The organism is Aeromonas sp. FL131 (genome assembly GCF_049860615.1).
Lineage (GTDB): Bacteria > Pseudomonadota > Gammaproteobacteria > Enterobacterales > Aeromonadaceae > Aeromonas > Aeromonas hydrophila.
This window is the reverse complement of the sequence record NZ_CP187595.1, coordinates 2,705,151-2,761,461: the sequence shown is the minus strand read 5'-3', so window position 1 is coordinate 2,761,461 and position 56,311 is coordinate 2,705,151. Positions and strand designations below refer to the sequence as shown.

The 56,311-nt window shown below is 57.0% G+C and carries 56 protein-coding genes and 2 pseudogenes (2 of these 58 only partly in view); 22 read left to right on the top strand and 36 right to left on the bottom strand.

Annotated features, from left to right (window positions below; translation table 11 throughout):
- Together ACPW75_RS12755 and ACPW75_RS12750 are read left to right on the top strand one after the other, a co-directional pair.
- Nucleotides 1–612, top strand: the 3' portion of a protein-coding gene (locus ACPW75_RS12755; RefSeq protein ID WP_113994564.1) for an MFS transporter. Its footprint begins 750 nt before the window's first position; the window shows 612 of its 1,362 coding nt (coding positions 751–1,362); its start codon lies off the left edge, out of view; it ends in the stop codon at nt 610–612.
- Nucleotides 613–721: 109 nt separating this feature from the next.
- A pseudogene (locus ACPW75_RS12750) lies at nt 722–1,226 on the top strand (IS1595 family transposase); the annotation flags it as partial.
- Between the two features lie 6 nt (nt 1,227–1,232).
- Here ACPW75_RS12750 and torS read toward each other — a convergent pair.
- Nucleotides 1,233–4,046: a TMAO reductase system sensor histidine kinase/response regulator TorS gene (gene torS / locus ACPW75_RS12745; RefSeq protein ID WP_113994565.1), complete on the bottom strand. Its 2,814-nt coding sequence runs from the start codon at nt 4,044–4,046 to the stop codon at nt 1,233–1,235.
- 70 nt (nt 4,047–4,116) lie between these two features.
- Here torS and torT point away from each other — a divergent pair, with 70 nt between their 5' ends.
- Both torT and ACPW75_RS12735 read left to right on the top strand, forming a co-directional pair.
- On the top strand, nt 4,117–5,163 hold the full coding sequence (gene torT, locus ACPW75_RS12740; RefSeq protein ID WP_024945047.1) for a TMAO reductase system periplasmic protein TorT: 1,047 nt from the start codon (nt 4,117–4,119) through the stop codon (nt 5,161–5,163).
- Between the two features lie 37 nt (nt 5,164–5,200).
- Nucleotides 5,201–5,605, top strand: coding sequence for a GFA family protein (locus ACPW75_RS12735; protein ID WP_016351423.1), 405 nt, complete (start codon nt 5,201–5,203; stop codon nt 5,603–5,605).
- Nucleotides 5,606–5,641: 36 nt separating this feature from the next.
- Here the strand turns inward: ACPW75_RS12735 and torR are convergent, their stop codons facing one another.
- Complete coding sequence (torR, locus tag ACPW75_RS12730; RefSeq protein WP_016351422.1) at nt 5,642–6,355, bottom strand: two-component system response regulator TorR; 714 nt, start codon at nt 6,353–6,355, stop codon at nt 5,642–5,644.
- Between the two features lie 145 nt (nt 6,356–6,500).
- Here torR and torC point away from each other — a divergent pair, with 145 nt between their 5' ends.
- From torC to torD, 3 genes are all read left to right on the top strand, one after another.
- Entirely contained in the window at nt 6,501–7,667 is a 1,167-nt protein-coding gene (gene torC, locus ACPW75_RS12725) for a pentaheme c-type cytochrome TorC (protein ID WP_005343495.1), read from the top strand.
- A 27-nt stretch (nt 7,668–7,694) separates the two neighbouring features.
- Nucleotides 7,695–10,187 carry a trimethylamine-N-oxide reductase TorA gene (gene torA, locus ACPW75_RS12720; RefSeq protein ID WP_113994566.1) on the top strand — a complete coding sequence of 831 codons (2,493 nt, stop codon included), beginning with the start codon at nt 7,695–7,697 and terminating at the stop codon, nt 10,185–10,187.
- Nucleotides 10,188–10,286: 99 nt separating this feature from the next.
- Nucleotides 10,287–10,946: a molecular chaperone TorD gene (gene torD, locus ACPW75_RS12715; RefSeq protein WP_024945044.1), complete on the top strand. Its 660-nt coding sequence runs from the start codon at nt 10,287–10,289 to the stop codon at nt 10,944–10,946.
- Between the two features lie 33 nt (nt 10,947–10,979).
- Here the strand turns inward: torD and ACPW75_RS12710 are convergent.
- From ACPW75_RS12710 to ACPW75_RS12650, 13 genes and pseudogenes are all read right to left on the bottom strand, one after another.
- A pseudogene (locus tag ACPW75_RS12710) lies at nt 10,980–11,357 on the bottom strand (type IV toxin-antitoxin system YeeU family antitoxin).
- 189 nt (nt 11,358–11,546) lie between these two features.
- Nucleotides 11,547–11,867, bottom strand: coding sequence for a hypothetical protein (locus tag ACPW75_RS12705; RefSeq protein WP_113994567.1), 321 nt, complete (start codon nt 11,865–11,867; stop codon nt 11,547–11,549).
- 1 nt (nt 11,868) lies between these two features.
- Entirely contained in the window at nt 11,869–12,411 is a 543-nt protein-coding gene (locus tag ACPW75_RS12700) for a hypothetical protein (protein WP_016351418.1), read from the bottom strand.
- A 79-nt stretch (nt 12,412–12,490) separates the two neighbouring features.
- Nucleotides 12,491–12,853 (bottom strand): hypothetical protein, encoded by a 363-nt coding sequence (locus ACPW75_RS12695; RefSeq protein ID WP_016351417.1) that lies wholly within the window; start codon nt 12,851–12,853, stop codon nt 12,491–12,493.
- The gene (locus ACPW75_RS12690; protein WP_016351416.1) at nt 12,850–13,065 is read right to left on the bottom strand and encodes a hypothetical protein; all 216 of its coding nucleotides are present in this window, start codon (nt 13,063–13,065) and stop codon (nt 12,850–12,852) included. The genes ACPW75_RS12695 and ACPW75_RS12690 overlap by 4 nt, the downstream gene beginning before the upstream one ends.
- Nucleotides 13,065–13,571, bottom strand: coding sequence for a hypothetical protein (locus tag ACPW75_RS12685; protein WP_016351415.1), 507 nt, complete (start codon nt 13,569–13,571; stop codon nt 13,065–13,067). Before ACPW75_RS12685 ends, ACPW75_RS12690 begins: the two co-directional genes overlap by 1 nt.
- Nucleotides 13,572–13,681: 110 nt before the next feature.
- Nucleotides 13,682–14,224 carry a hypothetical protein gene (locus tag ACPW75_RS12680; RefSeq protein ID WP_016351414.1) on the bottom strand — a complete coding sequence of 181 codons (543 nt, stop codon included), beginning with the start codon at nt 14,222–14,224 and terminating at the stop codon, nt 13,682–13,684.
- Nucleotides 14,221–14,718 carry a RadC family protein gene (gene radC, locus ACPW75_RS12675; RefSeq protein ID WP_016351413.1) on the bottom strand — a complete coding sequence of 166 codons (498 nt, stop codon included), beginning with the start codon at nt 14,716–14,718 and terminating at the stop codon, nt 14,221–14,223. Before radC ends, ACPW75_RS12680 begins: the two co-directional genes overlap by 4 nt.
- A gap of 343 nt (nt 14,719–15,061) precedes the next feature.
- Nucleotides 15,062–15,490 (bottom strand): hypothetical protein, encoded by a 429-nt coding sequence (locus ACPW75_RS12670; protein WP_016351411.1) that lies wholly within the window; start codon nt 15,488–15,490, stop codon nt 15,062–15,064.
- A gap of 10 nt (nt 15,491–15,500) precedes the next feature.
- On the bottom strand, nt 15,501–15,926 hold the full coding sequence (locus tag ACPW75_RS12665) for a DUF2787 family protein (RefSeq protein ID WP_016351410.1): 426 nt from the start codon (nt 15,924–15,926) through the stop codon (nt 15,501–15,503).
- 35 nt (nt 15,927–15,961) lie between these two features.
- Nucleotides 15,962–16,525, bottom strand: a complete 564-nt coding sequence (locus ACPW75_RS12660) for a lecithin retinol acyltransferase family protein (RefSeq protein WP_103828456.1) — start codon at nt 16,523–16,525, stop codon at nt 15,962–15,964.
- Between the two features lie 84 nt (nt 16,526–16,609).
- Nucleotides 16,610–17,296 carry a hypothetical protein gene (locus ACPW75_RS12655; RefSeq protein WP_016351408.1) on the bottom strand — a complete coding sequence of 229 codons (687 nt, stop codon included), beginning with the start codon at nt 17,294–17,296 and terminating at the stop codon, nt 16,610–16,612.
- A gap of 17 nt (nt 17,297–17,313) precedes the next feature.
- Nucleotides 17,314–17,679: a hypothetical protein gene (locus ACPW75_RS12650; protein ID WP_060390113.1), complete on the bottom strand. Its 366-nt coding sequence runs from the start codon at nt 17,677–17,679 to the stop codon at nt 17,314–17,316.
- A 271-nt stretch (nt 17,680–17,950) separates the two neighbouring features.
- Between ACPW75_RS12650 and ACPW75_RS12645 the strand changes: the two genes are divergently transcribed.
- Both ACPW75_RS12645 and ACPW75_RS12640 read left to right on the top strand, forming a co-directional pair.
- Entirely contained in the window at nt 17,951–18,295 is a 345-nt protein-coding gene (locus ACPW75_RS12645; RefSeq protein ID WP_016351406.1) for a helix-turn-helix domain-containing protein, read from the top strand.
- 320 nt (nt 18,296–18,615) lie between these two features.
- Nucleotides 18,616–19,554 carry a LysR substrate-binding domain-containing protein gene (locus ACPW75_RS12640; RefSeq protein ID WP_232105288.1) on the top strand — a complete coding sequence of 313 codons (939 nt, stop codon included), beginning with the start codon at nt 18,616–18,618 and terminating at the stop codon, nt 19,552–19,554.
- A gap of 56 nt (nt 19,555–19,610) precedes the next feature.
- Here ACPW75_RS12640 and ACPW75_RS12635 read toward each other — a convergent pair whose 3' ends face one another.
- The 6 genes from ACPW75_RS12635 to ACPW75_RS12610 form a co-directional block, all read right to left on the bottom strand.
- Entirely contained in the window at nt 19,611–20,855 is a 1,245-nt protein-coding gene (locus ACPW75_RS12635) for a cytosine permease (protein WP_113994568.1), read from the bottom strand.
- A gap of 15 nt (nt 20,856–20,870) precedes the next feature.
- Nucleotides 20,871–21,266, bottom strand: a complete 396-nt coding sequence (locus tag ACPW75_RS12630; protein ID WP_103828454.1) for an allophanate hydrolase-related protein — start codon at nt 21,264–21,266, stop codon at nt 20,871–20,873.
- Between the two features lie 62 nt (nt 21,267–21,328).
- The gene (locus ACPW75_RS12625; RefSeq protein WP_113994569.1) at nt 21,329–22,285 is read right to left on the bottom strand and encodes a carbamate kinase; all 957 of its coding nucleotides are present in this window, start codon (nt 22,283–22,285) and stop codon (nt 21,329–21,331) included.
- A 2-nt stretch (nt 22,286–22,287) separates the two neighbouring features.
- The gene (locus tag ACPW75_RS12620) at nt 22,288–23,700 is read right to left on the bottom strand and encodes a DUF1116 domain-containing protein (RefSeq protein ID WP_113994570.1); all 1,413 of its coding nucleotides are present in this window, start codon (nt 23,698–23,700) and stop codon (nt 22,288–22,290) included.
- 8 nt (nt 23,701–23,708) lie between these two features.
- A complete protein-coding gene (fdrA, locus tag ACPW75_RS12615; protein ID WP_113994571.1) occupies nt 23,709–25,256 on the bottom strand; it encodes an acyl-CoA synthetase FdrA in 1,548 nt (515 codons plus the stop codon).
- A gap of 94 nt (nt 25,257–25,350) precedes the next feature.
- Complete coding sequence (locus ACPW75_RS12610; protein WP_101613913.1) at nt 25,351–26,016, bottom strand: cysteine hydrolase family protein; 666 nt, start codon at nt 26,014–26,016, stop codon at nt 25,351–25,353.
- Between the two features lie 680 nt (nt 26,017–26,696).
- On the opposite strand from ACPW75_RS12610, the gene ACPW75_RS12605 reads away from it, so the two are divergent.
- The 3 genes from ACPW75_RS12605 (at nt 26,697) to ACPW75_RS12595 (ending at nt 29,497) form a co-directional block, all read left to right on the top strand.
- A protein-coding gene (locus ACPW75_RS12605; RefSeq protein ID WP_102948393.1) for an IS3 family transposase occupies nt 26,697–27,901 on the top strand; the annotation gives its coding sequence in 2 pieces (ribosomal slippage) (nt 26,697–27,015 and nt 27,015–27,901; 1,206 coding nt in all).
- Nucleotides 27,902–27,960: 59 nt separating this feature from the next.
- Nucleotides 27,961–28,416 carry a DUF2877 domain-containing protein gene (locus ACPW75_RS12600; protein WP_167824928.1) on the top strand — a complete coding sequence of 152 codons (456 nt, stop codon included), beginning with the start codon at nt 27,961–27,963 and terminating at the stop codon, nt 28,414–28,416.
- Nucleotides 28,417–28,549: 133 nt separating this feature from the next.
- Nucleotides 28,550–29,497: an IS30-like element ISAeca1 family transposase gene (locus ACPW75_RS12595; protein WP_012564931.1), complete on the top strand. Its 948-nt coding sequence runs from the start codon at nt 28,550–28,552 to the stop codon at nt 29,495–29,497.
- A gap of 278 nt (nt 29,498–29,775) precedes the next feature.
- Here ACPW75_RS12595 and ACPW75_RS12590 read toward each other — a convergent pair whose 3' ends face one another.
- Nucleotides 29,776–30,756 carry a YagK/YfjJ domain-containing protein gene (locus ACPW75_RS12590; RefSeq protein WP_232105289.1) on the bottom strand — a complete coding sequence of 327 codons (981 nt, stop codon included), beginning with the start codon at nt 30,754–30,756 and terminating at the stop codon, nt 29,776–29,778.
- Between the two features lie 373 nt (nt 30,757–31,129).
- Nucleotides 31,130–31,333, bottom strand: a complete 204-nt coding sequence (locus ACPW75_RS12585; RefSeq protein ID WP_101613914.1) for a helix-turn-helix transcriptional regulator — start codon at nt 31,331–31,333, stop codon at nt 31,130–31,132.
- A 430-nt stretch (nt 31,334–31,763) separates the two neighbouring features.
- On the opposite strand from ACPW75_RS12585, the gene ACPW75_RS12580 reads away from it, so the two are divergent.
- Entirely contained in the window at nt 31,764–33,263 is a 1,500-nt protein-coding gene (locus ACPW75_RS12580; RefSeq protein WP_239991373.1) for a histone-like nucleoid structuring protein, read from the top strand.
- A 280-nt stretch (nt 33,264–33,543) separates the two neighbouring features.
- On the opposite strand, the gene ACPW75_RS12575 is transcribed toward ACPW75_RS12580, so the two are convergent.
- Nucleotides 33,544–34,524, bottom strand: coding sequence for an IS5-like element IS5 family transposase (locus ACPW75_RS12575; RefSeq protein ID WP_000019402.1), 981 nt, complete (start codon nt 34,522–34,524; stop codon nt 33,544–33,546).
- Between the two features lie 813 nt (nt 34,525–35,337).
- Here ACPW75_RS12575 and cas5e point away from each other — a divergent pair.
- Nucleotides 35,338–35,604: a type I-E CRISPR-associated protein Cas5/CasD gene (gene cas5e / locus ACPW75_RS12570; protein WP_113994574.1), complete on the top strand. Its 267-nt coding sequence runs from the start codon at nt 35,338–35,340 to the stop codon at nt 35,602–35,604.
- Between the two features lie 192 nt (nt 35,605–35,796).
- Here the strand turns inward: cas5e and ACPW75_RS12565 are convergent, their stop codons facing one another.
- The gene (locus ACPW75_RS12565) at nt 35,797–36,951 is read right to left on the bottom strand and encodes an ElyC/SanA/YdcF family protein (protein ID WP_190284015.1); all 1,155 of its coding nucleotides are present in this window, start codon (nt 36,949–36,951) and stop codon (nt 35,797–35,799) included.
- A 483-nt stretch (nt 36,952–37,434) separates the two neighbouring features.
- Here ACPW75_RS12565 and ACPW75_RS12560 point away from each other — a divergent pair, with 483 nt between their 5' ends.
- Entirely contained in the window at nt 37,435–38,646 is a 1,212-nt protein-coding gene (locus ACPW75_RS12560) for a NupC/NupG family nucleoside CNT transporter (protein ID WP_113994575.1), read from the top strand.
- 182 nt (nt 38,647–38,828) lie between these two features.
- Nucleotides 38,829–39,272 carry an inhibitor of vertebrate lysozyme family protein gene (locus ACPW75_RS12555; RefSeq protein WP_113994576.1) on the top strand — a complete coding sequence of 148 codons (444 nt, stop codon included), beginning with the start codon at nt 38,829–38,831 and terminating at the stop codon, nt 39,270–39,272.
- A 69-nt stretch (nt 39,273–39,341) separates the two neighbouring features.
- Here the strand turns inward: ACPW75_RS12555 and ACPW75_RS12550 are convergent, their stop codons facing one another.
- Entirely contained in the window at nt 39,342–39,884 is a 543-nt protein-coding gene (locus tag ACPW75_RS12550; RefSeq protein WP_113994577.1) for a beta/gamma crystallin-related protein, read from the bottom strand.
- 197 nt (nt 39,885–40,081) lie between these two features.
- Nucleotides 40,082–40,324, bottom strand: coding sequence for a DUF3297 family protein (locus ACPW75_RS12545; RefSeq protein WP_005302916.1), 243 nt, complete (start codon nt 40,322–40,324; stop codon nt 40,082–40,084).
- A 141-nt stretch (nt 40,325–40,465) separates the two neighbouring features.
- On the opposite strand from ACPW75_RS12545, the gene ACPW75_RS12540 reads away from it, so the two are divergent.
- Entirely contained in the window at nt 40,466–41,008 is a 543-nt protein-coding gene (locus ACPW75_RS12540; protein ID WP_113994585.1) for a metal-dependent hydrolase, read from the top strand.
- Here the strand turns inward: ACPW75_RS12540 and ACPW75_RS12535 are convergent.
- From ACPW75_RS12535 to ACPW75_RS12495, 9 genes are all read right to left on the bottom strand, one after another.
- On the bottom strand, nt 40,995–41,321 hold the full coding sequence (locus tag ACPW75_RS12535) for a hypothetical protein (RefSeq protein ID WP_113994578.1): 327 nt from the start codon (nt 41,319–41,321) through the stop codon (nt 40,995–40,997). The genes ACPW75_RS12540 and ACPW75_RS12535 overlap by 14 nt on opposite strands.
- Before the next feature lie 189 nt (nt 41,322–41,510).
- Nucleotides 41,511–43,733 carry a family 16 glycosylhydrolase gene (locus ACPW75_RS12530; RefSeq protein WP_113994579.1) on the bottom strand — a complete coding sequence of 741 codons (2,223 nt, stop codon included), beginning with the start codon at nt 43,731–43,733 and terminating at the stop codon, nt 41,511–41,513.
- 31 nt (nt 43,734–43,764) lie between these two features.
- Nucleotides 43,765–44,634 carry a glycosyltransferase family 32 protein gene (locus tag ACPW75_RS12525; RefSeq protein WP_197984397.1) on the bottom strand — a complete coding sequence of 290 codons (870 nt, stop codon included), beginning with the start codon at nt 44,632–44,634 and terminating at the stop codon, nt 43,765–43,767.
- 1,121 nt (nt 44,635–45,755) lie between these two features.
- Nucleotides 45,756–46,562: a tryptophan synthase subunit alpha gene (gene trpA, locus ACPW75_RS12520; protein WP_113994580.1), complete on the bottom strand. Its 807-nt coding sequence runs from the start codon at nt 46,560–46,562 to the stop codon at nt 45,756–45,758.
- A complete protein-coding gene (gene trpB / locus ACPW75_RS12515; protein ID WP_017780792.1) occupies nt 46,559–47,752 on the bottom strand; it encodes a tryptophan synthase subunit beta in 1,194 nt (397 codons plus the stop codon). The genes trpA and trpB overlap by 4 nt, the downstream gene beginning before the upstream one ends.
- An 80-nt stretch (nt 47,753–47,832) precedes the next feature.
- Nucleotides 47,833–49,341: a bifunctional indole-3-glycerol-phosphate synthase TrpC/phosphoribosylanthranilate isomerase TrpF gene (gene trpCF / locus ACPW75_RS12510; protein WP_162498628.1), complete on the bottom strand. Its 1,509-nt coding sequence runs from the start codon at nt 49,339–49,341 to the stop codon at nt 47,833–47,835.
- On the bottom strand, nt 49,341–50,369 hold the full coding sequence (gene trpD / locus ACPW75_RS12505) for an anthranilate phosphoribosyltransferase (protein ID WP_010633416.1): 1,029 nt from the start codon (nt 50,367–50,369) through the stop codon (nt 49,341–49,343). Before trpD ends, trpCF begins: the two co-directional genes overlap by 1 nt.
- Before the next feature lie 10 nt (nt 50,370–50,379).
- Nucleotides 50,380–50,979: an aminodeoxychorismate/anthranilate synthase component II gene (locus ACPW75_RS12500; RefSeq protein ID WP_016351382.1), complete on the bottom strand. Its 600-nt coding sequence runs from the start codon at nt 50,977–50,979 to the stop codon at nt 50,380–50,382.
- Nucleotides 50,972–52,606 carry an anthranilate synthase component 1 gene (locus ACPW75_RS12495; RefSeq protein WP_103828742.1) on the bottom strand — a complete coding sequence of 545 codons (1,635 nt, stop codon included), beginning with the start codon at nt 52,604–52,606 and terminating at the stop codon, nt 50,972–50,974. Before ACPW75_RS12495 ends, ACPW75_RS12500 begins: the two co-directional genes overlap by 8 nt.
- Nucleotides 52,607–53,043: 437 nt before the next feature.
- On the opposite strand from ACPW75_RS12495, the gene rnm reads away from it, so the two are divergent.
- The 5 genes from rnm to rluB all read left to right on the top strand — a co-directional run.
- A complete protein-coding gene (gene rnm / locus ACPW75_RS12490) occupies nt 53,044–53,925 on the top strand; it encodes an RNase RNM (RefSeq protein WP_103828743.1) in 882 nt (293 codons plus the stop codon).
- A gap of 102 nt (nt 53,926–54,027) precedes the next feature.
- Nucleotides 54,028–54,648, top strand: a complete 621-nt coding sequence (locus ACPW75_RS12485; RefSeq protein ID WP_016351379.1) for an L-threonylcarbamoyladenylate synthase — start codon at nt 54,028–54,030, stop codon at nt 54,646–54,648.
- The gene (locus tag ACPW75_RS12480; RefSeq protein WP_162498629.1) at nt 54,641–55,552 is read left to right on the top strand and encodes a segregation and condensation protein A; all 912 of its coding nucleotides are present in this window, start codon (nt 54,641–54,643) and stop codon (nt 55,550–55,552) included. The genes ACPW75_RS12485 and ACPW75_RS12480 overlap by 8 nt, the downstream gene beginning before the upstream one ends.
- A 35-nt stretch (nt 55,553–55,587) precedes the next feature.
- Nucleotides 55,588–56,184, top strand: coding sequence for an SMC-Scp complex subunit ScpB (scpB, locus tag ACPW75_RS12475; protein ID WP_011706719.1), 597 nt, complete (start codon nt 55,588–55,590; stop codon nt 56,182–56,184).
- Nucleotides 56,177–56,311 carry the 5' end (the start) of a 23S rRNA pseudouridine(2605) synthase RluB gene (rluB, locus tag ACPW75_RS12470; protein WP_076360029.1) on the top strand. The gene runs 789 nt beyond the window's last position, so only the first 135 of its 924 coding nucleotides appear in the window; it begins with the start codon at nt 56,177–56,179; its stop codon lies off the right edge, out of view. The genes scpB and rluB overlap by 8 nt, the downstream gene beginning before the upstream one ends.

The window sequence follows — 56,311 nt, the reverse complement described above, 5'->3', positions numbered from 1 at the left end:
CAGGCTTATCTGGTCACCATGCTGATCGCCTTCGTCAGCGTGGTGCCGTTCATCATCTATGCCGAGAAGCGCAGAAAGATGAAGCGGGTGTTCCAGATCTGCGTGCTGGTGATGCTCGTTGCCGAGCTGGTGCTCTGGCAAAGCGGCCTGCAGCTGTGGGGCCTGCTCGCCGGCCTGCAGATCTTCTTCATCGGTTTCAACGTGATGGAGGCGCTGCTGCCCTCTCTGATCAGCAAGGAGTCGCCCCCCGGCTACAAGGGCACCGCCATGGGGATCTACTCCACCAGCCAGTTCATCGGGGTGGCCATCGGTGGCAGCCTCGGCGGCCTGCTCTACAGCCTGGGCGGCGGCGCCCTGGTGTTTGGCGGCTGCGCCGCGCTGGCCCTGGTCTGGCTCGGGGTCAGCCTGACCATGGCCGAGCCCCCCTATGTGAGCAGCCTGCGCATCGTGTTGCCGGAAGGGGTGGCGGCCGACGCGGTGCTCGAGCAGAAGATCCGCGCCTGCGACGGGGTGAGTGACGTGCTGCTGGCCGCTTCGGATCGCTCCGTCTATGTGAAGGTGGACAGCAAGCGCCTGAGCCGGCGCGATCTGGAGTCGCTGGTCGCCGCCTGAGAACGCCTGCCTGCATGAGAAAGCCCGCCAATCCTGAAGTGAACCCTTAGTGTTGTGTAGTAATGCACTGCTGGCGTTGTGAATCGCCCCGGCCTCTCTAGACACTTTTGAGTCGTTCAAAGGACAGCCGGATTACCCCGCCCGGCCCGCCATCGTGGAGACAAAGGCCGTACCCGGGGGACAGGGCTGGATTACATCCCAGTCATGGTGGTGCAAGACCGAGCAGGCCACCTGGCTGACTTCCAGTTGGAACGGCTGAATGCCAGGGCAAGTGAAGGCGGTGCTTCAGCCGCTTATCGCCCCGTATGCCGTCCTGTGCAGCGATGGTGCCGGGGGTGTATGCGAGTTTCAGCGAGGGACTGGGGATAACACACCAAGTGGTGCGCAATCGTGCAGGAGAGCGGGTGGTGGGTGCATATCACATCCAACATGTGAACGGGTACCACAGGCGATTGAAGGAGTGGATGGAGCGGTTCCATGGGGTAGCGACCCACTATCTGAGGAATTATCTGGGTTGGCGCAGGATGTTGGAGCGCTATGGGCGGGAAGTGAATATCTCACGTTGCTTGCATGAGGCGCTGGGGCGCCCCATGCAACACGTAATTGGGACATAGCCTAATTTATGGGGCTTCATGATTTGCTTCGAGCCAACATTCTAAGTTTCTGACGGCTACTTTAAATGTTGTTTCCAGTTCGACAGGATTTCCAATAGCTGATTCTAAGTCTGAGCAATGTTTCGCAAACATATCAAGACCAAGGCTTAAGGCGCTTCCTTTAAGTTTGTGTATCAGCGATGCCCGTTCTTTAGGCTCGCTTGCTATAATTTCAGCAATAATAATCGTACCTTGTGTTTCAAATAACTCGATGAGTTCCCTTATTTTCACCATACCGAGCAGAGGCAAGTCGGTATCCAACACTGGATTGATGTTCCAGTGCCTCATAGGATTGGTCTCGACCGGCGCCATTTTGGCCTGTGGTAAACTCTTATCCTGAAACTGACGAACAATGGCTGTTGCCAATGCGGCCAGCCGCACCGGCTTGCCGACAAAATCGACAAACCCGGCTGCAAGGCAGCGGCGGATATCCTCCGGATACATCTGGGCCGAGATGGCGATTGCAGGCAACGGGCGCTCATGCATCTCTTCACTGATGGCAGCCAGATCCTCGCGCAGGGTCATCCCGTCCATATCGGGCAGGTTGATATCGAGCAGCGCCAGCTCGAAGGGGCGCTCGGTCACCAGCGCCAGCGCGCTGCGACCATCCTCCGCCAGGGTGACGCGATGGCCGAGGCGGGTCAGCATGCCGTGCGCCACCAACCGGTTGATCTCGTTATCCTCCACCAGCAGGATGTCGCGGGACTGACCAAGGTGCAGCGGTTGCGCCTCGGCAGGCAGCTGGGCGCTCGAGCGTTGCAAGGGTAGGCTGAAGCTGAATTCACTCCCCTTGCCCGGTTCGCTAGCTAGGATAAGCTCGCCCCCCATGGCGGCCACCAGCTTGCGGCTGATCGCCAGTCCCAGCCCGGTGCCGCCCTGATGGCCCATATCGCGCTTGCGCTGGTGAAACGCCTCGAACACCGCCTCCTGTTCATCGGCCGGAATGCCGGGGCCGGTATCGCGCACCACGAAGCGGATGCAGGGCTCGGCGCAAGGGCCTTGGCAGACAAGCGGCGCTACCATCAGGGTAATCTGGCCACGGGCGGTAAACTTGACTGCATTGCCGAGTAAGTTACCGAGCACCTGCCGCAGCTTGCCCAGATCCCCCTCGACCACAGGCGCCAGCTCGGGTGCATATTCCAGCGCCAGGGTGACCCCCTTGGCCGCTGCCTTTGGCCGAAACAACGCGCTGAGCTCATTCACCAGCTGGAACAGGGGGAAGGGTTCACGGCGTGCCTCCACATGGCCTGCCTCGATCTTGGAGTAGTCGAGAATGTCGTTGAGGATCTCCAGCAGGGATTCGCCGCTATGCTCGATGGCGGCCAGATAGCGCTGCTGGGGCTCGCTGAGGTGGGTATCTTCCAGCAGCGTCAGACCGCCCAGAATGCCGTTCATGGGGGTGCGGATCTCGTGGCTCATGGTGGCGAGAAACACCGACTTGGCCCGGTTGGCCTGCTCGGCCTCGGCGCGGGCCTGCCGCTGCTTCTCCACCTCCTCATTGAGCCGCTCGTTGGCGTGGCTGAGCTGGCCTGTGCGCTCCTCGACCCACGACTCCAGCTCTCGCTGATAGCGGCCCAGCTCCACCGCATTGTCACGAAACACCTGCAGGGCCCGTCCCAGCTCCGCCAGCTCATCACGCCCGGTGCTGGCGATCGGCTCAAGGGGAGCCAGATCTCCGCGCGCCAACCGGCTCATCCCCGCCACCGCCCGTTGCAGCGGCCAGACGATCCGGCCATAGACCATGCGCCACATCAACAGCATCAGCAGTACCAGCGTAAACAGGCCAATGCCCATCAGCGCCTGCTCCAGTAGCCTGAGGCGCTGACTTAACGCCTGCTGGCTCTGCCCCAGCGAATCGCGGGCACGGCTGACCAGCTCACCGACCTGCTGGTTGAGGCTGCTCATCAGGGCTTCATTGGCATTGGCCAGCACCTGCAGCGCCTCCCCCTTGCCGAGCCAGTCACTGCGCAGTTGCACCAGCTTGTCGCTCTGCGCCAGCACGGTCAGCGCCTGTTCCACCGCCTGCCGGCGAGCCGGATCGGTCACCGCTCCGGCCCGCAGTTGCAAGATGGCCAACTCCCGCAGCCCCTCTTGCAATAGCGTTTGCAATTGTTCTTGTCGATCGCTGCGCCACATCTCTTCGATGCGCTGTTGCTGCATCAGGGTGCGATGACGCAGCTCGGTCATCTGCTCCTGCCAGTCGAGATCCTGCTCCAGCAGGCGGTCCAGCGTCCGGGCCGCCTGCACGCCTTGCTGTTGGTAGAGGGAACCCAATCCCGCCACCATCACGGTTTCGGCGTTCTCCATCTGGCTGCGTGCCAGCTCGGCAATCTGTCCGGCCGCCGCCACCAGACGGGCCCGCTGCGCCTCCCCCTGCGTCATCAGGGTCAGGCGCTCTCCCACCAGCCAGCCCTGCTGACCCAGATTGCCGATGATGCTCTGACTGAGCTGATCGAGGCTTGTTGAACCCTGCCCACGGCCAAGTTGTGCCAGTACCTGTTGTAGCTGTTGTCCCTGCAGGGTGAGCAAGCGCCCCTGATGCTCCCGCTCCTGCTCGCTGGTCGCGGTGGCCAGCAGCCGCGACGCGCTCTGGACCTCGCTGCTGAGACGAGAGAGCGTGCGCGCCAGCTCCTGGTCGGCCAGAGTCTGCTGCACCCCTTGCTCCAGCTGGCGCAGATGGCTAAGCCCCACCCAACCCAGCAGGGAGGCACTCAGTGTGAGTAATGCCATCAGGGAGAAGGCCAGCAGCAACTTGCCACCCAGGCCGGAAAAGATTCTCACGGTAAGTCCCTTGGTTGTGGTCGGCTTTGACCGGATAATATGGCCCAACACTTTAACAAAACCTCTGACCATGCGAAGCGTCTATCTCTCCCCGTTGTTGCTGATCTGGTTGCTAATGCTTCCCCGAGCCACTCTCGCCTTTGCGGTGGATCTCTGGCCCAGCGGTGAATTCAGCGGCCAACCGGTACGCCAGCAGTGGCCGGAACCCGCCGCCGCAACCAAACCACTGACCCTCTGTGCCCTCTACCCCCATCTGCGCGACGCCTACTGGCTCTCGGTCAATCAGGGCATGGTGGACGAGGCGAAGCGGCTGGGAGTCAAGTTGCAGATCCATGAAGCGGGGGGCTATGGCGCCCTCGCCGAGCAGCGCCAGCAGTTGCAGCGCTGCGTGCAGGAAGGGAGCGACGCCATCTTGCTCGGCGCGGTGAGCTATCAGGGCTTGCGCGAGGCAATCAAGGTCACGCCGCTGCCGGTCTTTGGGTTGGTCAACGATCTACCCAGCGGTCTGGTGCAGGCGAAGGTGGGGGTCTCCTGGTACCAGATGGGGTGGCAGATTGGCCACTGGCTGGCGCAGCGCCACCCCGCAGGCAGCAAACCGGTCTCGGTCGCCCTCTTCCCCGGCCCGCAAGCGAGCGGCGGCAACAACTTCGTCGAGCCGGGCTTTGCCGATGCCATCAAGGGGAGCGCCATCAAGCTGGTCACCACCGAGCGCGGCGACAACAGCCGGGAAATCCAGCGTACCCTGGTGCAGAAGATGCTGGCCCGCTATTCCGACCTCGACTATCTGGTGGGGGGCGCCATCGCCGCCGAAGTGGCGGTCAACGAGCTGGCACAGCGCCATCTCGACAGGCCCCAGGTGCTGAGCACTTACTTCAGCCACGGCGTACAGCGGGGCTTGCGCCGGGGCAAAATCCTGGCCGCCAACAGCGATCAGATGCGGCTGCAGGGGCGCCTTGCAGTGGCTCAGGCGGCCTGCCTGCTGCAACACCCTGATGCCAGTGCCGAGCAGTGCCCGCGGGTGATGGGGCCACCCATTCTGACGCTGTCTGCACCACTGGCTGATCCCGCCGATTCCCTCTCGGATGGCGCTTTTCGTCCCGTTTATCGGGTCGAATAGCCGTCCAAAATCCGATTAGCACACTCAAGGAGAAGAGATGAAAGAGTTACATGCCAGCTGCCTGTGCGGCGCCGTCGCCCTGACCCTGCCGGATCAGTTCGACTATATGGGGAACTGCCACTGCAGCGAATGCCGCAAGTTTTCAGGGGGTGATTACGCCTCGGTCGGCGGACTGGATGGCAACAAGGTCACCATAGTGAAGGGGGAAGAGGCCATCGGCCGCTACCGGAAATCGGCAGAGACCACCCTGGCCTTCTGTCGTCACTGCGGCTCCAGCCTGTTCAGCCAGAAGAGCAGCAGCGGCAAGATCAACCTGCGCCTCGGGGTGCTGGACGATGTGCCGAGCCAGCGGCCCGCGTTTCACATCTTTGTCGGCTCCAAGGCCCCCTGGCACCAGATTGGCGACGACTGCCCGCAATTTGAAACTCGCCCGCCGGTCTGATACCCGGCCAAACAGGCCAAGGCCACCGCAACGGGGTCAGGAGGCTATCTCGCCGGCAAACAGATAGCCTTCACCGTGGATGGTGACAAACAGCTGGGGATCTCGCGGATCTACTTCCATCTTGCCGCGCAGCCGCCGGATCAACACGTCTATGGTACGATCGCTCGGGCCATCGCCACGATGGCTGATGAGAGTCAGGATCCGCTCCCGACTGAGCACCCGCCCGGCATGGGCGACAAAGGCCACCAGCACTTCATATTCAGCCTTGGTCAGACGCACCGGCACCCCATCCTTGCTGAGCTGGCGGCGGGGAATGTCAAAACGCCAGGGGCCGAAGCGCACCGCATCGTCAACGACCGCAGGCTCGCTCGGCGCGGCGGCCGACAGCGAGATCCGCCACAGCAGATTCTTGACCCGCACCAGCAGTTCCCTGAGCTCGAACGGCTTGGTGACATAGTCGTCGGCCCCCATCTCGAGGCCGACAATCCGGTCCACCGCATCACTGCGGCCGGTGACCAGAATGATCCCCACCGTGCTGCGCGCCCGCAGTTCACGGGTTAGCAGCAGACCATCTTCCCCCGGCAGATTGATATCCAGCATCACCAGATCGACCGTCTGTTCCGCCAGCACGGCGCGCATCTCCTGGCCGTTTTCGACCGCAGTCACCCGATAACCCTCCCGCTCGAAATAGCCGGTCAGCTTCTCGCGGGTCACCGCATCATCTTCAACAACCAGAATGTGGTAGCTCATGGGCAGGGTTCACGAAGGTCGACAAGGGAGGATTATTCTATTCACATTTTGTCATAAATACCCCTATTTCATTAATTTGTGGCGGTAACCCTGTTCACAACACCTCCCTATCATGGCTCCCATCAAAAAAGTGATGTGAGAGAGCATGATGAAAAAACTGTGGCACTTCCTGCGCACCCCCAGCCGTCGCTGGTCGGTACTGGCGCTACTTCTGGTGGGCGTCGGCGTCACCCTCGCGGGCACCGTCGGCCTGCACTATGGTTTTGAGAAAACCAGCAGCCTCGAATTCTGTATCTCCTGCCACTCCATGAAAGACACCGTCTATCCGGAGTACAAGGAGTCCATCCACTTCAAGAATGCCTCCGGGGTACAGGCGGTCTGTACCGACTGTCACCAGCCGAAGGACTTTGTCGGCAAGGTGGCCCGCAAGATGGAGGCAGCCAACGACCTCTATCAGGAGTACATAGGCCACAGCATCGACACCCAGGAGAAGTTCGAGGACCGGCGCCTGCATCTGGCCGAGAAGGTGTGGGCTCGGATGAGCAGCCAGAACTCCAAGACCTGCAAGTCCTGCCACAGCTACGACAACATGGATCACGCCAAGCAGTCCCCGGCAGCAGCGCTGGCGATGAAAGATGCGGCGGCGAAGAACATGAACTGCATCGAGTGCCACAAGGGGATCGCCCACGAACTGCCCAACATGGCGGGTGGCTTCCGGGCCACTTACGCCACCTTGGTCAACGACGCGCAAGAGGCGCCAGCCGCCGAGACCCTCTACAACTTGGGTGAAAAAGATCTCTATGCCAGCGAACAGAGCACCGACCCGGTCGGCAAACTGCTGCCAGCCTCCCGCATCGACGTCGTAGACCGCAGCGGCGATCGCCTCAAGGTGACCATCGAAGGGTGGCGCGAGAGCGACGGCAAGGGCCGGGTGCTGAGCGAATACATGGGCAAGCGGGTCTTCGTCGCCACCATCCGTGACGAACTGAAAGCGAGCGAGAAAGTGCTCAAGCAGGAGACCGACAGCGCCACCCATATCAAGTGGGAACAGGTTCAGGTGCAGGCTTGGGTCGATGGCAAGGGCTTTGAATCCTCGCTCAAACCGATCTGGGATTACGCCGGCGAGATGTACAAATCCACCTGCAACTCCTGCCACGGCGCGCCGGATCCCGCTCACTTCACTGCCAACGGCTGGATCTCGGGACTCAAGGCGATGTCTGCCTACTATCGCCTGAGCAAGGAAGAGGAGCGCACCCTGCTCAAATACCTGCAAAACCATGCCGCCGATACCGGTGGTCAGGGCAGCCACTAAGTCCGGATTCGAAAGAGGAATAACAAGATGATCAATATTTCCCGTCGTGGTTTTCTGGGTGGCTTGCTGGCCAGCGGTGCCTCTGCCCTGATCGGCCCCTCCCTGCTCGGTCGCGCCGTGATGGCCGCCGAGTCCGGCGAAAAACTGGTGCAGTCCGGCTCCCACTGGGGCGCCTTCCGCGCCCGGGTGGTCGATGGCCGCTGGGTCGAGACCCTGCCGTTCGAGCATGACAAGCATCCGACCGAGATGCTCAAGGCCTTGAGTGAAGTGGTCTACAACCCCTCCCGCATCCGCTACCCCATGGTGCGACTGGACTGGCTGCGCAAGGGCCACCAGTCCGACACCAGCGAACGCGGCCAGAACCGCTTTGTTCGGGTCACCTGGTCACAGGCGCTCGATTTTTTCTATCACGAGCTGGAGCGGGTGCAGAAGACCTATGGTCCGAGCGCCCTCTATGCCGGTCACTCTGGCTGGCAGTCAGTGGGCAAACTGCACTCAGCTGGTGCCATGCTGGGACGCGCCATGAACCTGCACGGCACCTATCTGGCCAAGGCCGGTGACTACTCCACCGGTGCCGCCCAGGTAATCCTGCCCCACGTGGCGGGCGCCATGGAGGTGTATGAGCAGCAGACCTCTTGGCCGCTGGTGCTGGAGCACAGCAAGACCATCGTTATCTGGGGCTCCGATCCCATCAAGAACCTGCAAGTGGGCTGGCTGGTGCCGGATCACAGCGTCTACGACTATTGGGCGCAGCTCAAAGAGAAGGTGGCCAAGGGCGAGATCCGGGTGATCAGCGTCGATCCGGTCAAATCCAAGACCCAGAAATACCTCAACTGCGATCAGGTGACCCTGAATCCGCAGACCGATGTGCCGCTAATGCTGGGCATCGCCCACACCCTCTACAGCGAGAAGCGCCACGACGAGGCGTTCCTGAAAGACTACACCACCGGCTTTGACAAGTTCTTGCCCTACCTGCTGGGCACCAGCGATGGTCAGGTAAAGGATGCCGAGTGGGCCGCCGCCATCTGTGGCGTACCAGCCGAGACCATCCGCGAGCTGGCCCGCGCCATGAGCAGCGGCCGCACCCAGCTCATCGGCGGCTGGTGTGTGCAGCGCATGCACCACGGCGAGCAGTACGCCTGGATGCTGGTGGTACTGGCCTCGATGATTGGCCAGATCGGCCTGCCGGGGGGCGGTTACGGCTTTGGCTGGCACTACAACGGGGCGGGCACCATCACCTCCAGCGGCCCCATCATGTCCGGTTTCAGCTCGGTCATCCCCGGGGTCAAGCCGCGCCATGACGGCGACTGGAAGGGCTACTCCAAATTCATTCCGGTGGCCCGTTTCGTCGACTGCATCCTCAATCCGGGCAAGCAGATCGCCTTCAACGGCCAGACCATCACCTACCCCCACATGAAGATGGCGGTGTTCTGCGGCAACAACCCGTTCCACCACCAGCAGGATCGCAACAAGATGGTCGCCGCCTGGCGCAAGCTGGAAACCGTGGTCAGCATTGACCACCAGTGGACCGCCAGCTGCCGCTTCGCCGATATCGTGCTGCCCGCCACCACCACCTATGAGCGCGATGACATCGAACAGTGGGGCTCCCACTCCAATGCGGGCATTCTGGCCATGTACAAGGTAGTGGAGCCGCTGTTCGAGGCGCGTGATGACTACGACATCTTCGCCGATCTCTGCCGTCGCTTCGGTCGCGAGGCCGAGTTCACCGGTGGCAAGAGCAAGCTGGAGTGGATCCAGAGCATCTATGACGACGCCCGCCTGCAGGGCCGCGGCATCGGCATTCGTCTGCCCCGTTTCAGCCAGTTCTGGCACGGGGAAGGCTTCGTCACCTTCCCGGCGGGCCAACCCTGGGTACGCCACGAGTCGTTCCGTCAGGAGCCGGATCTAGAACCGCTCGGCACCCCGTCCGGCCTTATCGAGATCTACTCCAAGACCATCGCTGACTACGGCTATGGGGATTGTCCGGGTCACCCGGTCTGGATCGAGCCCTACGAGCGCTCTCACGGCGGGCCGGGCAGCAAACAGTATCCGCTGCACCTGCAATCCTGCCACCCGGACAAGCGGCTGCACAGCCAGCTCTGCTCCTCCGACAACTACCGCGCCACCTACACGGTACAGGGTCGCGAGCCAGTCTATATGAATCCACAGGATGCCAAATCCCGTGGCCTCAAGGACGGCGATCTGGTGCGGGTATTCAACGGCCGCGGTCAGGTATTGGCTGGTCTGGTGGTAAGCGATGATTACGCCCCCGGCGTGGTACGCATTCAGGAAGGTGCCTGGTATGGTCCGCAAGAAGGCGGCAAAGTAGGTACGCTCTGTACCTACGGCGATCCCAACGTGCTGACTGCCGACATCGGCTCCTCCAGCCTGGCGCAGGCCACCACGGCCCATACCGCGCTGGTGGAGATCGAGAAGTTCCGCGGACAGGCTCCCGCCGTCACTGCCTTCGGCGCGCCGGAATCTGCCAAGGGCATCGACCCCATGTTCCCGGCACTCTGACCCCAAAGGGACGAAAGCGCCCCCTTGAGTTTTCTTTATTTTTAACGTCGTTAGAATCGGGAGCCTCTATGGCTCCTGATTGCCATCCACGGAGGAAAAATGCAGGAATTTATGGCTACCAGCGAACGCCGGGCCGAACTCTACTGGTGGTTCTCCACCCTGTTCGCCGCCGAGCTCAGTGATGAGCAGATCGCCGAATATGACACCTATGATGTACGAAGCTTCCTGAAAAGCCTCTCCACCCAGGATCCAATGCGCGAAGCCGTGGCCGAACTCAACGACGCCATCGCGCGCCTGCTGGTGCGCCCGGATCGCCAGCTGGAACTGGCCGCCGACTTCGCCGGCCTGTTTCTGGTGGATCCCAAACAGGGCGCCCTGCCCTACGAATCGCTCTACCGCGGCGAGGCCAAGTTGCTGATGCAGGCCCCGATGACCGAGATGCAAGCCCGCCTCGATCGCCTTGGTATCAATGTCAGCGATAAATACAAAGAGCCTGCGGATCATCTGGCCATCGAGCTGGATCTGATGGGCAATCTCATCATCCGCGCGGCGGAAGCCAAGAGCGCGGCCGAGCGGGAACGCTGGCTCGACGAGCAGGAAGCGCTGCTGCACGGCCACCTGCTGGGGTGGTTCGACAAGTTCGAAAGCGCCTGTCGCGCTGCCGACCAGTTTGGCTTTTATGGCGCCAGTGCACACTTGCTTGGATTGTTTCTCAAAATGGATACCAATTACTTGGATGAGCTCAAATATGTGTATTAATGCCATGAATGGATGAGAACAATTGAAATAATATTACTCAATAGAGCCAATTACGATATAGAGGTAACTATGGCTGCAGAAGGTATCAGCTTCACAGGGGACCCCATCATGCTTGATTGTGATGCATTGCTGACGTTGGGCGTCCAGTTCACCGGCCAGTAACTTGGTCTCCAGTTGTTTGATAATGACTGCAAAGGCATTGTCGAGCCTATCTATATTTCCTTTAGTCTATTTGCCGATCAGACTGGTTCGCTCGGATAAAAAATCGAATCGGTAGCGGCTCTGTATCAGACGATCGCCAAAGCGTGGTGAGATCTCATGCGGCAGACCCCAGCTGATGCTGGAAGGCAGTGTGAAAGCTTGGATCTCAGGAATGTGAATGTGTGTGGCAGGACATGTGGGATGGGGCATGGCCATAGGTTGAGCAGATGCAGCCTGTTATGCTCGGGGGCATCGCGATGCACCTCGAGCCTGTTGATAAGGCAGGTTGTGTTCGGTGACCCCAATGATGCAAAGGGCCAGCCTGTGAGGGCTGGCCCTTTATGCTGTTTGGGGATAAACGAGACGGAGGGGTGTCAACGAGCGATGTCAGTCGTCTCATTAATAACCGCTAGCCATTGAGCCGGTCCAGCAAGAGCAGTGAGCCGTACTGGGCCACCAATCAGTCTGGGCGCAGGCCGTTCTGCTGGGCTTATTTTCAGGTATTTCGTAACGCGCTGTGAGCCAGCCGCCGAGCAGGGCGATGCGGTAGCTGCTCGGGATGTGGGTGAGCGACGTCTCTATGCCCCTCCCGTGAATCAGGAAGGGCACGGCCTGGCCGCCGATGTCGATATCCATGCGTTGCCCCTTGGGCTCGAAGGTAGTGTGTTCCCCGGTTTGCGGATGTTTGCCGGGCACCTTGATAGTGATGTTCTTTGCCATCTCACACCTCCGGTTTGGCTTCAAAGTGGTGGGTCACAACGCCTACGTCCGGGTCGATACTGATAAACGCAGGGGCTTGCTGGTAGTACTGGTAGAGCCGCGCCAGTTCAGAGCGAAACGCCTCGACGTTCGGTGCTATCACATGGCAGGTATCCCCTTCGGCGTAGGTAAAGGTTTCGAGCTTCTCTGTGTGAATCCAGATGCCGAAATACCATGCATCTTCCTCGGTGTCGTATTGCTGCCAGCCCTGGGCCAGTAGTGTTCGGTCGTAGTAGTAGCGGTCTGCCTGATGGCTCCCTCGGTCGATGCGGCAACCCGTCACGGTGAGTTCAAACGGGATACAGCCCGCCTTGCGGGCCTTCTTGACCCGGTGCAGTAGCTTGAGGGCTTTGGCTCTGCTACGGCCATTACCTAGCGAGTGTGGTTGTGTGGCCCGCAATGCCAAGTGGGTCATTATCTTCGGGGCGGTGTTGTGGTTGAGCTGACCGATGGCAGCAGTGATCTGCCGAGCGGACAGGGTGTTGTAATCACGTAAGTCATGCATGGTGGGGTTTCCTTAAAATGCAAACAGCCCCTCGGAGTGAGGGGTTGTATGGGGTCTTGTTTGTGCTGGTGGCCGTGGCTCAGGTGTGACTACTCCAATCCGGCTTGTCATTACTACCGTGGTTGACGTAGGCCCCGACAATTACCCGTTGCCACTCACCGACCGGCTGACCCGCTGCATTACAGGAGCAGCGAAAGCGTGCGAAGTTAATCTCTCGTGGCAGGTGCTCACGCATATCCCGTGGGCTGACAAAGAGCGTGGTCTTGTGCAACACCGGGTTGGGCGCCACCAGCGGGCCTGCAATACGCCGCCCCTCCACATCGTGGGCATAGGCAAAGCCCGGCAGCATCAACTGCTGACTGATGAGCTTGGCGAGTCCTGAATGGGCACACATGGCCTCCGCTACGGCGGCTTGGCTAAAGCTGTCGTTGAACTCAATCATTGTTGTTTCTCCATTTCAGCTGGTGAACGGTAGGCCGCTGCAAGCAGCGCAAACTGTTCGACCAGATAACTGATATTGATGCCCAGTTCATCGCTCACCGCATCTCCCAGACGATGATGCAGGTGTGCCATGTCATCGGCGATGCGCTGAGCCAGGTGGGCGCTTGAGTTCGATAGTGAGCTTGTCACCGTCAGGGTGATGGAGAGAACCATTACATCTCTCCCCAGGGTGCTTGCTCCCACAGTGACAGCCGGGTCAGCACGTCTTGCGCCAGCGCCTGCTGCAACTGCTGTATTACTTTTACAAGCCGGGGAGCCTGCTCGGTGCTCCCACTCCATTCGCTCGATTGGTACAGGGTGCAGCAGGTGAATTTGTACAGCGCCACCAGCTCGCTATCGGTGAGCGATTCCTGGTGGTAATGATGGGCAGGTTTAAGCGGACTCAGCTTGTTTGAACGGTGCTGGCGCGGTTCCTTGCGTTCCTGCTGACGTCCTAGCTGATAGCGATGCCAGACCGCCCGCCGATTGGCGAGCATCATCAGTCGCACTAACCGGTCAACCCGCCACGTCCAGGTACTGGTCGTGCCTGCTGGCGGCAGCCACCAGAAGGATCGCAGCAACTCAAGGGTGTAGTGCGGTGGCATGGGGGCATTGCAAAAGCGGTGCAACTGTACGGCAAAGGCCAGGTAATCCTGGCGGTCGATCATGAAGGCAGACATGGTAATAGCTCCTTGAAATGCAAAAGGCCACCTGCAGTGAGGTGGCCCTTTAGGTGATATCGGGATATCCGGATCGTGGCGCTGATGATCCAGGTTTGGGGATGCTGGCGTTATTCGTGCACCAGTACTGCGCTTGGGTGAGCCACATCGAACAGGATGGCGTAGAATGCACAATCAATGCCATTGACGGCATCGTGGTGCGGGAAATAGGGCGGTGTGTCTCGGGATCGCTCGAAGTAGTCGCCAAAGTAACTGAGGCAGTCACGGATCTCGATGGTGGATCCCCGCGGCAAGGTCTCTTCAAACTGCTTGGCATAAACCTCGTCGTCACAGGCCTTGGTGACGGCCTTCTCCAGCAATGTCAACGCCTCCTCGTTGCTGGCGGCTGCCAGGCTATGACGCAGTTTGCCTAGGGTTTCCTCCAGAGAATAGGGATTGGGTAATCGCATGGTGTTTGTCTCTTCTTGGCGCAGCTGATGGAGCTGTGCATCAATGGCCTCGATACAGTCAGCCTGGGTGAGCCGGTAGCAATTGGGCTGATGAGCCACGATGGTGGGTTCTGCTTGCATCTCGACGTTGTCTGTCAGCCAACAGCGCAACTCGATGAGGATATCGAGGGCGGTGAGGTGTGATTTCGCTGAAGTAAGGTTCATAGCAGACCTCGCTCGACCAGCGAGACGACTCCCTCGGCACCGACCACCAGATGGTCAAGCAATCGTACATCGACCAGCGCCAAGGCCTCTTTGAGGGCTTGGGTGAAGACCCGGTCTGAGTGACTGGGCTCCGGGTCACCGCTGGGGTGATTGTGGACTGCGATGATGGCCCCGCAATTGAGTCGCAGGGCACGCTTGACCACTTCCCGTGGGTAGATGCTGGTACTGTCCAAAGTGCCACGAAACAGCTCCTCAAAAGCCAGTATGCGATACTGGGAGTCAAGGAACAGTGCGCCAAACACTTCGTGCTCCCGGTCCTGCAGCAGGGTTTGCAGCCGCTTGGCGGCCTCGGTGGTGTTGGTGATGGCGGTGCCTTTGGCCAGTCGCTTGCGAGCAATCTGGTTGGCGATACGCAGCAGGTCTTGCTCGGTCACCGGCTCGGTGACGACATAAGTGCCGGGGCATTCCCCAGCTTTGAGTTTGTGGTAACGCATGGTGGTCTCCAGAAAAAGAAAAACCCCGGCAGCGCGAGGCATCCCGGGGCTAAATGCAAAGAGGTTGTTGGTTCACTTTGAAGGTAGTTCAGTTGGCCTGGGTGGTGACGCCTTCCCTAGCGGTGGGTTCCTGCTTCATCGGTATCAGCGATGCCGGGGACCTGCACGGTGAGGGGGCTGCGAGCGCAACGCTCAGCCGTTCCGCCAGTTGGTAGGCGGTACCGATGGCGTCGTAGTCAGCGACCCAGGTGGCCAAGGCCAGCCCGCTGGTTTCCACTGCACGCAGGTGCCTTGTACGGTTAGGCCACTGTCACGCACCACCTGCGTCTCGCCATCTTCCAGCTCAACGGCTATCGGTTGTTTGGGCATCGTGCGCCTCCTCTTGGGGTAAGGGGTCACTCTCCACGCGATAACCGTGATGAATGCAGGTGCGCTGCAGGTTGCTCAAAAAGCTCCCCAATACACGGGGCTGGTCAGAGAGCGGGACTGGACCTGCCTGACAGCGCCAGAAACAGCGACGCTGAGGGTCCACACAGATTTCATCTATAGGCTGGCTCATGGTGTGCCAGTCCTCGGCATTGGTGAGGGATAACAGTTGCCACTGCACGCCAGACCAGCACAGATGCAGTGTGACGGTGCGGGCATTTGGACTACCAGGGGTGAGATGCAGCAACCAGCGCTCGCCTTGGCGAGTTGGTTGCAGCTTGGCTTTGGCGGCGACCAGCCCTAGCCACTGGCATGAGTAGTAGGAGAGCGGCAGTTTGTTAGTCATTACACACCTCCTAATCTCCGCTGACCGTGACGGTGAAATACCCCAACTGGGCGTAGCTAATGAAATTGCGCTGCCACAGGGTAAACAGTTCCCGTGCTTCCACGCCGGGCAGTGGTCCCCAGCCCTGCAGATAGTGCTTGTCGCAAGAGAAGTTGAAGTCGAGTTCCTTGCAGAGCTCGGCATCCTGGCCCAGCCTCTGATAACTGAAGTCAGTGATGTAATCGAAGACCCAGCCGTGCAACCCCCGGATCAGTCGCAGCTCTAACGGATGGATGCCACCTGTTTCGGCACTGTAGCCGGGGCTGCGAAAGTTAAAAGTCAGTGTCGAGAGGTGGGTGAGGTCGAGCCGTTGTTCCCGCACGACGCTGCGCAGCAAGTCAGACAGTTCGGGAGAAATCGGCAGGGCCATCCCTGCCAGGTGAAATGGCATGGTCATCATGGTGTGTCCTTTCGTATCGAATGTGAGAACCGTTAATCCCTGAGCCAGCGCCAGACGCGGTAGAGGCCGTAGGTGGCTGCCAAGGGGGCCGCCAGCGAGGTGGCTGAGCTTCCCAGCAACGTACCTACTGCAGCGGTCACAGCGGTAGTTGCTGACGGGGTCAGTACCGTGTTGGTGGCCATGCCAGGCAGGGCCGTAAGGGTAGGCTGCCGAGCCACAGTGCGAAGTGCCTGATGTGCGATACACCCCGTGGCAATGAGTTGGTTTATCTGCTTGCTGTAGTGAAAGCCCTCGATGCACCAAAGCACAAAGTGCTCGCAGTTGTTAAAGAGTGTGCTGTAGTGTGCCTCTCCTAGGCGGGAGTAAGCACGGTCGATACTCTCCTCCCGGTTGAAGGCTCGTGCGCTATGGTGCTGGATGCGATAGCCCCGCCCTTGGCTAAACTCGGCAAGCGTGGTGATAGCTATCTGACCGGAATGTATACCGGCACTGACCCCCTGGTAGTGGATGACCTGATGGCCCCCTAGATAGAGACCGTGGTGCTGGTAACCTGTGCGGAGTGAAACGAGGTGGTCCCCCGGTTGTGGTAATGACATGAACAGTTCCTTAAATAAAATGCGGCATAAAACAGAGGGCACCTTCGGGTGCCCTGATGGTGGTGAATGTGTGGAGGCTGGTGGTCAGGACTGCTTGCGCAGCGTCAAGCTGTTGGTATCCCATACCCAGCGCTGACGAGGATTGCCGGGCAGGTCGAGGGTGAAACCGTTGGGGGCGGGGGTCAGCTTGCCTTCATCACTACAGGTACCAAAGGGCTGTGAAAGCATGGTCAACACACCCGTCTGGGCGACAGCCAACTGATAGAGCACCGGGCATGCCACTCCGCCACTGTGTAGCTCAAACAAGACCGCCTGCCCGTTGGCCAGCGGCAATCGGTGCGTGAGCTTGATGGCGTCATATTCATCGGTGCGCAGCAGCACGTCATCCCCATACCGGATGACGATACTGTCCTCGTCATTTTTCACGATGGTAAATGACGTGGTACTTGATGCAACTGACGCAGGTGCAAAGGAGGGCTCGAAGTAACGACTGCCATCTGAATAGGTCAGCATAAAACCGTTCAGTGAAACCGGCTGGCTGACCCTGGGTATGAGCCTTGGCTCATCTTCATCCAGCGGCATCAGCATGATGCGTTCCCCTTTCGAGGTCTCTATCCAAAACTGCATGCTGGCGAAATTGAGGGTACCATCAACGTTGGCCGGTACCCGTTTAGTGACCGTTGGCACAGTGAACTGGGGCGCAGCCCAGGCCGGTAAGGCAAACAGCGATAACCATGTGCACCACAGGGCCAGTTTGATGTTTTCTGTCATGTCACTCTCCAGACGACTTATTCAATGGTGTAAGAGGCATTGCCCAGATTGGTGAAAAGGGTGACCTCTCTCAATCGGCACGGCTCGGTCATGACCAGCCGCCAGCTTTCGGTGTAATTGAGCTTGAACGGGAAATGGGTCCCCCCAAGCTGACCACCGATGTCATTGCGCAGCATCACCCGGCATTTACTCTTGCCGCCATTAATCAGCACCTTCTGAATAGTGACTTGATCGTTGAGCGAGGTGACGACTATCTGAGGTCGCCCGATAGCGGTGTATTCCACTTCCAGACTGAATTCTGGGCTATTAGCGGATGCTGTATCGCAAGCGCTCAGTGATAGGCCACAAGCCAGCAGTAAGGGATAAAACAGTGCGCGATTCATGATCTCTCCTTAATAAAAATGGCAAACGGATGCCTGACCGACGAGGCGAGCCTGTCGGGCTAATGGGTGTAAACGTAATGGGTTAATGGTGGTGAGGGCTGATAGCCAAATGCCACCAAGGGGATAGATTGAGGTTAGGTCGTGTTGAACTCCTTTCGATGTTGGGGTGACTATTCCAGTGAATTAGATCTAATAGGGTGATCCTCATCGCAAAGGGTCCTTAATGTCAATGAAAGTCCATAGTCAACTATCAGGGTTGACTGGAGGACTTATGACAAGCATCAACTCTGAAGAGCTGGCCAAGAGCGTGGGCAAAGCGATTGGACGCCAACGCCAGCTGGCAGGACTGACTCAGGAGCAAGTGGCAGAGCACTTAAAGATAGGTATGGAAGCGGTCTCCCGGATGGAGCGAGGTCTCGTGGTGCCGACCGTCGTGCGGCTCGCTGAGCTGGCTCAGCTGTTTGGCTGTGAGCTCGCAGACTTCCTGCGTGAGACCAGCAACCGCCCTACCGAACAAGGCATTGTGCTCAGCCAACAGTTGGCCAAACTCGATACAGCTGACAGAGCGCTGGTGCTGGAGGTGGTTGATAAGCTGGTGGCGCGACTGGCGCCTTAATGACTCACAGTGCGCATCGATGACAGACCGATGGGATACCAGGACCGATAACTTGGGAGGCCGCAATGGTGCTCCCAAGCGGACTTACGGCGATCTTTGCTTGGTGTCTCCTGATGATATCTATCTGAGTTACTTTTCAATCGCACTGATAGCAGACTAATCAGGTCTATTAATGCGGCAGTTGGAACTATAGCCGTGATGAAGCCAATGATTAATTGCGTTGGTATCGCTCAAGAAGGCAAGTGGCAACACGGTTAATCAAGTATTTTGAATCACCCCCAGTATTCATTGTCCCGTTGCGAAGTGAGGGAGATGTTACAATGCACCCCAAAAAGGAGCTGTACTTCATGGTAATCACTGCCGACGCGATCAAAGTTGTTATTGCCATTGTCCGTTGTGGTAGTTTTGCTGCAGCGTCGCAAGAGCTTCACAAGGTTCCGAGTGCGCTCAGCTATACCTTGCACAAACTGGAAGACTCTCTCGGTGTCAGTCTGTTTGAACGTCAGGGAAAGCAGTTGGTGCTTACTGAGGCTGGCTACCACTTCATCAAGCGTGGTGAGTTGATCTTAGGAGAGCTTAACAGTCTGGAGGACTCAACTCGCCTGATTGCCATGGGGGTTGAACCCTCGATACGCCTCTCTTTTAACAACATCCTCTCGTTGGCGCCGCTTACCCATTTGCTACATGAATGCGAGCAGCTTTTCCCCCAAACTGAAATTCAGCTGGCCATTGATGTTCACGATGGGGTGTGGGATGCCCTGTTGGGGAAACGTGCCGATATTGCTGTCGGTGCACCCAATCAGGTGATTGCCAACAGCGAAATAGGTGCAGAACCGATGGGAATGGTGGAATGGGTCTTTGCCGTAAGCCCGAATCATCCGGTAGCCAAGTTACCCCAGCCTATTACTGAACGCGCCCTGCGCCGTTACCCGGCGATTTGCATTCGAGATACCTCTGTGCAGCTCAAGCCCAAAGAAGCTTGGTTGCTGCGCGGCCAGAAAGCGCTACAGGTACCCGATTTTCACAGCAAACTCTCGCTTCAGACTGAGGGGGTCGGTATTGGTTTTGTGCCGCGTCATTTTGGCCAGCCGTTGATTGATGATGGTCGCCTGCAGGTGATGACGGTGGAATCTCCGAAGCAATCCACGCCTCTGTTCCTGGCCTGGCAGCGTCAGCACACGCGCCCCTGTTTTAGCTGGTGGTTACAGCAATTACGCGATCCGGCCTTGCTGCAAGGCTTGCTTGGGCCACTTGGCTAGTGCCGATCTGTTCATAAAAAAGGCCGCAGATGCGGCCTTTTGACTATATGCGGAACTCAGCTTGTCCGCTTGCTGACCATGAGGGCCGGACGGCGGCTCAGGGCCAGGTAACCCAGACTGGCGACCAGTATGGAGTCCAGCGACGGGATCATGGTCAGTGTGATGACGCTGTTGGCGGTCAAAAAGCCGACTAGCGAGCCGAGGATCCAGACTACAAAGGTGATCCATTTGATCGCCGGCTCTTGGGCCAGCAGGCGCTCGTCATACCCTTGGCTGCGATAGCGCAGGAAGTCGGCGATGTAGATGCCGGCCACCGGCGGCGTTGCGATACCCAAGAAGAGCAGGAAGGGGATAAACCAGCTCATAATGTCCATGCTGCCAACTAGGGTCGCCAGCACACCCAGTGCGATGGTGATCTGCCACTTGGGGATGCGTTCAAGCAGGGTCGAGACCACCAGTGTACCCTGAAACATATTGCCGGCATTACCGGTCACGCAGGCAAAGACCAGCAGCAGAGCCGCGGGTAGCGCTGCGCCGAGCGGTGCCATTGCTCCCAATAGGGAGCCTTGCCCCGTGATGTTGCTCGGGGTGGCCCCGGCCCAGAACAGAAGTGGGTAAGCGACCATAAAGGTGAGCGCTGCGGTGATAAGGGCATGCTTTCGGTTATGCACGAAGCTGCCAAAATCGGGCAAGGTTGCCACGAGGACGATAATGGTACCGACCACACTGGACACCGCGACGCCAGTCTCCATTCCGTTCAAGGTTTCGGTGACAGGCGCGGGCGGGGTATCGAGAACTACGCTCAGGATATAACAGAGCATCAGAGCAATCACTGGCACGGCCAGCTGGGCCACTTTGCCAAGCACGGCAAAACCGAAAGCAGTCGATATGGTGAATATCACACATCCAATTGTCACCAACAGGGGCGCCGGGACAGATACGCCTTGCTGTGCGAGCAGATCCTGTACCGTGTGACCAAACATGTTGGCTGTGACCGAGATCCAGCCAAACAGACTGATTGCCATCAAAATGTTGATGGCAATGGCGCCCTTATTGCCAAAAGAGAATTTGACTATGCCATAGGTTGGTAGTCGGGCCTTTTCTCCTACGCTGATGGTGATGGCAGAGAGGATGGCCAGGATAGCCCCCCCCAATGCAACGACGCTGATCAGCTGCCCCTCCAGCAACTGGTTACCCAAGCTGGATGATGAGAGCAGGACTGGGGTCATGGCGATACCCAGCAGGATCATGGTGATATGCAGGCCGGATGCAGTTCCCGGGCTTGTTTCGGTTTTGCGCATGATGCTCTCCCTTGCTTAGTTGATGTGGTGGTGACCTGTGTAATTGCGCCAGCCGCCTGTTTCAGTGATCTCCCGTTCGCCCTCAACTAGCCAAGGCTCGGCCAGCACGCCCAGCACTTCCTGACCGTCCTTGAGGGTGACTTTGCCAATCGAGAGACCAGCCGGCTCTTTTTGCAGGATGTTGCCAAGTCCTGCGGGCGGCACAGCCCAAAGCTCCAGTGCAATCTCGGCACCTTCACCAGGGAAGCGGAGCATGCCGGGGTGGCGATCGCCGATGCTCCAGCAGCGGTAATCCGCGGTGGTGGATGACTCGGCGACAAACTCGGCGTCGACGGCCAGCATGTTGGGATTCAGTTCCAGGCCGCGCATCAGCGTGCCGTTGACTGCGAGCAGAACCTTGTTGTCAGACATGAGTACTCCTTAAATAGTGTGGTGCTGTGTATCTTGTGGTGGGGCCGTAGCCTCTTTTGTCGTCAGTGACCAAGAAAACGGGTGCCAGCCTGGCCAAGCACTGCCTTGCCCATGGAAGGCGGATTAGTGATAAGACCCACCCCATCAGGACATCCTTTGAGGTAGCTCAACATGGCTTCTACTTTGGGGCCCATGCTACCGGCACCGAAGTGGCCGTCGGCTAGCAGTTGAGTTGCCTCTGCAAGGTTCAGGGTCTCGAGCCAACGTTGTTCTGGTGTTCCGAAATGGATGGCAACCTGTTCGACACCGGTCGGGATTAACAGCATGTCGGCTTGCAGCTCGATAGCGAGCAGGGCAGAGGCGCGGTCCTTGTCGATGACCGCTTGGGCGGCCTGCAGGGAACCGTCTTTTTCCCTCACCACAGGAATGCCGCCACCGCCACAGGCAATGACAAGCGCATCCTGCTCGAGTAGGGCTCGTATGGTGGGTGTCTCAACGATGCCAAGTGGTGCTGGTGAGGCGACCACTCGTCGCCAGCCGCGCCCGGCATCTTCGGCAATCTGCCACCCCTGCTCTGCGGCTAGCTGCTCGGCGATCGGCTGACTCATGTGTGCACCAATGGGTTTGTCGGGATGAGTAAAGGCCGGGTCGCAGCGATCAATCAGGGTCTGGGTGACCAGTGCGATGACCTTGGTGTGTGCCAGCCCACTGCGCCGCAACTCGTTACCGAGGGCGTTTTGGAACATAAAGCCAATAGCGCCCTGGGTATCGCCAACGGCGTACTCGAGCGGCACGGTCGGCACTTGCGCACTGGCCAGCTCGCTTCGGCGCAAAATAAAGCCCACCTGTGGCCCATTGCCGTGGGTCAACACCACCTGCCAGCCCGCAGCAATCAGGTCCGCTACATGGCGCGCTGTTTCGACTACCGCATCGTATTGCTGATCGAGTGACACTTCGTCATTGCTTCGGATCAGGGCATTGCCGCCAACAGCAACAACCGCAAGTTTCTTCTTCTGCATGCTTATTCCTCCAGACTGCCAGCGATGGCCGAGAGAGCGCTGACAAAGCAGGAGAGCGGGGCAGTAGTGATCCCCGCGCCAATCTGGCCAACGCCAGCTTGCTTGTGAGCGATGCCGGTGTTGATGACAGGCAGGATGATGCGATCTACGACCTTGCGGGCATCGATACAGGTTGCTGAACCGGCAAAGTTGAGTGCAGGCAGGGTAAAGGCTGGATGCTGGGTCAGCGTGATTTGCTGCATCGCCATGCTGTGACCGATGGCATCAGCTGGGGTACCGCCAACAAACTTGACGATGGCAGGTGAAGCGGCCATGGCGAACCCGCCAATCCCTGCCGTTTCGGTAATGGCGGAATCGCCAAGGTCGGCGGCCGCATCATCGACGCCGTAGCCAGGGAAGAATAGGCCATTTACTGGGTTGGCCGGAGCCTGGAACCAGCGATCGCCAGTGCCGGAGAGGCGGATGCCGAAGTTGACGCCGTTACGGGCCATCACGGTCACCATGGTGCTGTGAGGCACCCCGTGCGCCGCATCGAGCATCACCTTGCAGGCGGCCATCGAGAGGTTGAGGAAGAAGTGATCGTTGGCTGCGATGAACTCCAGCACCTCGGGTCCACGCTCAAGTCTGGCGAGGGTTGGAGCAAGCCGCTTGAACAGCAGGCCGCTGGCTGCCGCATTACGGTTATGGCACTCGTCACCCATATGCAAGGCTTGGGCAATAAGAGGCTTGAGTTCAATTTTGCCGTATTGCTCGAGTGCTGCGGCCAGGGTCGGGGCCAGTACGTCCCCCACCCAGCGCAGGCGTTTCAGCACCTCATCACTGTTGGAGCCAAAACGCAGGACCTTGCCGAGCCCTTCGTTGAAGTTGCAAAACGCACGGTTGCCGTGGGCACGATTTTCTACCACCCAGACGGGCATAGAAGGACTGATGATGCCGGACATGGGGCCGACAGCCTGATAGTGGTGGCAGGGCTCGAGTGCGATATCGCCCCGAGCGGCCATAGCCATGGCGCTGTCGACATCCTTGGCCCAGCCTTCGAACACAATGGCACCTGCGATGGCGCCCTGCATCGGGCCGCACATCTCGCTCCAATCGATGGGAGGGCCAGCGTGCAGGATGCGGCGTTTGCCATTCAGGGCTGATATTTCGCGGCTGGCGACACTCACACCGACCAGGGTGGGTTGGGCTTCTAGGTAGCGTTGCATAGCCTGCTCGTTGGCAGCCTGAATACGCGGATCTTCCAGTAGGGTGGCCAGCGTCCAGTTGGCGGCATCATCCCCTTCTGCGACCGGCTGCCAGGCCAGATGCAATATCTGACCACCGGCGTTGGTCAGGTTGTCAGAAAAGCTCTGCAGGCCCAGCCCCAAAACCCGGAGCGGTTGTTGAAACAGGGAGTTGGCGGATTGAATGCTCATCTTGGTTCTCACTTCAGTTGCAGGGCCAGTCGGGCGGCAAGCTGGGCGGCTTGCATGTTGCTTTGGGCGATCAGCACCCCCGCATCGTGCAGGCGATCGATCTGCTGCTGGCGCGGTTGGGGATCGAGTTCGGTGCCGCAGACGTGGGCGATGGTGATGAGCTGGCGGCCTGCCTGCCCAGCCTTTTGGCGCGCATGCACCAGCGTGGCAAGTAGTTCGCCAGTGGGATCGAGGTTCGCGCCATAGCCCAGTACCACATCAAAGAGCAAGATGGCGGTAGTGGGATCGGCGGCCTCTTGCAACAGACGTGCGTTGCGCAGGGTTGGGTCGATCATGGGGTGAGGACGGCCTTGAGTGAATTCGTCATCACCCATGTCCACCAAGCTGTGGCCATAACCACGGGCGGGGTCTTGCAGCGTGCTTGCGCCTTTAACTGGTGCGTTGGATTCGCACTCGAGACCGGCAGCAATGAGGGCAAGCTGTGCTTCGTAGCAGAAGGTGCCGCCGGCAAAGATGCCGCGAATATCCCGCTGCCCTGGTGCCATGGCGCCGAGTGTGCTTTGCACCTGATCCAGTGCCGCGTCATCAAGGTTGGTGGAGGAGGGCAGAGGTTCATTGCGCAGAATGGCAACGGCCATATCAGCTGCATGTTGCAGGCTGGTAGCGGGGAGGACGCCTTGTGCTGCCAATGCGGCACAGTCGGCGCCAAGGAAATGCACCACAACCGGCTTGCCGCACTCACGGGCCTGGGTCAGCACCTGTTGGCTCACGGCTTCTGAGGGCGGCTTGGAGATCAGGACGATAAGGCGGGTGCCGGGATCGGCGGCCAGCATCCGGAGCGCTTGCTGCATGCTCAGGCCACCGATCTCCTCATGCAGATCGCGCCCGCCGGTGCCGAGTGCTTGGGAGACACCTTCGCCCAGATGATGAATACGGCAGCTCACTTCTTGCAGGCCTGTACCGGATGCCGCTACCAGGCCAATGGTGCCGCGGCGTACCACATTGGCAAACCCCAGCGGCAAGCCATTAACGATGGCGGTGCCGCAGTCGGGACCCATCACTAGCAAGTCGCGCTGCGCGGCGAACGCCTTGATGGCGAGCTCTTGTGCTTCGGGCACGTTGTCGGAAAACAGCATGACGTTCATGCCAAGGTGCAGTGCCTTGAGTGCTTCGGCGGCAGCGTAACGACCGGGTACCGAGATGAGGGCAAGGTTGGCGTCGTTGTCACGCTCCTTGCCCATGGCCAGAGCGGTGGCAGGCCGCTGGCCGACAGCTCCAGGGGTGTCGTCAACCGGTGCAGGGCGCAGCAGTTCGTCGGCCAGTGCCAGCGCCTGTTCGCCAACGGCCTCATCGGCCAGCAGGGCGATCAGCAGATCGCTGGGTTTGGCCGCAACAGTGATCGCCATTCCTGCATCGCGCATCCGATCGAGGTTGGCATCGGTTGCCATGGCGACGGAGGCCTGACGCACGCCCTCCAGTCCACTCAGACGGGAGGAGACCTGCATCAGCGAGACAGAGTCCTTGTAGAGATTTGAATAGATTTTGTAGTGCAACATGTCAGCGTTTCCGTAGTAAACGGGTGCAGAAGGCCCTGACCCGGTCACGGGCCTTCTGTCAGTCAATAGAAGGTGGGGCGATAGGCCCCGGGGGTCAGTCTTTTAGGGCTGCGACCAGTTGTTCTGCGTCGCTAACCCAGCCGACGATGGCGCCCTGGGCCTGGATCATCTCGAGGGTGATCCTGTGGAATTCGGGGAAGTAGGACGCGCAGCAATCTGCCGGGATCACCAACTCATAGCCACGGTCGTTGGCTTCACGGGCGGTGGTCTGCACACAGACCTCGGTGGTGACGCCGCAGATGATGAGGGAGCGAATGCCGCAGGCTTGCAAGATCAGGTGCAGGTCGGTGGAGTAAAACGCCCCCTTGCCCGGCTTGTCGATCACCGGTTCGCCAGCGATGGGGTAGAGCTCGGGGATAATGTCGTGGCCCGCTTCACCTTGCACCAGGATGCGACCCATGGCGCCTGGCTCCCCGATGAAACGCTTGCCGCCACGGACCAGCTTGGCAGGCAGACAGTCGGTCAGATCTGGACGATGACCTTCACGTGTGTGGATGACCAACATGCCTTTGGCTCGAGCCGCATCCAGTACTTTGCGGCAGGGCTCGATAGCCCGGCGCACGAGGGAAACATCGTTACCGAGGGCATGACCAAATCCATTTGGTTCGACGAAATCACGCTGCATGTCGATCACGATGAGGGCTGTGGTGGCCGGGTCGAAGGTGAAATCGAAGGGCTGTGCACTGATACGCTTGTTCATGGTGTTCTCCTACGAGGTGGATGATTCATGGCCAGTCTATGGAGGGGGTTGAGGGGGTGCGCAGAAAGAAATTGAGCCCAACCGACAAAAGATTTGAAGGATGGTAATTAACGCTGGTGGCACAATGGCTAAGAGTCCGGTCATTGCTGGCATTGCACCATACCGGTATCACATGACTGTCTGTTCAGCAGTTAGTGAAGCAGATCATAGAACTGTGATCCCCCTCGCCAATCCATGTTCAAGGAGCCTCTTTTGTCACAGCGTTCTCTCTCTGTCATTCGTGGTTGTCAGCGACTCCTGGCGATGCCAAAGCAGGATGTGTTGACCGTTCACTCTCGTTTTCAGCGAAGCTGCAATTTTATCTCGGACCAAGGTGAATGGTTGACTTTGGTGATAAATGGCGTGGCTTTGCCCCCGGCAGGGATGGAGCTGGCGACTGGATTGTTACCTGATGACATGCAGCCCGGGAGTCGCTGGCTTTGGCACGAGAATACACTGGTGGGGCCTCACTGTAAGATCCGGCTTGTCGATTGTCAGTGGCAGTCGACCCGCCTAACCTCGGGTCAGGGGAGCATGCCATGCCTGTTACTAGATTGGCCCCTTGAAGATCCAGACACTTCGCCCCTCTTAACTTAAGAGGTAGTCTTGGAGCTATGTTCAGTACTAGTCACAACGAGAAGATGGTCGAAGTGTTAACAGGGGCCGAGCGCCGTCGACGCCGGACTCCACAAGAAAAGATCGCCATCGTGCAGCAGACCTTTGAGCCCGGGATGACCGTCTCTCATGTTGCTCGCTTGCACGACGTCAACGCAAACCAGCTTTTCAAATGGCGTAAGCAATTCCAAGAAGGGTCTCTCACGGCGATCACCGCCGGTGAGGATGTTGTTCCTGCTTCCGAGTTGGCTGCTGCCATCAAGCAGATCCGAGAGCTTCAGCGTCTGCTCGGGAAGAAGACCATGGAGAACGAGATCCTCAAAGAAGCCGTGGAGTATGGTCGAGCAAAAAAATGGATTGCGCATGCGCCCTTGTTGCCGGGGGACGACGATTAAGTGCTGTGAGCCAGGCTCTTAATGTATCGCGTGCGCAGCTATCCGTTCGTGTTCATCGAAAACCGGGTTGGCAAGATGGTCGTCATCATCGCCAGCGTGATGATGCAGCCTTACTTGGCCGTATCATGGAGGCGATGGCAGAGCTTCCCTCCTATGGCTATCGCCGGGTCTGGGCGCTGTTACGGCGTCAGTCTGAGGCAACAGAACAACCTGTGGTAAACGCTAAGCGGGTATATCGCGTCATGCGCGAACATGGCTTGCTGCTGGAAAGAAAACCAGCTGCACCATTGGCCCAGCAGGCACATAAGGGGCGTGTTGCCGTCAAGGAGAGCAATCGACGGTGGTGCTCAGATGGCTTCGAGTTTCGCTGCGATAACGGTGAAAAACTACGTGTCACGTTCGCCATGGATTGCTGCGATAGGGAAGCGTTGGACTGGGCGGCCAGTACTGGGGGTTACGATAGTGACACTGTGCAAGATGTCATGCTGAGGTCTGTCGAACATCGCTTTGGGGATTCGTTGCCGGCATCACCGGTGGAGTGGCTGACTGATAATGGCTCGGCGTATCGAGCCCATGAGACCCGCGCGTTTGCACGAGAAATCGGGTTGGAGCCCAGAACGACAGCAGTGAGAAGCCCACAGAGTAACGGTATAGCGGAGAGCTTCGTGAAGACGATGAAGCGAGACTATATCGAGATGATGCCAAAACCGGATAGCCGAACAGCGGTAGGCAATTTGGCTATCGCGTTTGAGCATTATAACGAGCACCACCCGCACAGCGCCTTGGGATACCGTTCACCACGGGAATTTCTGCGCAGTCGGGTATCACAACCCTAAGCGGGAAAAAGTGTCTGGACCTATGGGGTCAAATCCAGTTACCTTCGTTGGATCACTTCTTGTCATTAGCCCCTCCTGCAGGTGGTTTTTGGGCTCAATGGCATGGAGCAGACCATGACTATCTGTTTCCTCCATTAACAGCCCTGCAAAATTGGTTGGGTGGCACCAAGGTGGAGCTGGGTCCTGTTCTCACCCCTTTGCTGGGTTATGGGCATGGCCTGACACCCTCTGGCGATGACTTTCTGCTTGGGATTCTATTTGCTCTGGAGTGGACTGCATTTCAAGGGAGGGATGAGCTTATCGCTGCTTTGTTACCCCTTCTAACACGCACAACGGAGATCAGTTCTGTGATGCTTAAAATGGGGACAGCAGGTCATTATGGTGAGCGTTTGCTGCAACTGGTGACAGCCCGAAAAGAAGATGTTATGTGCGCCATTAAGAACATTGCGGATTATGGACACTCGTCAGGCCACGACATGTTATGTGGGATTAGATTTGCACTGGCAAACGGTTGAAAAACTGTGGGTTTAATCTAAATCGAACCGTGAATTCAGATAATAAGTGCAATGCCCATGGTGCATAGGAGAGAGGCGGTCAACTACCAGTTAGGGTACGCTTCTTCTCGCCAAAGAAACAAAGCGATACACCATGAAATACCAGCAGTTGACCGAGGGGCTACGATACCAGATTGCCTGCCTCCGTGACCATGGCCTGTCACAGGCCCGCATTGCCAAACAGCTCGGGGTTCATCCATCGACTATCAGTCGTGAGCTTCGTCGTAATTGTGCTGGGCAGGCCTATCAGCCGCAGCAGGCTCACCAACTTGCCACGGCACGACGGCTGACGAGTCAGAAGCGTACTGTCCCGTCTGATACCATCGACTTTGTTTGCATGGCGCTGGTCGCGGACTGGAGTCCCGAGCAAATCAGTGGCGTTGGAGACATGATTAACTGCCCGGTTAGCCACGAGTGGATATACCGCTATGTGGCACGCGACAAGGCCAACGGTGGCACGCTATACCGGCATCTGCGTCAGGGTCACAAACGCTATCGCAAGGGTAAGAACAGCAAACGCAGTGTCATTCCCAATCCGGTATCGATTGATGAACGCCCTGCGATAGTCAATGAGCGGAGCCGTGTGGGAGATTGGGAAGTCGATACCGTGTTGGGTAAGCAAGGCAGCGGTGCAATAGTGAGTCTGTTGGAGCGTAAGAGCCGGCTCTACCTGGTTCAATACGTTCCCAGCAAAACAGCCAGCGCGGTGGCGGACACCATTATCAGCATGCTGAAACCCTACCAGGCACATGTCCATACCATCACAGCTGACAATGGTAGCGAGTTTGTCGAACATGAACGTGTTGCAGCAGAGCTGGAAGCGCAGGTGTACTTTGCGCATCCATACAGTGCATGGGAACGGGGACAGAATGAGAATAGCAATGGTCTGCTGCGGCAATATGTGCCCAAAGGCAGTGATTTGAGTGTGGTGACAGCAGAGGCACTGTCAGCCGTCGAAAAGCGGCTGAACTTCAGGCCGCGCAAATGCTTGGGATTTAAACAGCCACAGGTGGTTTTTGACGAACTTCTGAAAGCAGCCTGATTTTTAATCGGGAATTGCACTTCGAAGTTGAATTCGCGACAGCCTGTAATGGCCTCACCAGCCTAAAGTGCCCGCTACACTCGGAGCTTTCTTCTTATTGGCAGATCAAGGGAATGTGGCTTTCTTATCGTGCTCACATACGCCATCGCGTCTCCTACCTGACAACTGTATTGTCAGAGACTAAAGTTTCCCGCCAGCAACGGTTGGAATCGGTATATTACCGCGTCTGTAAACGAGCGATGCTGCTCCCCCCCTATATCTGTGCAAGCAAGGGTAATTCAGTATGTAAGTGCATAGCTGGAGCGCCTTGGCCTGCCAAGGCGAGGTTGGGGCGATGGTCTCTCCATACGCCCGAAGGTCCGACGACCGGCTGGTAATATCGCCAGTATTTGCGTATCCAGCTTGGTCAGATAACTCAGCGCATTAATCAGGTTTTGACACTTGGTTGTATCGCTGTAGTGGACCATCCCAATGCCATCAGTGCCCCATCGTTGATATTCCTCCCGCCTGACTTGGCAGTTGTAATAGCTCCCGTCATTGTCGGTCATGACCTCCCACAGCTCCCCCAGTGTTCTACCCAGCGAGATATCTCGTTGGTGTACTGCCCCATTAAAAATGAACGTAATGTGGGTATGAAAATATCTATCAACACCGTACTCAAGTTTCCAGATATACCCCACCAATGCAGGATATTTATTCTGTATTCGACGAAGGTAACTATTCCGGTCATTCGTCACGAGGTCTAACGTTAACTGGTCGTAGTAGTCTTCGTGATAGCCGATATCCAATCGGATGATTAATAGCTTGGCATGCTGGTCGAATAGGCTATTAACATACGTCGCTATACTGAGCTGATTGCGGTTCTCAACGCGTTTAAGGTTCTTGAGACGCTTTCGGTGTGCCTTACTCTTGCATTCTCTTAGAAACGTATACAGCGCGTTATTGATATCCTTGGCTAATTCATTGCCTTCATCACTATCGAGATATCGCTCATGGATGAGGTGCAACCCAAACACCTCTCGCATATGCGTTAGGAATAGCGCTACCGTTGGATGCGCTGACGATATCTCCTCATGACAATAAAAATAATCACACACAGTATTCAACATATTAAAGAGTTGGGTTGATAGCTTACGGTCAATGCAAGTAATGCGTGACTTACCTGGGGCTGAATCAACAGCCATGACAATAGTAGGCGTTGTATTTTGGAGCAGGTCTGGTATGGATAGGATATCTAATAGTCTGACTGAGTTAAACATGATGGCCTCGCTTAGGCAGGAGTAACCCTACACTGTGTGATAGACACTCGTGTATATAGCGGCGATTGGTGGAGTGGTATTGGCTACCTATGCTGGTGGTAGCATGACCACCATATGGGAGTTGTGTAATGGTATGCGATAGTGGTAATGGTTATTGGTTGTATATGGGTGACTGTACATAGCGTAGGAATAGTATTGAATGGTAGTGATGTTAAATAATAAATAAACCTAAACGTGATGCGCCTATCCCACCTACGAAAACACCCAAAAACATATATAAGAAGGAATGGTTATTTCCCTAACCAATTAGCCTATCAAGGCATGATTGATAACGCTGGAAGTTATGGAGCTCACTAGGGATGAAAAAATGCACTCAAGACTGGCTTCTACCAATAAGCCAGCTATCAACATCGTGCTCAAACCAGCCAATAGAGGACTGCCCTATCTTGAAAGGTTTAGGGAAGGTCTCGTCATAACGAGGAGGCTTGGGATTAAGCCAGTCATAGATAGTAGACCTGACCATGCCAATCTTGTTGGTGAGATCTTTGATGCGCAGGACTTTGATGGGGTTGTTCATGATGTACTCCTGATGATGAGGTAGTTGTTCATCAGAAGAGCGCGCCAGTTAAAAAAAACAGGGTATCGCATCATTCTCTTTAGAAGTTAGAAGTTAGAAGAGTGTGAACTGTAATTCCTATCCAAACTGCTTGCTATAACGCTACATAAAGTGACCAATCCAGGCAGCTGATACATGGATTGTAGGTAATGCAAAATTGCAGGCCCCTAGGTTAGGGCTATACCGATAGATGCTATTCATCTATCCGCAGCAAAGAGAACTGAAGAGCCTCCACCTGGATAAGGGCAGCTCAAAATATACTAAGTGCAACCATGATATAAGTTAAGTGATGCTTGCATCACATCCTTAGTGCAACCTTGTTGATGTGGCTACATAAATCTATAGAATTGAAGGTTATGCTGGAATTAACACACCATAAAGAAGGTTAAATATGGCAAGAAATAAAAAATACAGACCACATCATCATATTGGTGTAAAAGCCAAAAGTGAGCTTCGCGCCCCCCCAACACAGCATAAAAAAGAAGACATTAAAATAAATGATGATATGTTCGCTGATGATAATAAAGTGGAGCAACCAACTAAAATCAAACGTGTTTTGCGAGGAAGTAAAACCGACAATAATAAAGATAAAAATAGTAAAATAAAAACAACAGAAAGGCCATATTCAATATACGACTGTGATAAAGAATGGCTCCTCGCTGCACAGCGAACTAGAAAGAATCCACATCTGGCAATTAGACATGAAGGGCTTAGTAAGAATGGATTGCAGATTGAGAACGACACACCTATCGGTCATTTTATTGAAAATAATAAGTCTAGCGAAGTAACTTACTATCAAAAAATTATAGCAACTGAAGATTACAGTAACTTCGAGCATATTTATAATATATTGTTATTTATTTCATCTGTTAGGGAATATAGCTACCATGAACAATTTAAAATTGGGAGGCAATTTAAAAACAACAATCGATTAGAATTAACCGTTCAGGATGAGGTTAATCTAAATAAAGCACTTGTGTATAGTGCTCAGCAGAAAGTAGAAATAAAAAATAAAATAAGAATTTTGTTGAGGTCAAACGTAAATAACATTCTCAATAACCAGGATTATCTTGAACACTTTGATGTGCATCCCGCAGTATCTATATTCATAAAGATAGTAAATGAGAATGGCATTGACATCACATATAGAGATGATTTTGAAGAGTATTTCTCAATCGATCTGATGACCGCTTTCATCAATAAATTCAATGCAACCTATAATTCTCCACATTATAAAGAAGAGGTTTCTAAAAGACTTTACAATGTAAGAAAGAATATAAACTCTATCACTGACTTCATAAATAGAAAGGTCGATGGCGATTCTACGCATGTGATAAGGTGCTGTTTAGGATTTAACTGCATTTTCGATGATGGATATGATTCAAAATATGAAAAAGAAATTTATGAAATCTATAAAAGCCCTAACTCCTTATACTATTACAAGCTAACAAAGCTATTTGATGGCAGAGATGCAATATTTAGGCGAGGAGCAAAAAAACCAGTTATGAAGTATATAGATGGGTATATTTGGAAAGTCGATTATTGCTCAATAAGGAAGTATTATCTTCATCTATTTTTATTTTTAAAACCAGACTGGGGGAAGAGCTTTGATATCGTAGAAGAGATCGGTAACATGTGGAGAAGCAATGTAATCAACGGTGATGTTTTTAAATATAGCGGTGAAATAGACAACTTCCCAATTAAAAATAAAAGCGGTCGTGACATGCTGGCTAAATCTTTAAACGACTTATTCATTCAGGACATATTGGCTTATGCGATAGTGCGCAAGCCTAATGAAAAACATCTTCGTTCATTTGGAAAAAGTGGAAATAATAAAAGCACTGACAACCCATTACAGAAAATAATTAAATCAACACCAGTGAAAATATAGCGCAATATGATGATGATCTATTCGCTATAAATTGGCCATCTGGTTTAAACACTCCATGAGGGTATGATATGAATAAAAATGGAGGTTACGCTCAGTGTAACCTCCATAGGCAAAGTCTAAAACTAGAGACTTAAGGAAGGTGCGAATAAGCGGGGAAATTCTTCTCGGCTGACTCAGTCATTTCATTTCTTCATGTTTGAGCCGATTTTTTCTCCCGTAAATGCCTTGAATCAGCCTATTTAGACCGTTTCTTCGCCATTTAAGGCGTTATCCCCAGTTTTTAGTGAGATCTCTCCCACTGACGTATCATTTGGTCCGCCCGAAACAGGTTGGCCAGCGTGAATAACATCGCCAGTTGGTTATCGTTTTTCAGCAACCCCTTGTATCTGGCTTTCACGAAGCCGAACTGTCGCTTGATGATGCGAAATGGGTGCTCCACCTTGGCCCGGATGCTGGCTTTCATGTATTCGATGTTGATGGCCGTTTTGTTCTTGCGTGGATGCTGTTTCAAGGTTCTTACCTTGCCGGGGCGCTCGGCGATCAGCCAGTCCACATCCACCTCGGCCAGCTCCTCGCGCTGTGGCGCCCCTTGGTAGCCGGCATCGGCTGAGACAAATTGCTCCTCTCCATGCAGCAGATTACCCAGCTGATTGAGGTCATGCTCGTTGGCCGCGGTGGTGACTAGGCTGTGGGTCAGGCCACTCTTGGCATCGACACCAATGTGGGCCTTCATGCCAAAGTGCCACTGATTGCCTTTCTTGGTCTGATGCATCTCCGGATCGCGTTGCTGCTCTTTGTTCTTGGTCGAGCTGGGAGCCTCAATGATGGTGGCATCGACCAAGGTGCCTTGAGTCATCATGACGCCTGCTTCGGCCAGCCAGCGATTGATGGTCTTGAACAATTGGCGGGCCAGTTGATGCTGCTCCAGCAGGTGGCGGAAATTCATGATGGTGGTGCGGTCCGGCAAGGCGCTATCCAGGGATAACCGGGCAAACAGACGCATGGAGGCGATTTCGTACAGAGCATCTTCCATCGCGCCATCGCTCAGGTTGTACCAATGCTGCATGCAGTGAATGCGTAGCATGGTTTCCAGCGGATAAGGTCGCCGGCCATTACCAGCCTTGGGATAAAACGGCTCGATGACTTCCACCATGTTTTGCCATGGCAGGATCTGCTCCATGCGGGACAAGAAAATCTCTTTTCTGGTCTGACGGCGCTTACTGCTGAATTCACTGTCGGCGAAGGTGAGCTGATGACTCATGATGAACCCTTTTTCATGGCTCCAGATGACAAACATGATCTCATATCAGGGACTTGCTCGCACCTTCCTTAATAAACCCTATCCAACTTGTAGATGCACAATATTGTCAGCCGTTTTTTCTGATGGTTTAAAAATTCATCCCCATAACTCCAGCGCCATTTTTTGTTCCGGTAACCGAACTGTATGAACATAGTGAGCCATGCCTCCGGGTAAGGCATGACCTAATATCTGCTCCACAACATGAGCGGCGATCCCAGCCTCATTTAGCCGGGTAGCTAAGCTCCGTCGCTCCAAGGGAGTAGTATGCCCGATCCGTTTCCAAATCCCTCTTTCCCACTGACTGACAGCCTCTGGTCACTTGAGCTTCCTAGCAAGTATGAGGGTGACTGTGCGGCAGCTGCTTTCAGCAAGGCGTCTATCGTCGGCCGAATAAAATCAGGTATTGGTCTCACGATTTTATTACCTGTTTTTGATTTGGATGCAGGTACTGTCTATGTACCTTCGGCTAGATTCCATTCTTCGGGAGCTGATAGCCGATCTTCTTGAGTTCTTGCACCGAACGACAACAGAATCTTGGCCAAACTTCCGTAGTAGCAATATGGACCTAGCTTCTCAGCCCACTCCCATAGTGTTAGCAGCAGTGGGAAAGTGATCCACCGATGGGTCAGAATCCGACTGCTGTTGACACTCGAAGACTACCTCACCAAGAAAGAGGCTCTCACCGGCAGCCTGTTTGGCAAGCTGAGAGATTAGGAGTGGGGAGGATGTGTGGATCACCTGATCGCTAAGCTGCAAAGTCATGTGGAGTAACTCATGAATCAACCCTACCTGCTACTATGGCTGGAGGGGCCGCTACAAAGCTGGGGGCACGATTCCCGCTTTGGACGGCGTGAGACCCTGAACTTCCCGACCAAGTCCTGGGTCCTCGGGATGGTCTGCCCTGCCCTGGGGATTGGTGGCCCCAGACATACCTACTCGCCCATTTTGCTGCTCTCGATATGCAGGTCCACAGCTTTGCCCGTTGTCACCAGAACGGGGAGCTGGCTCCCCGCGAGCCTTTGTTGCGCGAGACGACGCTGACGCGAAGTGAGCAATGGGAAGAAGGACAGTAGCTGTTGAAAGGCTTGGGTATCCATGATGGAGACCCTCAAGGTGATGACCTACTTCAAGGTTATCCTTTCAACAAATAATTGGGACAGCGCTATTAATAACGCCTTGTGATGCAAAAAGATCGCAGAGGCAACGAGCCGGGCGAGAGCGGCCCACCCGGGATCAGCGCTCCAGCAGGGGAGCAGAGCGGTAGCTCCAGAGCCCATAGGTGCGCAGGGCGTCGCGGTAGATGCCGAGCAGCTCGCTGTCGCTCACCTTGGCAAGCTCGGAGAGCGGCTTGTCGGGATAGCTGACGCTGTCTATCCGGATCCCGGCCGGCCCGCTCTGCCAGCAGGCGATCTCCAGCAGGGTCTGGCCCCGGCGTACATGGCTGGCGGAGCTCACCAGGGTGGCGTACTCGATCTGGTGGCGGGCGAGGGCATAGCCGCTGTAGAGGGCGTTCTCCACCGTGCTGGTGGCGTAGTTCTCCTCGATGATGCGCGAGCGGTCGATCCCCTTTTTCACCAGCCAGTCGGCCATCAGCTTGCCCTCGGTCTGACGGTTTTGGGGCACGCCGCCGGTCAGGATGATGAGGGCCGCCGGATTGGCCTTGGCCAGCGCCCGGGTGGTTTCCAGCCGGCCCAGCAGGATGTCGTGCATGGAGCCGTCGGGATTGAGGGCATAACCCAGGGTGACGATGGCCCGGTTGCCAGGTTTGGGTGAGCGCTCCCCCTGCTCCTTGAGCGGGGTGGCGATGACGCGGTCGACCGTGTCGAAGATGCGCTGCAGATCGGCGGCCCGGCCAGGATTGAGGGTCGCCAGCTTGCTCTGATAGCCCTTGGCGGCGGCCTCGTTGTGCTTGAAGGTCTGCCAGGTGGCGAGGTAGCTCAGCAGGTCGATGTCATCGGGCGCGGTACTGAGGGCCTGCTCGAACAGGCCGATGGCCCTGTCCACGTTGCCGTTGTAGATCTGGGCGTTGGCCGCCGAGATGAGCAGATCGGTGCGATAGGGCTCGAGCTGGTAGGCCTGCAGCAGCAGCTCGGTCACCTGCTCCATGTTGCTCGGCATCTTGGCGGTGAAGCCGGCGGTGGAGATGCGGGCGGGGGATTTGAAGATCTGCCAGGCGTCTGCCAGCAGCTGATCCACCACCTGGCGCTTGCTGATGTACTGGTCGTAATTCTGCTCCTTTTGCAGGGAGCGTACCGGGGCAGCCCAGGCATTGCTGGAGACACACACTGGCAGCGCCAACAGGCTGGCCAGCGTCAGGGCAATCGCGGTTCTTTTCATCATGATGGCGTTCCACCGAAGGTTGATGGCACCAGGCCATTCCAGGACCATGGGGCTTTTTCAATAAAAACATAAACTTGGTGATTGGCCAGTGTACCGCGTCGTGGCGTGAAAAAACGTGAACCGCTTCGGTTATCCGGGGAAGGGGGGGGCGCCTGCCCTATTCGGGGGGAGCGAAACCTGGTTTCCCTGTGGGTTTGCTCAGTTGCGGCGCAATCCTGCCGCGTTTTGGGTAAAGCTCACCGCTGCCGTGAAAAAGTTGGCGTGGCCAATCGTTTTACCGCTTTTTCTGTGACGGCGATCACTGTACCATCGCCGCCCGACCTGCCACCCGGCCGCAGCTCCCCCTGCGACGGCGCTGGCGTCACCCGATACTCGCCGTCACCCGGAACGTGAATGACCCCAGGATGGGACCCGCCACTAACCTGTAGGTTTGTGGTCTGCGTGTCGCGGGGTCGGCACCTCTCCCGCCCGCTCCCTGCGATGCCTGTCTGCAGACTTGCCGTATGAAACTTCTCTCTTCATAGGTGCAAGATGACGCTGTTATTGAGTCTGGTCGGTATGCTGGCCCTGATGTTTATCGCCTGGCTGGCCAGTGAAAACCGCCGTGCCATCCGCTGGCGGACCGTGCTCGGGGCCCTCGCCCTGCAAACCGGCTTTGCCGCCCTGGTGCTCTACTTCCCCCCCGGTCAAATCATGCTCGGCGCCATGAGCAACGGCGTCTCCGCCTTGCTCGGCTTTGCCGACAGCGGCATCCGCTTCGTGTTTGGCGATCTGGCCAGCAACGGCTTCATCTTCGCCGTGCGGGTGCTGCCGCTGGTGATCTTCATCAGCGCGCTGATCGCCGTGCTCTATCACTTCGGCATCATGCAGTGGGTGATCCGGGTGCTGGGGGGCGGCATTCACCGCCTGCTCGGTACCAGCCGCGCCGAATCCCTGGTGGCCACCGGCAACATCTTCCTCTCGCAAGGGGAATCCCCGCTGCTTATTCGCCCCTTCCTGGCCGGCATGACCCGCTCCGAGCTGTTTGCGGTGATGACCTGCGGCATGGCCTCGGTGGCTGGATCTGTGCTCGGTGGCTACGCCGGGCTTGGTGTGGATCTGAAATACCTGATCGCCGCTTCCTTCATGGCGGCGCCGGGGGGCCTCTTGATGGCGAAACTCCTGGTGCCGGAGCAGCAGCAGGTACGCGAGCAGGCCGAGATCACCCTCGACAAGAGTGACTACAGCAACGCCATCGACGCCCTGGCGGGCGGCGCCATGAGCGGCATGAAGATCGCGGTGGCCATCGGCACCATACTGCTGGCGTTTGTCAGCGTCATCACCATGATCAATGCCGGTCTCACCACGGTGGGCGAGTGGTTCGGCTGGGCCGATCTCTCCCTGCAGCAGCTGCTGGGTTACCTGTTTGCCCCAGTGGCCTGGCTCATCGGCGTGCCGGCCAGCGAGATGATGGCGGCAGGATCCTTGATTGGCCAGAAGGTGATCATGAACGAGTTCGTTGCCTACCTGGACTTTGCCAACATCAAGCAGGATCTCAGTGTCCACACCCAGATCATCATCACCTTCGCCCTCTGCGGTTTTGCCAACCTGGGCTCCATTGCGGTGCAGCTTGGCTCCATCGGTACCATGGCGCCGGAGCGCCGCCACGACGTGGCGAGCCTCGGCTTCAAGGCGGTGCTGGCGGCGACCCTGGCCAACCTGATGAGCGCCACCCTGGCGGGGCTGTTCGCCTCCCTCGGCTAAGCGACCCTTGTCCCCATGCATACCCCGTCTCGCCACTGGCGCGGCGGGGTGTCGTCCATCTGGCGCCAGCCACTGACGCCTCGGCACGGCTTGGGCTCGACAGGGGCGGGCGCAGGCGGTAGCGTGATGGCGCGCGGCCAGCCTGCGCCCGTTCAGGCATTCATATAACAAGGAATCACACCATGACCCGTTTCTCTCGCGCATTGGCGCTCTCCCTGCTGCTGGCCGGCGCCGCGCCGGCGTTTGCCGCCGCCACCTATACCTCGGATCTGCTGCTGTCAGCGGACTTCAAGGCCCCCTGGGCCAAGGCGACCCAGGGCATCAAGAACCTGCCCAAGTGGGTGCGCAGCGGCAACGGCACCAGCTCCCCGCTCGAAGCCGTAGTCGGCACCCCGTATCAGAGCGGTTCGGTCTGCAAGCCCCACGATTGTGCCAGCCACTACATGCAGCTGCTGGTGGATGCCAAGGCCAAGCGGGTGTGGGGCGTGCTGATCGATCTGCCAGATAGCGATGCCGCCCGCGAAACCCCGACCAAGTTTGCCCGCTACACCTGGCTCGGCCAGCCGGACAAGGGGATGCAGGCCGCCCTGATGAAGCAGGTTGAGGCTGACCCCAACTGGCAGTAAGCCTCGAAAAGCAAAAACCTCTGCCCAGGCAGAGGTTTTTTTATGGCGAAGAGGTGATGGGGCAGGGCGCTAGCGGCTCAGGATCCGCACCGAACGGATGCGGTTGTTGAAGTCGGTCGCCTCCTGCCCGCCACCCTTGCGGGTGTAGTAGCCACCGCGAAAGTCGGTCTCCTCGAAAAAGCGCACCACCCAGCCAGCCGGCACGGTGAAGGAGGAGATGCGGTTGGCAAAGCCGTAGCGGCCGAGATCCGCAATATCCCGGTCGATGCGCAGGGACTCACCGCTCTGGTGGGCACCGTCGAACACCAGCAGGGTGCCGGCGTCGTCCCCTTCGTCCAATCGGGTTGTCAGGCAGCTCGCCTTGGCCGCCTCGCAGAACAGGCTGTTGTTGCCTTGGCCCTGCTGGCAGCGGCGGCTCACCTTCTGGCGTGCCAGCCACTCGCTGCGTCCCGCATCGGCATAGACGCTGTTGAAGGGGGTCAGGGTACAGATGTGGATACGCCCGCCACCCTGGCTCTGACCGTTCACTACGATCTGGGGATTGATAAGAATATCGGCGCGGACCGCTGTGCTCAGGGTCAACAGCGCCAGCAGGACAAACAGCTTGTTCATGGATGAGATCTTGCCAGTTCAAGGGGCGGCAAGGATTGCCGAGACGCAGCCCCGATGCAAGAGGAGGCGGCGCCCGCTGCGACACCCCTTGCCCGCCACAGGCGTCAAGATGAAAGGCCCAAAGCAAAACACCGGCACAAGGCCGGTGTTCTAAACAGCATGGCGGCGGGCCCGACGGGGCACGCGGTCAGGGCGGCTTAGGCGTAGAAAGCCTCGACGGTGCCCTTGACGGTGATCAGCATGGGGTTGCCATAGCGATCCTTGGCCTTGGGGGAGGGGATCTTCACCCAACCTTCGCTGATGCAGTACTCCTCGACATTGGTGCGCTCCTTGCCGTTCACGCGAATGCCGATCTCGTGCTGGAAGCACTCCGCCACATGGTGCGGGCTGCGCGGGTTGGCCGCCAGGCGGTCGGGCAGGGCCGGTTTGTTGTCGCTCATTTTATTTACCTGAGTGTGATAAAAAGTGGGTCATTGTAGGCAATGCCCGTCATGGGCTCAAGGCTGGTGGCACGCAACTTCACCTTCACTTCACCGAGCGGGGATAAGGTAGGCTCACGTTTTCAGTTGGAGCTTTACCCTATGCCCACCATCGTCACTCACGCCGCCGTCCCTCTCTGCCTTGGACTGGGGTTTGGCAGCCGGATCATTCCGCCGCGCCTTCTGCTGGCGGGGGTTGCCATCGCCATGCTGCCCGATGCCGACGTGCTCGCCCTTAAACTGGGGGTCGCCTACGGCCATGTCTTTGGCCACCGCGGCTTTACCCACTCCCTGTTGTTTGCCTTTGCCCTGCCCACGTTGGCCATGCTGTTTCATCGCCAGTTAAGGGCCAGCGCCGCTACCGTCTGGTCATTTTTGCTGATCTCGCTGCTCTCCCACAGTCTGCTCGATTCGCTTACCACCGGCGGCAAGGGGGTTGGCTGGCTCTGGCCGTGGCGTGACGAGCGCTTCTTCGCCCCCTGGCAGGTGATCCGGGTCGCCCCCTTCAAGCTGGAGGCGTATCTCACCGCCCGAGGTGAGGCGGTGATCCTCTCCGAGCTCTACTGGGTCTGGCTGCCGGGGGCTGTATTGATGCTGGTGTTGATGGGATGGCGGGTGTGGAGAAGGACGCCTAGGGGATGCTGAGACTGGCGGCCAAGTGATGAAGATAGTCATAGCTGTGCCACTGGGCGGCACAGAGGGCGAGTAGGGCTGAGGCTCCCAAGGCACCTTGATCCCAGTGCTGGAGTAATATCCATAGGGCATGCAGTATGCAGAGACCCAGACTCGCCAGATAAATGATGGCCAATGCCACTTCAATCAAATCCGATATGCCAGAGGGGTTATTTGGATTGTGATAAAACAGGTCATAGCCAAAGGCGCGAAATCCGAGTCTGATCAGAAACAGGAAGGTGCAGAGAATGGCCAATCGTTTTGTTTTTCGGTTGATATTTATCACACAACTTCTCAAATATCCTAACGCTAACTTTTGGGGCTGAGATGCAGCAGAGCTGGGACATCCATCATTTTGAATGTTGGCTATGCTACGCCTTGCTCCGAAAGGTGGGGGTCCCAGATTTGCCATCGTTTTGTGTACTGGCGGTACTTCGTCTTGCTCAGAAAAATGGGGGGCCTGATTTTTAAGGAATTATACTCCTTCATATTCAAATAAATCTTCCCTCTTGATGGCACTCCCATTCCCTATGATTTCCATATGATTATATTTTGGCGTTGAAATGAAAACGGATTTAACTAGTGCTTTTGCCGGAAGTAGCTTCTCATCTACTTTTCCTGCCAGCTCACGTGATGCGGATGGCCAGCAGTTTAGGTGGAACATCATTGGTAAGTGAGGTATCGGGGTTGGTTCCCAGCTAGATCTTTTGTGAATGTTAATTCCGTCCACATACCACCTTATTTCATTTTCATCCCATTCAATAGCATATGAATGGAAATCGACAGTTGCATCAAACCATAGGTCTATCAATACAGGTGTACCTCTGTAACCATAGTCAAAGCGGGCCCCCTCACTGCCTGGGTTGTAGTAAACGTTAATTAGTATTTTTCTAGGGTCTTTACCTAAGAATTCAATGTCAATCTCTTGACGTGGTGAATTCCTATGTAGAAACATACCGGTTATAATTCCATCTATTTTGGGAGGTTTAAGAACAGCTTCAAAGCGGCCAAACAAAAAACTACGCCTAGAGGTTAACGCGGCTGAACCAAACTGTCTTACTCCTAAGTCTTCACTCATCACAGTGAATTCCGCTGGCTGCCCACTACTTATCGACAAGTTTGAAGAACTAAACAAACCCATATTGCCAGGAAATGTGTCATCTCTCTTTATCCAAAAGTCATCGTTAAAATGGTTGAAACTATCAGACAGAACACATTCATGTATCGAATTGTCCATACTTTTCGATATGGAGTAAATATTATGTAGGTTTCTTTTAGCTGGGAGAATCCAAGGAGCTGAATCAGTTTTTAGCCACACATGACTTAATTTTTTTGATTTCTCTATTTGTGAAATGTTTGTCTTCTCTAATTTACGTTGGCCTAATCCTCTAAGTTTGGGATAGGGGCTCGCTGGAGGGACAACTCCTATAAATTCGCATAGAGTTTTCCATGCATAAGCAGAATATGAATTTAAAACTAAATTACGGCCATGCCAAAATTCCGTGAGAGAAATAATCTCACCCTTTGATAAATATTCCCCTATAACAATCAAATTTCCTTTAGGATGCAATTTAGCCAATTTATATATGTTTTTATCGATACAACCAATGTTGATAAATGCATCAAAGTTAGACGTTCCATTCTCTTTAGTAAGTAACTCATGCTCTTCATCTGGCAATTTATCAATGTCGCTGTAGCAACGATATCCAAGCATTGAAAGTGCCATAGCTAACGAAGTAAGTTGCTCATTATCTTTCCCTACAACGAAAATTGGTTTAACTAGATGGGTAGTCTTGTACTCCCCAGGTGAGTCTGAGTTAAGAATTCCTATTTTTGAAAGTATGGGCAATATTGAATATGAATTTTGAGATTTTTCATCTACACGTTGTTGAATTACAGATCTAGAAGCAAGTAATGCATCCATATTACTAAATTTATGATTTATCCAGAGGTCTACGGGGCCACGAACGGGCAGTTGGCTTAACAGTCTCTGCGCTCCTCTTTTCGAAAGTACATATCCAGATAAAAACCATATACCTCTGAAAAGCTGAAATGTATTTTCAGTAACAAGTGTTTTTTCTGCTCCTAGTTCAACTTCTCTATATGAAAGATAAAGAATGTCAAATAGCACAGATTTACCTCGTAGTTTGAGCAGTTCATGCCAAACTTTTCCAACATAATCTGAAAATTTATAACTAAGATAGATATCGTCTTCTAGAACTAAAGCATATTGATCTTTGCCTGTGGCTATTTTCTTCCATATATCTATATGTGAAAGTGCTACAGCTATTTCTTGTCTGCTCATTTGGATTTTTTCGTCCAGGTTCAGCTTGCTGGGTAACACTCTTCTTGGGTCGACATAAAGTTGCTCACCTAATGTATAAGTTTTGTCAACATTTTCCGATTTCACTACATTTTCAAATTCTAAAGCATCTACAGCAGAAATGCGTGTTACATACTCTGATAGAGGCCTTCCTTTAAAATCTAAGATTTGTGTTAATTCACTTAAAACCTTTTCCCATCGCTGGGGCTGACGGTCGAGATTTATAACATAAATATTTTCAATGCTATCACGTTTTGGTCCGCTACTGGTCTGCGAAAATGCAATACATTTCTTCTTTGGAAGGAGTTTTTTGGCATGTAATGCAATGCGGTATATAAATCTAAAAACCGGTTTTGGTATGGTTATATTGTTCATTCGTATTTAGCCCATTTTGATCTGATTGTGCTTATTGATAGCTCTTTCCATTCGATAAACGCCAATTCCTACTGTCATGGCGATAACTAAGTTCCCATATTGTTTTAGCAACCTCGCCCCATTTAGACATGATATCCAGGTGCTGTACCATGACGTCATCTTTATAATCTGCTAAGTAAGCGACAACACTAGCAGATATATTTCCTGGTCCTGTGGTTGATTGTATTTCAGGTAGGTGGTCTTCATCTGATTCTAAAAGAAGACATGTAGATCTCATGAGCGCATATTCAATAATAGGGTGATTCGGTGGCGCAACAATAGGATTGTTATTAAAATAAAATATCCTATTGTCTGTGGCTTTGCCACTTACAATGAACTCATCAGGAGAAACCATAGCATTCGTATCAATATCATAACACAGGGGTTGTAGTTTCATCCTATGATCAGAGAACAGAGTGCTAATATCTAGTCCGGAATATACATCGTCCACATCAACATAAAATCCACCATTACAGTAGATATAGCAGAGGCGAAAATAATCACTTTTCATCGCCGGATGGTAGCAGCGATCGAATGCCTTAACATTTTCTTCATAAAGATTATTCTCAATGAATTTCCTAGCTGTATTACTATCGAATATTTGATGTTTAATACCATTATCTTTAAGGCTTTGCCATGATTTAATACATTCTTGAACATCTTTTGGAATATCATTGCCATCCCAAAATTGAATGATCACTTTTGGGATGGTATTAGTATTCTTCAGGGTGATAAAGGAAGAAGGGGCTTGTATAATACGTAGTATGAATTCAGATCTTGATATATCATTTTCTGAAACATCTACTGCATTTTCGGATGGTTTCCATTTAGAGGTTTGAATAGTTATAGAACCTGATTTCAAAATTTAATGCCCTATTTGTCACGAGAGAAAGTAGAGTTTTTATACATGAAGATTGACGTAGAAAGCTTCTATGTGGAACATATTTTAATGCTATATGCTTTGGTGGTCTTTGGATGACCATAATAAAGCTATGATTTAGTGTTTCAATGTGCCATGGCTTCGGTTGTTTTATTTTCTGTCGGATAGATTAAAGAACTTATTATTGAGTGGCAGGAGTAATAGGAAGAATTTGGAACATCGCTACTTTATAAGTACTGACTTAACCTCTGTCATGCTGTTTATTTTATTATTGTCAGGCAAAGCTACCGCCCCTGAGTTACAGCCTCCAGTCTGCTGCTTTTAACCCGCGAGATATCAACAATCGCTGCCATGGTGTTCCCGAGAGGTTGATTGTCGTTTGGCTATCTTAAGGGGGAATCTGGCGGGTTGAGAAGAGAGGGTTCGCGGGAATCTGTGCTGGATCAACAAATTAGTCATTGCACTCAGTGCTGGGTGATCACTCGCTTTGCTAGTGAATGCGAAGATGCCCTCACCCCAGCCCTCTCCCAAGGGGAGAGGGAGCATATCTGCTGTTAGACGGGGCTGTGGGCTGGCACGGTGTTGATCCCCCTCTTATTTGCTGAGGCGAGCCCTCTTGTCTAGGCCGCGAGGCAGGATGCCGAGCGAGCGGCGCTGGGCCATGGACGGCCCATCGGCGCGTGCCGTTGGACAAGAGGGTGAGCCGAAGGTAGCCGACGTCAGTCGGGCGAATAAGCGGGGGAGAAGACCTTTGGTGACTTTGGGTCTTTCCAAAGTCACTCGCCCAGGCCCGAAGGGCGGGCGAAACCCCGTCGAGGGCGGTGCCCTCGCATTCCATGCGGCGAAGCCGCATCAAGGGGTCAACTGTAGGCTCGGGCGTTCGGATTAACTCCGCCCGGATCGCGAACGTCCGAATACGCTGCGCTATTCGAACCTACGATTCGATAACGATGGGGGATTATGGGTTCCCTCAGCCTGACCCTCTCCCAAGGGGAGAGGGGACAAAGACGCTGGGAGCTGCAACAAGCAGGAAATAGAAAGGGAGCCTATCACAGGCTCCCTTTCCGCGCTCACGGTCAATGGCATTTGACCCATGCCGCCTCTTATCGATTGGTCGCGGCCTTCATCCCTTCCACAAACTCTTTCAGACGAGTGAGCATATGCTCCGGGTTCTGGTGGTGGGTCTCGATGATCTTCACCACGGCGGAGCCGGAGATGGCACCGGCGGCGCCAGCGGCAATCGCTTCACGCACCTGAGCCGGCTCGCTGATGCCAAAGCCAAGCAGGGCGGGGGGGGCGTTGAACTCGCGCAGGGTATTGATCAGCCCATCCACCGGCATGCCGGCCTTGGTCTCGGCACCGGTCACACCGGCGCGGCTCACCAGATAGGTGTAACCACTGCCAAGCTCCGCCACCTGCTGCAGGGTCTCGGCATCGCCATTGGGCGGGGCGATAAAGATGCTGTCGATGCCGAACTTGTCGGCGGCCGCCTTGTAGGGGGCGCACATCTGCACCGGCACGTCGGCGACCAGCACCGAATCCACGCCCGCCTGCTGGCACTTCTCATAAAAACCGTCGATGTGGCGCACATAGACCAGGTTGGCGTAGACCAAGAGGCCAATGGGCAGCTGCGGGTACTTGGCGCGGATGCGGCCGAGCAGTTCGAAGCAGTCGTCCGGGGTGGTGTGGCTGGCAAAGGCACGCAGGGCTGCGCCCTGAATGGTGGGGCCGTCCGCTACCGGATCGGAGAAGGGAATGCCGAGCTCGAGGGCATCGGCGCCCCCTTCCACCAGCGCATCGACGATGGCCAAGGAGAGTTCGGGGGTGGGGTCACCCAGCATCACGAACGGCACAAAGGCGCCCTGATTGGCTTCGTCCAGACGGGAGAAGAGTTGTGCGTAACGGTTCATGACAAGGTTCCTTCTTTTTCAAAGATGTCGGCAACGGTGAAGATATCTTTGTCGCCACGGCCGGAGAGGTTGACGATAAGCACCTGCTCTTTTTCCGGTTCACTGCGGGCCATCTTGAGGGCGTGGGCCAGTGCGTGGGAGGACTCCAGCGCCGGTATGATGCCTTCGGATTTGGCCAGCTCCTGGAAGGCGTCAAGCGCCTCCTTGTCGGTCACCGAGGGGTACTCGGCGCGGCCGATGGCGGCCAGGTGGGCGTGCTGCGGGCCGACGGAGGGGAAATCCAGTCCTGCCGAAACAGAGTAGGACTCCTGGATCTGGCCCTGATTGTCCTGCATCAGGTAGGAGTGCATACCAAAGAAGACCCCCTTGCTGCCGTGACCGAGCGGCGCACCGTGCTCGCCGCTCTCGATGCCGTGACCACCCGGCTCGACACCGATGAGACGCACCGACGGTTCATCGATAAAGTCGGCAAACATACCGATGGCGTTCGAGCCGCCGCCGACGCAGGCGATCACCGCATCGGGCAAGCGCTCTTCCTTCTCGAAGCACTGGGCCTTGGCCTCTTCGCCGATCATCTTCTGGAACTCCCGCACGATAGTGGGGAAGGGGTGTGGGCCGGCGGCGGTGCCCAGCAGGTAGTGGGCCGACTCGTAGTTGGCGGCCCAATCACGCAGCGCCTCGTTGCAGGCATCTTTCAGGGTGCTGGAGCCTGAGTGCACCGGGATCACCGTGGCGCCCATCAGCTTCATGCGAAAGACGTTGGGCTTCTGGCGCTCGCAATCCTTGGCGCCCATATAGACCCGGCACTTGAGGCCGAGCAGGGCGCAGGCCAGCGCGGTGGCCACGCCATGCTGACCGGCGCCGGTCTCGGCGATGATCTCTTTCTTGCCCATCCGCTTGGCCAGCAGCGCCTGACCCAGCACCTGGTTGGTCTTGTGGGCGCCGCCGTGCAGCAGGTCTTCACGCTTCAGATAGAGGCGGGTCTTGGTGCCCTTGGTCAGGTTGCGAGTCAGGGTGAGCGGGGTCGGGCGACCGGCATACTCGGTCAGCAGGGTCTGAAACTCGGCGATAAAGGCCGGATCATCCTTGGCGTCGACGAAGGCCTTCTCCAGCTGGAGCAGGGCGGGGATGAGGATCTGGGGCACGTACATGCCGCCAAATTCACCAAAAAACGGGTTGAGCAGGGTCATGGTTTCTTCCTTATACCTTGAGTCGAAAACGGAACATCAATTACGAAACAGTGATTCAGTAGTGGCCTCACAGGGCGCGCTTACAGGTTGCGCAGGGCGGCAAACGCCGCCGCCAGCTTGTGTGCATCCTTCTGGCCCGGGGCACTCTCTACCCCGGAGTTGAAATCAAGGCCGAGGCAGCCCACTTGCGCGGCTTGCAGGGCGTTGTCGGGATTAAGGCCGCCCGCCAGCATCAGCTTGGCTTTATCGAGATTGGCCAGCAGAGTCCAGTCGAACGCCTGACCAGTGCCGCCGCTCTGGCTGCCGACTTTCGTATCCAGCAGCAGGCGATCGGCCGGATAGTCGAGGGCGGGCAGCGGTTCGCCACTTGTGACTCCAACTGCCTTCCAGATCTGGCAGCCTGCTGGCAGCAGTGGGCGCAGCGTCTCGATATAGGCTGCATCCTCATCGCCATGGAGCTGCACCGCAGCGAGTCCCAGCGCCTCCACCGTCTTGACGATGGTGGCGGGCTGGGCATTGCGAAATACCCCGACGTAAGAGAGCGGCGCGCCCGCCATCACGGCGCGGGCGGCGGGAATGTCCACATAACGCGGGCTTTTGGCCACGAAGATCAGGCCGCCAAATACCGCGCCCGCCTGATGGGCGGCGGCGGCGTCTTCGGCGCGGGTCAGGCCACACACCTTGTTCTGGCCCAGAGTGAGCTTGCGCACAGCCGCCTCCAGATCCGGCTCGGCCATGAGGGATGAGCCCACCAGAAAGCCCTTGGCGTGGTGGCGCAGATCCGCCACTTGGGCGCGGTGATTGATGCCGGACTCGCTGATCACCACCTGATCGGCCGGGGCTTTTTGTGACAAGATGGCCGCCAGCTGTTTGGTGCGGTTCAGATCCACGCTCAAGTCCCGCAGATCCCGGTTGTTGATGCCGATCACCGGCGCCCCCAGCGCGATGGCGCGGGTCAGCTCCTCCTCGTTGCTCACCTCGGTGAGCACGCCAAGGCCCAGCTCCTTGGCCACTGCGAACAGGGCGCGATAGCCCTCGTCGGTGAGCACCGAGAGCATCAGCAGGATGGCGTCCGCCTGATAGTGGCGGGCCAGATAGACCTGATAGGGGTCAATCATGAAATCCTTGCAGAGCACCGGCTGGCTGACGCGACTGCGCACCCGGCTTAGATAAGCAAAATCCCCCTGAAAGAACTTCTCGTCGGTCAGCACCGAGATGGCAGTGGCGTATTTGCCATAGATGTCGGCGATGGCCTCCGGGCTGAAATCGTCGCGGATCAAGCCCTTGGAGGGGGAGGCCTTCTTGCACTCCAGAATGAAGCGGGTGGAGCCCGCCTTGAGCGCCCCGACGAAATCCCGATCGCTTGGGGTCAGAGCGCTCTCGAAGCTCTCCAGCGGCTGGGCCAGCTTGCGGGCGGCAACCCACTCCTGTTTGGCCGCCACGATTTTGCCGAGAATGGTCTGGCTGATGGAGGCCATGTTCAGAAAAGCATGGGGGGCAATAAGGTCTGACATCTCGTTATCCTTGCGAAACTGGCTCTTGCCCTGCGGGCGTTCTGAATGACTGTTATGCGACATGGTGGCTGACATCATGCCTCCTGATGGCCCGCTTCCTGATGGCTTAAAGTGGCCAGACGAGCGGCGAGCTCTGCCGTCTTGCCGCTTGCCAGCACCGCCAGCACCTCGGCCGCCGCGCTCTTGAGATCCTTCGCCTTGCCCGCCATCAGCAGCAGCGGTGCCACGTTGGCGGCGATGGCTGCGTTGTGGGCCGGGGTGCCACGCCCTTCCAGAATGGCGGCGGTGATGGCGCGGTTCTCTTCAGGCTCTCCGCCCTGAATGGCGCTGACCGGATAGGTCTCGAGACCAAAGTCAGCCGGGGTGAGCAGAAATTCGCGGATCTCGCCGTCACGGATCTGGGCCACCTGGGTCGGGCCGTGGATGGCAATTTCATCCAGCCCGGCGCCGTGCACCACCATACCGGTTTTCAGCCCCAGTGCCAGCAGGGTTTCGGCGATGGGGCGCACCAGCTCGGGGGCATAGACCCCCATCAGCTGATAGGTGGGGCGAGCGGGGTTGATGAGTGGCCCCAGCACGTTGAACAGGGTGCGGGTCTTGAGGGCCTGGCGCACCGGCATGGCGTGGCGCACGCCGGCGTGGTACTGGGGGGCGAACAGGAAGCAGATGCCGAGCTCATCCAGGCAGCGGCGCGCCTGCGCCGGGCTCATGTCGAGCTTGATGCCCATCTTGTCCAGCAGATCGCTTGAACCCGACTTGCTCGAGACCGAGCGGTTGCCGTGCTTGGCCACTTTCAGGCCGCAGGCGGCGGCGACCAGCGCCGAGGTGGTGGAGACGTTGATGGTGTTGAGGCCATCGCCACCGGTGCCGACGATATCGCAAAACTCATAATCCGGACGTGGGAAGTCGCGCGCTTCTGCCAAGAGGGCCTCGGCGGCGCCGGCGATCTCCTCCGGGGTCTCCCCCTTGATCTTGAGGGCGGTCAAGAGACTGGCGAGCACGATGGGATCCACTTCGCCACGTACCACCTGGCCGAAGGCGTCGCGGGTACTTTCACGGCTCAGAGACTGACCCTGATAGAGGGTGTTGAGATGATGATGCATGTTGGTCTCCTTACCGCACACTGCTTTCTGGACGGGTGATATGGGCGAGCGCCTGGGTCAGCAGACGGGCCCCTTCCGAGGTCATGATGGATTCCGGGTGGAACTGGAAACCCAGCACCCGCTCATCCTGCTGCTCGATGGCCATGGGCATGCCCTGATAGTGGGCAATCACCGTCAGCTCTTCCGGTACATAGGTGGCGACCAGCGAGTGGTAGCGGGCCACCGGTAAGGGGCTTTGCAGCCCCGCGAAGGCGCCGTGGCCGTTGTGCTCAATCAGGGAACGCTTGCCGTGGACGATCTCGCCCGCCGCGCCGACGGTGCCACCGTAGGCTTCGCACAGGGCTTGATGGCCGAGACAGATACCGAGGATGGGCACCTGACCGCGGGCCAGCTTGATGAGGTCTATCAGGCAACCCGCTTCATGGGGGGCGCCCGGGCCCGGCGAGAGCACCAGCACGGCGTCCCCTTCACAGGCGGCGATCTCGCTCATGATGCGGCTCGCCGGCAGGCTGTTGCGGTAGATCCGCACCGGATAGCCGAGGGAGCGGAACTGGTCGACGAGGTTGTAGGTAAATGAGTCGAAGTTGTCGAGCAGGAAGATATTAGTCATGGCTCACGTCCTTATGTTGCTCCTGCTGGGCGCTCAGGGCTTGCAGGGAGGTGCCATGGCTGGCGGCGATGGCGGCCAGCACGGCCGCCGCCTTGGCGCGGGTCTCGTCCGCCTCGGCCTGGGGTTTGGAGTCATAGACCACCCCGGCACCGGCCTGCACGTGGGCCACGCCCTCTTTGACAAACGCGGAGCGGATGACGATGCAGGTATCCATCTCGCCGGCGCCGTTGAGGTAGCCGACCGCGCCGCCGTAGCTGCCGCGGCGCTTGCCTTCCACCATGCGAATAAGCTCGCTGGCGCGGATCTTCGGCGCGCCGGTGAGGGTGCCCATGTTCATGCAGGCCTGATAGGCGTGCAGGGCGTCAAGGTCGGCGCGCAAGGTGCCGACCACCTTGGAGACCAGGTGCATCACGTGGCTGTAGCGATCCACCTTCAGCAGCTCCTTGACGTAGCGGGTGCCGGGCTCGGAGATGCGGGCGATGTCGTTGCGGCCCAGATCCACCAGCATCAGGTGTTCGGCCACCTCTTTCTCGTCCTGACGCAGTTCCAGCTCGATGCGGCCGTCGAGATCTCGGTTGATGCTGCCATCGGGGTTGAAGCCGCGGCGGCGGGTACCGGCGATGGGGTACATCTCCACGTCGCGGCTGGTGGCGCAGAATTTCACCGCGCTCTCCGGCGAGGCGCCAAACAGGGTGAAGCCCTCGTCCTGCACATAGAACATGTAGGGGCTGGGGTTGGTCTGTTTGAGGCGGCGATAGGCGGCGACGGGGCTGGGGCAGGGCAGGGAGAAGCAGCGGGACGGCACCACCTGGAAGATGTCGCCGCGGCGGATAAAGCCCTTGAGCTTCTCCACCTCGGCGCAGAACTGCTTGTCGCTCTTGTCCACGCTCATGCCGCCGGCGAGGGTCGGGGTGGCCGGAGCCTGCGCGGGGGCTTGCTGGCAGGCGTGCTTGAACTGGGCGAGGCGCTCGCTCAGGCGGTGGTATCTGTCTTCCACCTGGCTCTCGTCGCTGTCACCGCCGAAGATGCAGGCGAGCAGCGCAGTGGAGCGCGCGATGTGGTCGATGGTGATCAGGGTCTCGGCCACGTAGAAGCAGTAGTCGGGGCAGTCGTTGCTCCCCTCTGGCACTACGGGCAGATCTTCAAAGGAGGCGATGAGGTCGTAGGCGAAGCTGCCCGCCATAAACAGCGCCTCTTTGCCGAGCTGGCAATCAAGCTCTCGCTGCAGGGTGCGCAGCACGTCCAGCACGCTGATCCCCTTGAGGCGGCTGTCTTCATCGAGCGCCCGATCTGAGGCCGGGAAGTCGAGCTGCAGCTCGCCGGCCACCATGCTCTGGGCAACGGCGGCGGGCAGGCGCTCGGCCAGCAGGCTCTGCAGCTGGGCGCCGTTGTCGTTGAGGCTGCGCACCCGCACGGTGCGACCACGGCATTCGATGCGCAGGCAGGCGTCCACCAGTAGCAGGCTCTGTTTGCCGGCCTTGGAGTCGATCTCCACCGATTCAAGCAGCAGGTTGTTGGGGCGACCCTGGCAGAGCTCGCTGTAGAGTGCCAGCGGATCGGCCACATAGGGGGCGTTGAGGGTGAGGGTATCGAATTCACCCAGAGGAAGGCGATGGCTGGCTGTCATAGTGCGTTCCCTTGCGTGTGATGCTGTTTACCGATGTTCATGACGTTGAATTCCTTGAAAATTTAATGGGTCTGGGGTGGCTGGTTCAGGGGCGCCATCGCCAGGTCAGCTTGCTTGTCTGAATTCTCGGTTTCATCACAGGTCCATTTGCCGGATAATAAAAAAGCCCGCTGGGGTCAGCGGGCTTTTTCTTTGGGTTCTTTATTTGCTGTCAGATTTACAGGTACAGCAACGACCACACGCCCGCATGTCAGGGAGTGTGCCACCACCAGATGGTCAGGATGGAAGTCGTTTGCATGATAAAGTCCTGTAAAAAGATGTTTGCAATGAAGTGCCTACAGAAAACGATAAAGCCGCGGCCAAGTCAAGTCGCTTTTTAGCCTTCTTTCACCGAATGTGTACCCATGGTGACCTGACCACGAGAGCGGAATAATCTGATGAGATTCGATCTACACTGCCATACCACGGCCTCGGATGGGGTGCTGAGCCCCGCCGAACTGGTGCGCCGCGCCGCCGAAAAACAGGTCGAGGTGTTAGCAGTTACTGACCACGATACTCTTGCCGGGCTTGATGAGGTGCGCCGCACCATCGAGAATGAGCAACTGCCGCTGCGGCTGGTGAGCGGGGTCGAGATCTCCACCGGCTGGGAGCATCACGAGATCCATATCGTGGCGCTGGGGGTGGATGAAAAAAATCCGCAGCTGGTGGCGTTTCTGGCCGGCCAGCTGGCCCGTCGTGAGGCACGCGCCCAGGAAATAGGGCGTCGTCTGGAGAAGTGCCAACTCCCCGGCACCTATGAAGAGGCCAAGCAGCTGGCTGGCGACGCCGCCGTGACCCGGGCCCACTTTGCCCGGGTGCTGATGGCGCGCGGGGTGGCCGATACCATGCAGAAGGTCTTCAAAAAGTACCTGAGTCGGGGCAACAAGGGCTATGCTCCGGCCGAGTGGCCGGAGATGGGCGAGGCGATCAGCGCCATTCACGCTGCTGGCGGTCTGGCGGTGCTGGCCCACCCGAGCCGTTACGACCTCACCGCCAAGTGGATCAAGCGGCTGCTGGTGGCCTTCAAGGCGGCCGGTGGCGATGCCATGGAGGTTTCGCTGCCCCAGCAGAGCCCGCAGGAGCGGGCGAATCTCGGCCAGTGGGCCAAGGAGCACGACCTCTACATCTCGGTGGGATCGGATTTTCACTTCCCCTCCAACTGGACCGAGCTGGGGCGCCACCTCTGGTTGCCCAAGGAAGGGATGCCGCTCTGGCTGGCCCATCCCGGTCACTTCGGGCTCACCACCGAACAGCACGCCGCTCTGCTGGCCAGCCGTTAAGAGGCGTCTGCAGGCGTCAAACAGATTAAGGTAGTGTCGTGGAGCCCGGCTCCACGGCCATCAAGCGGGCAGGCATTGCCGCCCCCATTGCGAGAACGAGTCATGAGTCAGCACTTTTACGTACATCCGGAAAACCCCCAGGCCCGTCTGATCAGCCAGGCGGTACAGATCATTCAGAACGGCGGCGTCATCGTCTATCCCACCGACTCGGGCTATGCGCTGGGTTGCCAGATGGGCGACAAGGGCGCGCTGGAGCGCATCTGCCGCATCCGCCGCATCGATCCCAACCACGACTTTACCCTGGTGTGCCGCGATCTCTCCGAGATCTCCACCTATGCCAAGGTGGACAACACGGCGTTTCGCCTGATCAAGAACAACACCCCCGGCCCCTACACCTTCATCTTCAAGGCCACCAAGGAAGTACCGCGTCGCCTGATGAACGAGAAGAAGAAGACCATCGGCATCCGGGTACCGGACAACAAGATTGCCCAGGCGCTGCTGGAAGCGCTCGGCGAGCCGCTGCTCTCCACCACATTGATCCTGCCGGAATCGGACATGGCGGAGTTCGACCCGGAGGAGATCTTCGACAAGCTGGGCAAACAGCTGGATCTGGTGGTCAACGGCGGTTATCTGGGCGAGCAGCCCACTACCGTGGTGGACTTCTCCGACGACGAGCCGGTGCTGCGCCGGCGTGGTGCCGGTGACCCGACTCCGTTTGAGTGATACTGCCGATCCTGTGCCGGTGATGACCACGCCCACGGCGGGCGAGAGGGGGGCGAGCCCGGCGGGGGAGGCCATTCCCCCCCAGGCCGTCCCGTCTCCCATCGCCCGGGTGCTGGGGCAGCCCTATCACGAGCTGCCCCAGGATTTGTTCATCCCGCCCGATGCGCTGGAGGTGTTTCTCGATACCTTCGAGGGGCCGCTCGATCTCTTGCTCTACCTCATCCGGCGCCAGCAGCTCGACATCCTCAACCTGCCGATCCTGCAGATCACCTCCCAGTACATGGAGTACGTGGAGCTGATGCAGGGCCTCAATCTGGAGCTGGCGGCCGAATACCTGCTGATGGCGGCCTGGCTGGCGGAGATAAAATCCCGTCTGCTGCTGCCCAAGGCGCCGGAGCTGGAAGATGAGGAGGAGGGGGAAGACCCCCGCGTCACCCTCATTCGCCGGCTGCAGGAGTACGAGCGCTACAAGGTGGGGGCGGAGCGAGTCAACGAGTTGCCGCGGCTGGAGCGGGAGATCTTCATCGCCACCGCGCTGCCGCCGGATTTTGGCGATCTCAAACCATTGACGCCCGATGTTTCGCTGGTTGAGCTCGCCCTTTACATGCAAAGTGTGGTAAAACGCGCGACTCATTTTGAACATCACCAGATCCGCCGTGAGCAGATCCCGACCCGGGTGCGCATGGCGGAGATCCTTGCCATGCTCTCGCTGGGCCAGACCCTGCGCCTGGATCGGGTGCTGCGCGCCGAAGAGGGGCGCATGGGGGTATTGGTGACGTTTCTGGCGCTGCTGGAGCTGTGCAAGGAGCAGCTGATCTGGATCCTGCAGGCGGAACCGCTGGGGCCGATCCACTTTGCCTTGGCCGGCCAGCATGAGGAGAGCGTGCGTGGCGCTGCCCACTGAACGGTTGAAGAGGCCGATGTTGCGAGGAGCGGACCATGGCGCTGCCGGCTGAACGACTCAAGACGCTGATCGAGGCGGCGCTGTTCGTCGCCGGACGCCCGCTCAACGTCAGCGAGCTCAAGAGCAGCGTACTGGCGGACTACCCGGTCACCAGCCGCTACGTCCAGCTGTTGCTGGCGGAGCTCAGACAGGATTACAGCGAACGGGGGGTGGAGCTCAAGGAGGTGGCCTCCGGCTGGCGCTTTCAGGCCCGCCAGGAGTACGCCGAGGAGCTCTCCAGGCTCTGGAGCGAGCGGGCGCCCCGTTATTCGCGCGCCGTGATGGAGACGCTGACGTTGATCGCCTATCGTCAGCCCATCACCCGGGCCGAGATCGAAGCCATCCGCGGGGTGGCGGTCTCGAGCCAGATAGTGAATACCCTGAAAGAACGTGGCTGGGTGCGCAGCATCGGTCACAAGGAGGTGGTGGGCCGCCCGGAGCTGCTCGCCACCACCCGAGAATTTCTGGATTATTTTAATCTGCAGAGTCTGGAGCAGCTCCCCGAGCTTGACCCCGAACTGCAACCCTCGTTGTCCACGCTGACATTGGCAGCAGCGGGCAGCGATCAACAATCAGGTAACCCCGATGAGTGAAAAACTGCAAAAAGTGTTGGCCCGCGCGGGTCACGGCTCCCGTCGTGAGATGGAGGCCCTGATCACCGCAGGTCGGGTCAGTGTGGATGGCAAGGTCGCCACACTGGGGGATCGCGTCGAAGTGAAC

Coding starts and splice junctions, on each gene's coding strand:
- torT (WP_024945047.1), top strand. CDS start 4,117: ATGCGAAGCGTCTATCTCTCCCCGTTGTTGCTGATCTGGTTGCTAATG.
- ACPW75_RS12690 (WP_016351416.1), bottom strand. CDS start 13,065: ATGGTTCTCTCCATCACCCTGACGGTGACAAGCTCACTATCGAACTCA.
- ACPW75_RS12575 (WP_000019402.1), bottom strand. CDS start 34,524: ATGAGTCATCAGCTCACCTTCGCCGACAGTGAATTCAGCAGTAAGCGC.
- ACPW75_RS12585 (WP_101613914.1), bottom strand. CDS start 31,333: ATGAACAACCCCATCAAAGTCCTGCGCATCAAAGATCTCACCAACAAG.
- scpB (WP_011706719.1), top strand. CDS start 55,588: ATGGCGCTGCCGGCTGAACGACTCAAGACGCTGATCGAGGCGGCGCTG.
- ACPW75_RS12495 (WP_103828742.1), bottom strand. CDS start 52,606: ATGACAGCCAGCCATCGCCTTCCTCTGGGTGAATTCGATACCCTCACC.
- ACPW75_RS12540 (WP_113994585.1), top strand. CDS start 40,466: ATGCCCACCATCGTCACTCACGCCGCCGTCCCTCTCTGCCTTGGACTG.
- ACPW75_RS12680 (WP_016351414.1), bottom strand. CDS start 14,224: ATGAACCTTACTTCAGCGAAATCACACCTCACCGCCCTCGATATCCTC.
- torD (WP_024945044.1), top strand. CDS start 10,287: ATGCAGGAATTTATGGCTACCAGCGAACGCCGGGCCGAACTCTACTGG.
- ACPW75_RS12500 (WP_016351382.1), bottom strand. CDS start 50,979: ATGACTAATATCTTCCTGCTCGACAACTTCGACTCATTTACCTACAAC.
- trpCF (WP_162498628.1), bottom strand. CDS start 49,341: ATGTCAGCCACCATGTCGCATAACAGTCATTCAGAACGCCCGCAGGGC.
- ACPW75_RS12700 (WP_016351418.1), bottom strand. CDS start 12,411: ATGCATGACTTACGTGATTACAACACCCTGTCCGCTCGGCAGATCACT.
- radC (WP_016351413.1), bottom strand. CDS start 14,718: ATGCGTTACCACAAACTCAAAGCTGGGGAATGCCCCGGCACTTATGTC.
- ACPW75_RS12545 (WP_005302916.1), bottom strand. CDS start 40,324: ATGAGCGACAACAAACCGGCCCTGCCCGACCGCCTGGCGGCCAACCCG.
- ACPW75_RS12560 (WP_113994575.1), top strand. CDS start 37,435: ATGACGCTGTTATTGAGTCTGGTCGGTATGCTGGCCCTGATGTTTATC.
- cas5e (WP_113994574.1), top strand. CDS start 35,338: ATGAATCAACCCTACCTGCTACTATGGCTGGAGGGGCCGCTACAAAGC.
- ACPW75_RS12695 (WP_016351417.1), bottom strand. CDS start 12,853: ATGATTGAGTTCAACGACAGCTTTAGCCAAGCCGCCGTAGCGGAGGCC.
- ACPW75_RS12670 (WP_016351411.1), bottom strand. CDS start 15,490: ATGACTAACAAACTGCCGCTCTCCTACTACTCATGCCAGTGGCTAGGG.
- ACPW75_RS12735 (WP_016351423.1), top strand. CDS start 5,201: ATGAAAGAGTTACATGCCAGCTGCCTGTGCGGCGCCGTCGCCCTGACC.
- trpA (WP_113994580.1), bottom strand. CDS start 46,562: ATGAACCGTTACGCACAACTCTTCTCCCGTCTGGACGAAGCCAATCAG.
- ACPW75_RS12595 (WP_012564931.1), top strand. CDS start 28,550: ATGAAATACCAGCAGTTGACCGAGGGGCTACGATACCAGATTGCCTGC.
- ACPW75_RS12640 (WP_232105288.1), top strand. CDS start 18,616: ATGCACCCCAAAAAGGAGCTGTACTTCATGGTAATCACTGCCGACGCG.
- ACPW75_RS12565 (WP_190284015.1), bottom strand. CDS start 36,951: ATGGTCCTGGAATGGCCTGGTGCCATCAACCTTCGGTGGAACGCCATC.
- ACPW75_RS12485 (WP_016351379.1), top strand. CDS start 54,028: ATGAGTCAGCACTTTTACGTACATCCGGAAAACCCCCAGGCCCGTCTG.
- ACPW75_RS12655 (WP_016351408.1), bottom strand. CDS start 17,296: ATGACAGAAAACATCAAACTGGCCCTGTGGTGCACATGGTTATCGCTG.
- ACPW75_RS12635 (WP_113994568.1), bottom strand. CDS start 20,855: ATGCGCAAAACCGAAACAAGCCCGGGAACTGCATCCGGCCTGCATATC.
- ACPW75_RS12530 (WP_113994579.1), bottom strand. CDS start 43,733: ATGAACAATATAACCATACCAAAACCGGTTTTTAGATTTATATACCGC.
- ACPW75_RS12650 (WP_060390113.1), bottom strand. CDS start 17,679: ATGAATCGCGCACTGTTTTATCCCTTACTGCTGGCTTGTGGCCTATCA.
- trpB (WP_017780792.1), bottom strand. CDS start 47,752: ATGACCCTGCTCAACCCGTTTTTTGGTGAATTTGGCGGCATGTACGTG.
- ACPW75_RS12620 (WP_113994570.1), bottom strand. CDS start 23,700: ATGAGCATTCAATCCGCCAACTCCCTGTTTCAACAACCGCTCCGGGTT.
- ACPW75_RS12630 (WP_103828454.1), bottom strand. CDS start 21,266: ATGTCTGACAACAAGGTTCTGCTCGCAGTCAACGGCACGCTGATGCGC.
- torR (WP_016351422.1), bottom strand. CDS start 6,355: ATGAGCTACCACATTCTGGTTGTTGAAGATGATGCGGTGACCCGCGAG.
- ACPW75_RS12555 (WP_113994576.1), top strand. CDS start 38,829: ATGACCCGTTTCTCTCGCGCATTGGCGCTCTCCCTGCTGCTGGCCGGC.
- trpD (WP_010633416.1), bottom strand. CDS start 50,369: ATGCATCATCATCTCAACACCCTCTATCAGGGTCAGTCTCTGAGCCGT.
- fdrA (WP_113994571.1), bottom strand. CDS start 25,256: ATGTTGCACTACAAAATCTATTCAAATCTCTACAAGGACTCTGTCTCG.
- ACPW75_RS12625 (WP_113994569.1), bottom strand. CDS start 22,285: ATGCAGAAGAAGAAACTTGCGGTTGTTGCTGTTGGCGGCAATGCCCTG.
- ACPW75_RS12580 (WP_239991373.1), top strand. CDS start 31,764: ATGGCAAGAAATAAAAAATACAGACCACATCATCATATTGGTGTAAAA.
- rnm (WP_103828743.1), top strand. CDS start 53,044: ATGAGATTCGATCTACACTGCCATACCACGGCCTCGGATGGGGTGCTG.
- ACPW75_RS12610 (WP_101613913.1), bottom strand. CDS start 26,016: ATGAACAAGCGTATCAGTGCACAGCCCTTCGATTTCACCTTCGACCCG.
- ACPW75_RS12660 (WP_103828456.1), bottom strand. CDS start 16,525: ATGTCATTACCACAACCGGGGGACCACCTCGTTTCACTCCGCACAGGT.
- ACPW75_RS12665 (WP_016351410.1), bottom strand. CDS start 15,926: ATGACCATGCCATTTCACCTGGCAGGGATGGCCCTGCCGATTTCTCCC.
- torC (WP_005343495.1), top strand. CDS start 6,501: ATGATGAAAAAACTGTGGCACTTCCTGCGCACCCCCAGCCGTCGCTGG.
- ACPW75_RS12590 (WP_232105289.1), bottom strand. CDS start 30,756: ATGTTTAACTCAGTCAGACTATTAGATATCCTATCCATACCAGACCTG.
- ACPW75_RS12645 (WP_016351406.1), top strand. CDS start 17,951: ATGACAAGCATCAACTCTGAAGAGCTGGCCAAGAGCGTGGGCAAAGCG.
- ACPW75_RS12685 (WP_016351415.1), bottom strand. CDS start 13,571: ATGTCTGCCTTCATGATCGACCGCCAGGATTACCTGGCCTTTGCCGTA.
- torA (WP_113994566.1), top strand. CDS start 7,695: ATGATCAATATTTCCCGTCGTGGTTTTCTGGGTGGCTTGCTGGCCAGC.
- ACPW75_RS12705 (WP_113994567.1), bottom strand. CDS start 11,867: ATGGCAAAGAACATCACTATCAAGGTGCCCGGCAAACATCCGCAAACC.
- ACPW75_RS12550 (WP_113994577.1), bottom strand. CDS start 39,884: ATGAACAAGCTGTTTGTCCTGCTGGCGCTGTTGACCCTGAGCACAGCG.